The 57,671-nt window shown below is 43.0% G+C and carries 53 protein-coding genes (1 of these 53 running past the window's edge); 30 read left to right on the forward strand and 23 right to left on the reverse strand.

Annotated elements, in window-relative coordinates:
- A partial coding sequence (locus tag L4D74_RS12555; protein ID WP_428752422.1) for a cadherin-like domain-containing protein occupies positions 1-1,112 on the reverse strand: 1,112 nt, incomplete at its 3' end.
- Positions 1,113-1,435: 323 nt separating this feature from the next.
- Between L4D74_RS12555 and L4D74_RS12560 the strand changes: the two genes are divergently transcribed.
- The 5 genes from L4D74_RS12560 to L4D74_RS12580 all read left to right on the forward strand — a co-directional run bounded on the left by L4D74_RS12560 (position 1,436) and on the right by L4D74_RS12580 (position 10,384).
- On the forward strand, positions 1,436-2,782 hold the full coding sequence (locus L4D74_RS12560; protein ID WP_428752423.1) for an HlyD family type I secretion periplasmic adaptor subunit: 1,347 nt from the start codon (positions 1,436-1,438) through the stop codon (positions 2,780-2,782).
- 19 nt (positions 2,783-2,801) lie between these two features.
- Positions 2,802-5,036 carry a response regulator gene (locus L4D74_RS12565; RefSeq protein ID WP_428752424.1) on the forward strand — a complete coding sequence of 745 codons (2,235 nt, stop codon included), beginning with the start codon at positions 2,802-2,804 and terminating at the stop codon, positions 5,034-5,036.
- Positions 5,011-6,393, forward strand: a complete 1,383-nt coding sequence (locus tag L4D74_RS12570; RefSeq protein ID WP_428752425.1) for a TolC family protein — start codon at positions 5,011-5,013, stop codon at positions 6,391-6,393. The genes L4D74_RS12565 and L4D74_RS12570 overlap by 26 nt, the downstream gene beginning before the upstream one ends.
- A gap of 128 nt (positions 6,394-6,521) precedes the next feature.
- The gene (locus tag L4D74_RS12575; protein WP_428752426.1) at positions 6,522-8,234 is read left to right on the forward strand and encodes an ATP-binding cassette domain-containing protein; all 1,713 of its coding nucleotides are present in this window, start codon (positions 6,522-6,524) and stop codon (positions 8,232-8,234) included.
- Entirely contained in the window at positions 8,234-10,384 is a 2,151-nt protein-coding gene (locus tag L4D74_RS12580; RefSeq protein WP_428752427.1) for an ATP-binding cassette domain-containing protein, read from the forward strand. Before L4D74_RS12575 ends, L4D74_RS12580 begins: the two co-directional genes overlap by 1 nt.
- A 121-nt stretch (positions 10,385-10,505) precedes the next feature.
- On the opposite strand, the gene L4D74_RS12585 is transcribed toward L4D74_RS12580, so the two are convergent.
- Positions 10,506-10,862 carry a hypothetical protein gene (locus tag L4D74_RS12585; protein ID WP_428752428.1) on the reverse strand — a complete coding sequence of 119 codons (357 nt, stop codon included), beginning with the start codon at positions 10,860-10,862 and terminating at the stop codon, positions 10,506-10,508.
- Between the two features lie 257 nt (positions 10,863-11,119).
- Here L4D74_RS12585 and ccoN point away from each other — a divergent pair, with 257 nt between their 5' ends.
- The 10 genes from ccoN (at position 11,120) to uspE (ending at position 20,077) form a co-directional block, all read left to right on the forward strand.
- The gene (gene ccoN / locus L4D74_RS12590) at positions 11,120-12,547 is read left to right on the forward strand and encodes a cytochrome-c oxidase, cbb3-type subunit I (protein ID WP_250619107.1); all 1,428 of its coding nucleotides are present in this window, start codon (positions 11,120-11,122) and stop codon (positions 12,545-12,547) included.
- Positions 12,548-12,559: 12 nt separating this feature from the next.
- The gene (gene ccoO / locus L4D74_RS12595) at positions 12,560-13,180 is read left to right on the forward strand and encodes a cytochrome-c oxidase, cbb3-type subunit II (RefSeq protein WP_250619106.1); all 621 of its coding nucleotides are present in this window, start codon (positions 12,560-12,562) and stop codon (positions 13,178-13,180) included.
- A 10-nt stretch (positions 13,181-13,190) separates the two neighbouring features.
- A complete protein-coding gene (locus L4D74_RS12600) occupies positions 13,191-13,364 on the forward strand; it encodes a cbb3-type cytochrome oxidase subunit 3 (RefSeq protein ID WP_428752429.1) in 174 nt (57 codons plus the stop codon).
- Positions 13,364-14,338, forward strand: a complete 975-nt coding sequence (gene ccoP / locus L4D74_RS12605; protein WP_428752430.1) for a cytochrome-c oxidase, cbb3-type subunit III — start codon at positions 13,364-13,366, stop codon at positions 14,336-14,338. The genes L4D74_RS12600 and ccoP overlap by 1 nt, the downstream gene beginning before the upstream one ends.
- 89 nt (positions 14,339-14,427) lie before the next feature.
- Complete coding sequence (locus L4D74_RS12610) at positions 14,428-14,904, forward strand: FixH family protein (protein ID WP_428752431.1); 477 nt, start codon at positions 14,428-14,430, stop codon at positions 14,902-14,904.
- A 2-nt stretch (positions 14,905-14,906) separates the two neighbouring features.
- Positions 14,907-17,291, forward strand: a complete 2,385-nt coding sequence (locus tag L4D74_RS12615; protein ID WP_428752432.1) for a heavy metal translocating P-type ATPase — start codon at positions 14,907-14,909, stop codon at positions 17,289-17,291.
- 1 nt (position 17,292) lies between these two features.
- On the forward strand, positions 17,293-17,484 hold the full coding sequence (ccoS, locus tag L4D74_RS12620) for a cbb3-type cytochrome oxidase assembly protein CcoS (RefSeq protein ID WP_428752433.1): 192 nt from the start codon (positions 17,293-17,295) through the stop codon (positions 17,482-17,484).
- Positions 17,474-18,148 carry a sulfite exporter TauE/SafE family protein gene (locus tag L4D74_RS12625; RefSeq protein WP_428752434.1) on the forward strand — a complete coding sequence of 225 codons (675 nt, stop codon included), beginning with the start codon at positions 17,474-17,476 and terminating at the stop codon, positions 18,146-18,148. Before ccoS ends, L4D74_RS12625 begins: the two co-directional genes overlap by 11 nt.
- A gap of 91 nt (positions 18,149-18,239) precedes the next feature.
- On the forward strand, positions 18,240-18,986 hold the full coding sequence (gene fnr, locus L4D74_RS12630; RefSeq protein WP_102470720.1) for a fumarate/nitrate reduction transcriptional regulator Fnr: 747 nt from the start codon (positions 18,240-18,242) through the stop codon (positions 18,984-18,986).
- Between the two features lie 146 nt (positions 18,987-19,132).
- Positions 19,133-20,077, forward strand: coding sequence for a universal stress protein UspE (gene uspE, locus L4D74_RS12635; RefSeq protein ID WP_428752435.1), 945 nt, complete (start codon positions 19,133-19,135; stop codon positions 20,075-20,077).
- 126 nt (positions 20,078-20,203) lie between these two features.
- Here the strand turns inward: uspE and ttcA are convergent, their stop codons facing one another.
- The 4 genes from ttcA to L4D74_RS12655 form a co-directional block, all read right to left on the reverse strand.
- Positions 20,204-21,097, reverse strand: a complete 894-nt coding sequence (gene ttcA / locus L4D74_RS12640; protein ID WP_428752436.1) for a tRNA 2-thiocytidine(32) synthetase TtcA — start codon at positions 21,095-21,097, stop codon at positions 20,204-20,206.
- Positions 21,098-21,275: 178 nt separating this feature from the next.
- On the reverse strand, positions 21,276-21,935 hold the full coding sequence (locus L4D74_RS12645; RefSeq protein ID WP_428752437.1) for a DUF2987 domain-containing protein: 660 nt from the start codon (positions 21,933-21,935) through the stop codon (positions 21,276-21,278).
- Between the two features lie 4 nt (positions 21,936-21,939).
- Positions 21,940-22,740: a glucosaminidase domain-containing protein gene (locus L4D74_RS12650; protein ID WP_428752438.1), complete on the reverse strand. Its 801-nt coding sequence runs from the start codon at positions 22,738-22,740 to the stop codon at positions 21,940-21,942.
- The gene (locus tag L4D74_RS12655; RefSeq protein ID WP_428752439.1) at positions 22,733-23,596 is read right to left on the reverse strand and encodes a DUF2189 domain-containing protein; all 864 of its coding nucleotides are present in this window, start codon (positions 23,594-23,596) and stop codon (positions 22,733-22,735) included. The genes L4D74_RS12650 and L4D74_RS12655 overlap by 8 nt, the downstream gene beginning before the upstream one ends.
- Positions 23,597-23,931: 335 nt before the next feature.
- Between L4D74_RS12655 and potA the strand changes: the two genes are divergently transcribed.
- The 5 genes from potA (at position 23,932) to L4D74_RS12680 (ending at position 29,070) form a co-directional block, all read left to right on the forward strand.
- Complete coding sequence (gene potA / locus L4D74_RS12660; protein WP_428752440.1) at positions 23,932-25,047, forward strand: spermidine/putrescine ABC transporter ATP-binding protein PotA; 1,116 nt, start codon at positions 23,932-23,934, stop codon at positions 25,045-25,047.
- Complete coding sequence (potB, locus tag L4D74_RS12665) at positions 25,031-25,888, forward strand: spermidine/putrescine ABC transporter permease PotB (protein ID WP_428752441.1); 858 nt, start codon at positions 25,031-25,033, stop codon at positions 25,886-25,888. Before potA ends, potB begins: the two co-directional genes overlap by 17 nt.
- Positions 25,888-26,658: a spermidine/putrescine ABC transporter permease PotC gene (potC, locus tag L4D74_RS12670; RefSeq protein ID WP_428752442.1), complete on the forward strand. Its 771-nt coding sequence runs from the start codon at positions 25,888-25,890 to the stop codon at positions 26,656-26,658. The genes potB and potC overlap by 1 nt, the downstream gene beginning before the upstream one ends.
- A 95-nt stretch (positions 26,659-26,753) precedes the next feature.
- The gene (locus L4D74_RS12675) at positions 26,754-27,785 is read left to right on the forward strand and encodes an extracellular solute-binding protein (protein ID WP_428752443.1); all 1,032 of its coding nucleotides are present in this window, start codon (positions 26,754-26,756) and stop codon (positions 27,783-27,785) included.
- Positions 27,786-28,032: 247 nt separating this feature from the next.
- Positions 28,033-29,070: an extracellular solute-binding protein gene (locus tag L4D74_RS12680; protein WP_428752444.1), complete on the forward strand. Its 1,038-nt coding sequence runs from the start codon at positions 28,033-28,035 to the stop codon at positions 29,068-29,070.
- A 134-nt stretch (positions 29,071-29,204) separates the two neighbouring features.
- Here the strand turns inward: L4D74_RS12680 and cobB are convergent, their stop codons facing one another.
- The 11 genes from cobB to L4D74_RS12735 all read right to left on the reverse strand — a co-directional run bounded on the left by cobB (position 29,205) and on the right by L4D74_RS12735 (position 40,933).
- The gene (cobB, locus tag L4D74_RS12685) at positions 29,205-29,945 is read right to left on the reverse strand and encodes a Sir2 family NAD+-dependent deacetylase (RefSeq protein ID WP_428752445.1); all 741 of its coding nucleotides are present in this window, start codon (positions 29,943-29,945) and stop codon (positions 29,205-29,207) included.
- Between the two features lie 225 nt (positions 29,946-30,170).
- A complete protein-coding gene (locus L4D74_RS12690) occupies positions 30,171-31,391 on the reverse strand; it encodes an ammonium transporter (RefSeq protein ID WP_428752446.1) in 1,221 nt (406 codons plus the stop codon).
- A gap of 406 nt (positions 31,392-31,797) precedes the next feature.
- On the reverse strand, positions 31,798-32,229 hold the full coding sequence (locus tag L4D74_RS12695; protein ID WP_428752447.1) for a hypothetical protein: 432 nt from the start codon (positions 32,227-32,229) through the stop codon (positions 31,798-31,800).
- Between the two features lie 16 nt (positions 32,230-32,245).
- On the reverse strand, positions 32,246-33,307 hold the full coding sequence (locus L4D74_RS12700; protein WP_428752448.1) for a formate dehydrogenase subunit gamma: 1,062 nt from the start codon (positions 33,305-33,307) through the stop codon (positions 32,246-32,248).
- Positions 33,308-33,318: 11 nt separating this feature from the next.
- Positions 33,319-33,927, reverse strand: a complete 609-nt coding sequence (gene fdh3B, locus L4D74_RS12705) for a formate dehydrogenase FDH3 subunit beta (RefSeq protein WP_265677060.1) — start codon at positions 33,925-33,927, stop codon at positions 33,319-33,321.
- Between the two features lie 11 nt (positions 33,928-33,938).
- Positions 33,939-36,794, reverse strand: coding sequence for a formate dehydrogenase subunit alpha (locus L4D74_RS12710; protein ID WP_428752449.1), 2,856 nt, complete (start codon positions 36,792-36,794; stop codon positions 33,939-33,941).
- An 11-nt stretch (positions 36,795-36,805) separates the two neighbouring features.
- The gene (locus L4D74_RS12715; RefSeq protein WP_428752450.1) at positions 36,806-37,024 is read right to left on the reverse strand and encodes a twin-arginine translocation signal domain-containing protein; all 219 of its coding nucleotides are present in this window, start codon (positions 37,022-37,024) and stop codon (positions 36,806-36,808) included.
- A 108-nt stretch (positions 37,025-37,132) separates the two neighbouring features.
- Positions 37,133-37,762, reverse strand: a complete 630-nt coding sequence (locus L4D74_RS12720) for a TorD/DmsD family molecular chaperone (protein ID WP_428752451.1) — start codon at positions 37,760-37,762, stop codon at positions 37,133-37,135.
- 6 nt (positions 37,763-37,768) lie between these two features.
- Positions 37,769-39,433 (reverse strand): 4Fe-4S dicluster domain-containing protein, encoded by a 1,665-nt coding sequence (locus tag L4D74_RS12725; RefSeq protein WP_428752452.1) that lies wholly within the window; start codon positions 39,431-39,433, stop codon positions 37,769-37,771.
- A 305-nt stretch (positions 39,434-39,738) separates the two neighbouring features.
- Complete coding sequence (locus L4D74_RS12730; protein ID WP_428752453.1) at positions 39,739-40,506, reverse strand: DUF3306 domain-containing protein; 768 nt, start codon at positions 40,504-40,506, stop codon at positions 39,739-39,741.
- On the reverse strand, positions 40,496-40,933 hold the full coding sequence (locus L4D74_RS12735; protein WP_428752454.1) for a DUF3305 domain-containing protein: 438 nt from the start codon (positions 40,931-40,933) through the stop codon (positions 40,496-40,498). The genes L4D74_RS12730 and L4D74_RS12735 overlap by 11 nt, the downstream gene beginning before the upstream one ends.
- Positions 40,934-41,163: 230 nt before the next feature.
- Here L4D74_RS12735 and L4D74_RS12740 point away from each other — a divergent pair, with 230 nt between their 5' ends.
- Positions 41,164-41,988: a formate dehydrogenase accessory sulfurtransferase FdhD gene (locus tag L4D74_RS12740; protein ID WP_428752455.1), complete on the forward strand. Its 825-nt coding sequence runs from the start codon at positions 41,164-41,166 to the stop codon at positions 41,986-41,988.
- 233 nt (positions 41,989-42,221) lie between these two features.
- Here L4D74_RS12740 and L4D74_RS12745 read toward each other — a convergent pair whose 3' ends face one another.
- On the reverse strand, positions 42,222-43,814 hold the full coding sequence (locus L4D74_RS12745) for an ABC-F family ATPase (RefSeq protein ID WP_428752456.1): 1,593 nt from the start codon (positions 43,812-43,814) through the stop codon (positions 42,222-42,224).
- A gap of 270 nt (positions 43,815-44,084) precedes the next feature.
- Between L4D74_RS12745 and L4D74_RS12750 the strand changes: the two genes are divergently transcribed.
- The 3 genes from L4D74_RS12750 to L4D74_RS12760 all read left to right on the forward strand — a co-directional run bounded on the left by L4D74_RS12750 (position 44,085) and on the right by L4D74_RS12760 (position 48,192).
- Positions 44,085-46,433 (forward strand): ATP-binding protein, encoded by a 2,349-nt coding sequence (locus L4D74_RS12750; RefSeq protein ID WP_428752457.1) that lies wholly within the window; start codon positions 44,085-44,087, stop codon positions 46,431-46,433.
- Positions 46,434-46,447: 14 nt separating this feature from the next.
- A complete protein-coding gene (locus L4D74_RS12755) occupies positions 46,448-47,341 on the forward strand; it encodes a mechanosensitive ion channel family protein (RefSeq protein WP_428752458.1) in 894 nt (297 codons plus the stop codon).
- 77 nt (positions 47,342-47,418) lie between these two features.
- Positions 47,419-48,192 (forward strand): hypothetical protein, encoded by a 774-nt coding sequence (locus tag L4D74_RS12760; RefSeq protein WP_428752459.1) that lies wholly within the window; start codon positions 47,419-47,421, stop codon positions 48,190-48,192.
- A gap of 202 nt (positions 48,193-48,394) precedes the next feature.
- On the opposite strand, the gene L4D74_RS12765 is transcribed toward L4D74_RS12760, so the two are convergent.
- From L4D74_RS12765 to L4D74_RS12780, 4 genes are all read right to left on the reverse strand, one after another.
- The gene (locus tag L4D74_RS12765) at positions 48,395-48,892 is read right to left on the reverse strand and encodes a hypothetical protein (RefSeq protein ID WP_428752460.1); all 498 of its coding nucleotides are present in this window, start codon (positions 48,890-48,892) and stop codon (positions 48,395-48,397) included.
- A 146-nt stretch (positions 48,893-49,038) separates the two neighbouring features.
- Entirely contained in the window at positions 49,039-50,802 is a 1,764-nt protein-coding gene (locus L4D74_RS12770; protein WP_428752461.1) for a phospholipase D-like domain-containing protein, read from the reverse strand.
- Between the two features lie 47 nt (positions 50,803-50,849).
- Entirely contained in the window at positions 50,850-51,932 is a 1,083-nt protein-coding gene (locus tag L4D74_RS12775; protein ID WP_428752462.1) for a DUF2955 domain-containing protein, read from the reverse strand.
- A complete protein-coding gene (locus L4D74_RS12780; protein ID WP_428752463.1) occupies positions 51,922-53,070 on the reverse strand; it encodes an HlyD family secretion protein in 1,149 nt (382 codons plus the stop codon). The genes L4D74_RS12775 and L4D74_RS12780 overlap by 11 nt, the downstream gene beginning before the upstream one ends.
- A 241-nt stretch (positions 53,071-53,311) precedes the next feature.
- Between L4D74_RS12780 and L4D74_RS12785 the strand changes: the two genes are divergently transcribed.
- The 6 genes from L4D74_RS12785 (at position 53,312) to L4D74_RS12810 (ending at position 56,697) form a co-directional block, all read left to right on the forward strand.
- Complete coding sequence (locus tag L4D74_RS12785) at positions 53,312-54,349, forward strand: AraC family transcriptional regulator (RefSeq protein WP_428752464.1); 1,038 nt, start codon at positions 53,312-53,314, stop codon at positions 54,347-54,349.
- A 107-nt stretch (positions 54,350-54,456) separates the two neighbouring features.
- Complete coding sequence (locus tag L4D74_RS12790; protein WP_265677043.1) at positions 54,457-54,807, forward strand: hypothetical protein; 351 nt, start codon at positions 54,457-54,459, stop codon at positions 54,805-54,807.
- Between the two features lie 2 nt (positions 54,808-54,809).
- The gene (locus L4D74_RS12795; protein WP_428752465.1) at positions 54,810-55,265 is read left to right on the forward strand and encodes a hypothetical protein; all 456 of its coding nucleotides are present in this window, start codon (positions 54,810-54,812) and stop codon (positions 55,263-55,265) included.
- 2 nt (positions 55,266-55,267) lie between these two features.
- Entirely contained in the window at positions 55,268-55,789 is a 522-nt protein-coding gene (locus tag L4D74_RS12800) for a hypothetical protein (protein ID WP_428752466.1), read from the forward strand.
- 10 nt (positions 55,790-55,799) lie between these two features.
- The gene (locus L4D74_RS12805; protein ID WP_428752467.1) at positions 55,800-56,213 is read left to right on the forward strand and encodes a hypothetical protein; all 414 of its coding nucleotides are present in this window, start codon (positions 55,800-55,802) and stop codon (positions 56,211-56,213) included.
- A gap of 7 nt (positions 56,214-56,220) precedes the next feature.
- Positions 56,221-56,697: a hypothetical protein gene (locus L4D74_RS12810; protein WP_428752468.1), complete on the forward strand. Its 477-nt coding sequence runs from the start codon at positions 56,221-56,223 to the stop codon at positions 56,695-56,697.
- Between the two features lie 47 nt (positions 56,698-56,744).
- Here the strand turns inward: L4D74_RS12810 and L4D74_RS12815 are convergent, their stop codons facing one another.
- A protein-coding gene (locus L4D74_RS12815; protein ID WP_428752563.1) for a sensor histidine kinase crosses the window boundary here: on the reverse strand, positions 56,745-57,671 show its end. Its footprint extends 1,131 nt past the window's final position; 927 of the gene's 2,058 nt are visible here — the last part of the coding sequence; its start codon lies off the right edge, out of view; its stop codon occupies positions 56,745-56,747.

A 57,671-nucleotide genomic window follows, 5' to 3' on the forward strand; every position in this document is an offset into this window, starting at 1 on the left:
CCATTGAAATTTTCATTCGGTGCAAAGCTGCATGTTCCATCGTTATTAATGGTGAAGATCCCGTCAGTCCCGTCGTAACTAACACCCACTAATGAAACATCCCCTTCGATATCAGAGGCATTCGACATTAGTTGGTCTTCATTAAATATCAGTGTGTTATCTTCTTCAACGGTATAAGATACCGAGCCAAATACAGGCAAATCGTTGACGGATTCTACGGTTAAATCAATCGCACCATCGGTGACAACCGTTCCATCTGAAACGCCATAACTTAACGGAATGCTGCCGTTAAAGTTTTCATTCGGTGCAAAGGTGTAGGTACCACCACCTAAGTTGGTTAAGACTCCGTCCGTTCCACCGTAGCTAACATGAGCAATCGAAAGCGAATCACCATCAATATCTGAAGCGCTCGCTAATAGATCTTCGGCCGTAAAACTTAGTAGCCCGTCTTCTAAAATGGTGTATTCCATGCCATTGACGACTGCTGCATCATTAACGTTGTCAATTTGGACCTCGAATGTGCTTTGTGTCGTTTCTGAGTCAAACGAATCATCTTGCTGTGACTGTGCGATAGATTGTTGATCGAGGACATTAACTTCAAATTGTTCACTAGCAGTTTGTGTACTTGGTTCTGCTTGAGTAGAAGCGGATGGCGCTGCGCTATTGGACTGACTAAGAGGATCGGTTTGACCTTGTGCACTTTGACCACCAGCGGAGCCAGATTGCTGTGCATCTCCTCCTACCGACTGTGCGCCCGCGCCTACGGGATTTGACTCTGGCGCTTCTGTGCCTTGACCTTGTGCATTCGCTGCCTCGCCTTCAATGACATTTGAGGATTCCGGCTGCGTCTCTGCGTCGGCGCTCTCTGTTCCTTCACCTTGCGGTGCTGACTGCTCTGATTCTTGATCATTGCCACCAGCGGCAGATGGATTGGCGTTAAGCGCTTCATTTATTTCATCAGCAGCATCAGCGGATTCGGCTCCGGTCGCTATGGTGGTCGCGATAGTACTTTGTTGGTTTTGTTGCCCTTGCTGTTGACCGACATTTTCGTCGCCAGTGTCAACTTGTTCTACTGCATCGTTGAGTGGATTATTTTCGTTGTTATCTACCATCACAGCCTCCAAAGCATCTATCTATTGCATATCAATTGCTTCACTAAGATTAGTAAATGAATTCACGATTAGTAGAAAAGTTTGTGCGTCATTAACTCCATGTTTAAGTAACTTTTTAAACAACAACTTGTTTTTTGTGACAAATGTGGGGAACTTACCGAATTTATCTTTGAAAATTATCCAGTTATATCCTTAGCTAGTAGTTAATAGTGATCATAAGCGCAAAGGCGAGCCAAGTTATTCGCTACTTCGGTACGAAAACTTCAGGTCAACGTACGTATTTACTTAACCTTTAGTTTATTAATGATTTTAAGGTAAATAATGTGAGCAAAAATAGCATAGAAAAACACATCCGCAGTGCCTTGATTCAAAACGCATCAGTCTCTGACAGTGCCTACGTGGATGAAATTAAGATCAAAAGTGCGATGACTTCTGTTCATAAGACTTTGCTATTAACCTTCTTGATTGCTATCGCATTACTGTTGATCGCCTCTCAGGCGCGTATTGATATCGTCGTGTCGTCTCGAGGGGAACTACTTTTAGATTCAGATATTGAGCGAGTTCAACATTTAGAGGGTGGAATACTTGATGAGTTACTTGTTAAGCCTGGCGATGTTGTCTACGAAGGGCAGCCTATCGCTAAATTAAAGTCGTTGGATAGAAACTCCCTACTCTCAACCACTGATTCTGAAATTACCCAATTGGAAATGGATCGACTTCGCTATCAAAGTTTAATCAGCAATACCCAACCTGATTTTTCTAGTTACACCGATTTCCCGCAGTTAGTATCGCTAAATCAACAAGCTTGGCAACAAGAAAGCAGTAAAAACCGCTCAAGTGAAACGTTGATCAAGCACGATATTGAGCATAAGCAAAACTTAGTGCAGTCAATGAAGCGTCGCAAGCAAAGTTCGCTAAATCAACTCAAACTCATTCGCAAACAACTGACAATTAAACAAACCTTATATAAGGAAGAGATGGGTTCGTATGTCGACGTGTTAAATATGCAAGTGCAAGAGTCGAACATGATCCGGGAGATAGAAAATCTCGATGAATCGATCATGAATGAGAGTTTTCAGCTGACGCGTTTAGACAAACAACTTAATGATTTAATCGTTAACCGAAACTCAGAATACCAAGCTCAGATTGTTCAAGCAGAAAAAGAGCTGAGTATTAAACAGATTCAAAGACCTCAACTTTCAGATAAGGTGGATCGATTAATTGTCTATGCACCCGTTGATGGTGTCGTTGACAAAATTCACTTCAACTTCCGTTCTGCGGTCGTTCCTCCGGGTGAGAGTATTGCCGATATAGCGCCACTTGATAACCAATTACACGGTGAAGCAAAAATTCCGAGAAAAGAAATGGGCTTTGTCGAAGTGGGTCAGCAAGTAAAGTTAAAGTTTGATACCTACAACTTTTCAAAATATGGCTTCATTTCTGGAAAAATTGCCTCTATCAGTCGCTCTTCTTATGAAGAAGAAGATGCGGAGTATTATCTTGCCAAAATCATTATTGATGATGATTTCCTTGAAAGATCAGGCACTAAATACAGCTTATCCCCATACATGGAGTTCACAGCAGATATTAAAACGGGTGATCGTCGAGTCATAGAGTACGCTGCAAAACCCGTTATGTCCGCCATTGACGATGCATTTGACGAAAGATAATACGGATGAGAAATAAACTATGAAGCCGAAATATCAAATATATACTTTCCCCGTCATTAAGCTAGGGATCTTGGCTCTGATAATTCTAACCACAATTGGTGTTTGGTTGGGTGCTCGCTTCTATCTTTCTGCGCCCGATCAGCAAGATTTTCAAACACCGCTTATTCAGCAAAGTAAAGTGCTCACACAGCAGTTAGAAGCAACGGTTATTTCACTCGATATTTGTATTCAAGGCGCAAACTGTAACGAAGCTCAAAGTAATCTTAATGGACTAATGAGCGCGCTCACTGAATTTAAGTCTCTCGCCTCTCTTGATAAGTCGCAACTAAGCTTAGTTGGCGCGGTTGAATACAGTCAACTGGAATTAGCGGCGTTAAGATTTTTATCAATTAATGAACGCTCACAATACGATTACCAGCAACTGCGAGAAGCATTAAGTCGAGATTACGTTGAGATTCGTAATCGCTTTGATGACTTGTTCTATGTCGAGCATCAACGAGTCGTCAACGAACTTCGCTCAAACATAGATAAAATGTTTCTGTTGTTTCCTCTTATCGCTGTAATAGCCATTTTTGTCGTATTGGGTGGTTGGTATAGGTTGAAGAAAACGGCAAGGAATCGACACTCAATCAACGAGAGTTTTCTATCGCTATCAAACCGGCTTGATACATTAGATTCGAATCAAGTCGACAATATTCTAAATAACGTGTCGCTTGACCCGATTGAGCGCAACATTTACTCCAAATTACAGACTGTATTTGAAAAGGTCGACCGTCAACAACAAGATGCCGATTTAAATCAACAGCTTTATGGGTTAATTGGCTACGAAATACGTGGCATCACAAGTACGATAAAAGGCGGCATTCAATACCTTGTTCAAGACTCCGAAGACAGTCGAGCAGTATTAGCCAAAGACATCACTTCCGCAGCGGATACGCTCTCCGACCTTGCTGAAAACTACAATAGATTGCTATCTCAAGGCCGAGATAAAAGTAGTACGAGCTTTTCATTTCTCGATATTTTATCTGAATTGACCGTGCATCTTAAAAGCAAACTCCACCGTGAAAGCCGTCTGATCGAATGTGATTTTAACTCTAACCTCCCACGTCATGTCGTTGGCCATCAAACCAGTCTGTTCTGGATTTTGTTTCTAAAGCTCTCTAGCGCAATGCAAATTCAAAATGACAAGCACGTTTTATTTAGAGTTACGTCAAAAAGCGCTGAAAATGTCGATAAGACTCGCGTGACCTTATCCATTACCTTTTTAACACACCTAAATGTCGATCAAAGAAAAATCGATTCTCTACATTGGTCTGAACGCAATGAAACCACCACTTCAAATGATGAATGGACGCTCTCGATACTTAATAACATTAGTTATTTTGATTCCCATTGGTATGAATCAGGCCAACAGCGTCGGTACGAGTTAGAGCTTGATATCGAGGCTCAAGATTTCCAAACATCCAAATCTCAGCAACTTAAACAGCGACATATCGTCGTATGTAGTCAAGGGAAACTCGCTCTTGACCTATTAAGCACCCAATTAACAAGCCATGGTGCCCAAGTGACACTTTGCAACGACCCTAATGAGCTATTTCGTATCACATCTGATTCATCGAATGTCGATGCAATCATCATCTCTGATCTTATAGAAGGTATTCAAATCGAATCCTTTAGTAAAACCTTAGGCTCTAGACTCAAAGCGACTCAAACAAAACTCTTTTTGCTGGCAACTCATGCCGAAGACGTACACGGAGCGTTTGAGTACGTTGACAAGGTGTTCTTTACCCCTGTATTGCCCCATGAGTTTATTCCAAACCTAACAGAAGCACTTGAAGCGGAATCTGTAGAAGAAACACTTGAGAATAGCTCATTCTTAATTGTTGAGGACGATAAGGTTCAACAATTCCTACTAAAACGAATACTAATGAAACAAGAGTACCAAGCGGATACGGTTGGTGATGGTTCTGACGCGGTGGACTGGGTAAGAAACCAACGAGCAGACATCATTTTTATGGACTGTATTATGCCTGGTATGGGCGGTATTGAAGCAACAAAGCGCATTCGTAAGCATGAAAGGGACAGTAATTTAGTCACCCCTTCCACCATCATTGGCGCAACTGCGTTAACGAGTGTGGCAGAGCATAAAGCATGTATAGAGGCGGGTATGGACTACGTCATCAGCAAACCCTACAAAAGCGACGAGATTATCAAGGTGATTAAGAAGTATGTGGCATTTCAAAAGCTTAATTAGTGTGACTTGTGGGTTGATATGCTCATTCCCTGCGGTGTCTTCAACCGTATTAGAAGCGGTGCAAGTCGGTTTGAACAATAATGTCTCACTGATCGCAAGTCGAAAAGGTGTAGAAGAGAGTGCGTACAATATTGACGTGAGTCGCTCGAATTTTCTTCCCACTATATCAGCAGACGTTAAGACAACGTGGAATTCATCGTCCACTCGCCTTAGCGGCATTAGCGACGACGAGAGTTCTTATAATGATCATGGCTATGGTATTTCTTTGAGCCAAACCCTTTTCAATCTCTCGGATATCTATGCTTATGGTACAAGCAAATTAGATCTGTCGATTGAAGAAGTAAAGAACGAAGCGAAAACCCAAGAAATAATTGAGCAAATCACCGCCCAGTATTTTGAGTACTTAAAAAATGGTGCGAAAACGAGAGCAACAAAAGCAGAGCTTGAATCCTCTATGAGCCGATTAACACAGATGAATCGAAATGTGTCACTCGGTAATGTTGCAGCAAGTGAGTTGTATGAAGTTATTGCACAAAAAGAAGGCATCGCCAATCGATTAAGAAGCTTACATAAAGACAAAGAAGTGATTTTGAACCGCTTGTCTTTACTCACCCAGTACCCTCTTATTCCCTCTCAAGACCTAAAGAGTCAAGTTCTCTTAACCGAAATACCATTTGGTAAACAAACAGATTTGCTTGGTCAAGCAATGAAGTTCAACAACGACATTATCTTGTCGCAGAAAACACTGGAACGTAGCTTTAGAACGTTAAAAGAAACGGGGTCAAACTTTACTCCGAACCTATCCGCCAATGCTAGTTATCGACATGAAGACACCAACAATTTTGATCTTTCAGCGAATCCAAATGCTACAGGTATAAGTGATGACCGCTCATTGGGCTTAGTACTTACCGTGCCAATCACAACAGGTGGTTCGGACTATTACGCCTACCAAAAAAACAAGAAAACCATCGAACGTAATGATTTACTTTTAACCGATAGCCAAAATACCGTTAAGAATGACGTAGAAACCTCCATTCTTAACATCAATGATTTTTCTCAATCTGTATTTACCTACGAGACCATCATTAAAGCAAACTACTCGTCTTACAAAGGTATTAAACGCGCGCACAGCTTGGGAACGCGAACTATCACCGACTTGCTTTCAGCTGAGAGTAAATTGTTTAACAGTATTCGCGACTATGAAAGCGCTAAGTATGACTATGTAATTGAGTCCATCAAGCTTGATCGACTTGTCGGTAATCTATCACCACTCAGTGTCGAGAAAATCATGTTAATGATGGATAACGAGTCGACGATTCGTCATCAGGATATTATCCCTGAGCATCTAAAAAATTAGTGGAGACCGTGTCCAATAGAAGGCATGCGTTTGATGATGAGACCTTGATGATAAGAGGTTGAATAGTCAAAGGTGTAAGCATGAATAAGGTTGTTTCGTTCTAGGGTATAAATGAATAGGAAAGCGTAATGAAGACAGAGTATTTCTCACAGAAAATCACATGGATGGATAAGCTTTATCTGATCTTCTCTACGATCATGTCTACCTTGTTCGCGCTCGTTCTTCCTTTTTCTATTCTTATTATTTTTGACCGAGTTTTGCCTAACCAAGCCAAGGATACGTTATTTGTCTTGTTTGCGATTATCCTTATCGCTATCTATCTAGATTACCTATTAAAGAACCAAGAAGAAGTGATTACGACATCTTTGATGAAAAACTTCGAGAGCCGCTTAACGAACAAAGTCTTTCAAGCCATTTGCCTTGCGCAGATCCCACAGTTTAACAAACTAGAACCAGGGCAGTATTTAGAGCGTGTGGCGACTATCCCCGAGTTAAAAAGCTTCTTTGGTGGCGAAGTCGTTCGAGCATCAATAAATGCGATGGTCAGTGTTATCACTATTGTCATCATTACCTTAATTAATGTGGGTGCAGGGTTAACACTTATCGCAGCCTCCGTTCTATTATGGGGTGCATCATTGTCCATCTCTTCACGAAAAGTCACCGCCCTTAGAGAAAAGTCAGAAATTGAAGGGTTAACGAACTCCAAAATCATCGAGATAGTATCTCGTCCGTTAGACAATAAAAGCCGTACGATGGAATACAGGCTAGAGAGTTTAATGACGGAGATGATAAAGACCCGTGAAAATAAAAATATTACCTATGAGAACTTAGAGTCCCAATTTAACTTATCACTTTCACTTATTCAGCAGCTGTCTATCGCTATTGTTGTCGTGCTGCTTGCAATTTCAGTGATTGAGCTAGAAGCAAGTCAGGGGGTGATGGCGGCTATTATTATGCTAACTAACCGATATTTCGGACCTTATCAGCAAATAATGCGCACAATAGGTCGTTGGAAGACAAATAAAATGCAGATCACAGACATGGCAGAGATATTATCGCTTCAACATCATGATACTGACTGTCAGGAAGCGTCTAGCCATACCGCTCAACATAAACTGGCCACCCCAACAACAGATGCTCCGAGCGAGCTTAGCCATGAACAGGGACAGCTTAAAGGTACGAGCACTAGCCATTTTCTAAAGACTTCCACCCTCCCCGACACTAAAAACATTGAAGTGCAACTTGATAGTAACCAGCGAATTCTTTTCCAAAAAGGACAGCCTATCATTTTGAAGGGTCGTTCCGGCACCGGTAAAAGCCATTTAACGCGATGCTTAACACGCGATACTCAATGTGAACGAACCGTCATCCGTCTCGGAGACACGGAAATCAACACGTTGCACTACCAATCTTGGCGAGATAGCGTACACAGAATAGACAAAAACAGTAGCTTCGTTGAAGGCTCTCTTATCGATAACTTAACGTGCTTTCGCCCCGTGTTAAATGGGGCTGCTTTCACCCTGTGCAAAGGCCTGTCTATCAAAAATGAGATTGACGCACTGGAGTCTGGGTTTTATACCCAGCTAAAAGGAAACAATACCATTCCCCTCTCAAGACAAGTGCAATATGCGTTACTTATTATTCGAGCAATGTTGTGCCAGAAAAACGTGTTGGTATTAGATGACATTGATAGTGTTTATGACCAAGAATTTGCCACACGGGTTGTGTCGATGCTCGTGCCTAAAGCGACATCACAGTTCCTCATTATCATCAGTAACAAAATCAATCATGAAGCCCTTGGCGTAAAGTCCATTAAGCTAACGAAGGAGTTTGCGAGCTAATGACGATACTCATCGATTTTAATAATGTCGCGCAACGACTCAAAGACTTTGAATCTGAGGGGTTTGAACATCGCTATGCCGAATCCCCCCTATTACGTGGTCTCGCCTACACTCTGATCTCTTTGGAGTGGGAAGGAACGCCTGAGATTTTATCAGACGCATTTACTCCAGGTGAAGTGGATCAAAACGGATTTGAACTCACCCTCTCACGGCTTGGTTATCAATGCCGCACCACCCATTATGTAAGCTCATTAGATTTAGCGGATAAAGATATTCACTATCCATGCTTTATTGAGCTAGAGAGGTTCTCTGCCATATTAATGTCGGTAGACAACGGCGAAGGTGTCTTGTTCGACTATCGTAATAACAATACCGTAACGGTATCACTTGTTGACGTAGAGTTTGCGCTCACTGTGGTGTCAGAATACTCCAAACTTTTCCGTGAGCCACCGCCAGAATCGCAGGATAAATCCAATTGGATTAAATACGCCTTTTATCGTTACAACAATGAGTTCAAGAGCCTCATCTTCCTGTCTCTCGTAATTAATATACTGAGCGCACTGCAGCCATTCTTCATCATGGGGGTCTATAATTTCGCCCTCTCTTCAAGCTCTATCTCCACCTTGTACTGGCTCACATCGTTTGCTGTTTTTTTGGCATTTTCTGAGTATATATTCCGAAGAGTAAGAATGAAGGTGCTCGCCACGTCAGGGCAAGACCTCGCCGTTCACATATCACGTAACGTTATCGCTAAACTACTTTGGCTCCCTTACTCGATGACGTCATCTGCTGGCGTTTCCTCGCAGATGGCTCGACTTAAAGATATCGACCAATTTCGTAAGCTTGTAACGGCAGAATCCACACTGAGTTATTTTGATCTTCCGTTTATCGTACTTTTTATCGTCGCAATCACTGTCTTATCTGGTTATGCCGCGCTGACGGTATTAGTGGGCATTTTATTAATGATTGTATTTTGTCTCTACTCTCGTTATCTCTATACCCAAGCAACATCAAAAAGCTCTAGAGCCAATGCTATGGTGTCTTATCAATGGAATGAATTATTAAGGGGCATCACAACGCTACAAGGCTTGCCTTTGCTTAGGATCATTCAGTCTCGATTTAAAGCCGCTCATGAACAAAGTTCTTCTGATGCTGCGTTTGTTTCAACGACAAATAGCAAAATACAAGCGATGGGTGGCGGATTGATTCAAGCTATCGGAACCGCCGCTATTGTTACGGCGGTAATCAGTGTAATGGATGGGACGACAAACGCAGGCGCGATGTTAGCGACGGTAATTTTAGTTTGGAAAGCTCTGGGTCCGATCATGGGGATCTATAACTCATTAGCTAAAGTTAAAACCATTCAATCTTCTACTGCCCAAATCAACGCACTAATGTCGTTGGACGATGATAAGTCATCCATCGAAAAAAGCCCCCCGATCCGACAGTTTGAAGGCCAGGTATCGGTTAACGGACTAGTACATCGCTATCAAGGTGCCGCTACTGGGTTAACGAACCTAAGCTTTAAGATCGCTCCGGGCAATAAGGTTGCCATTTCAGGCCCTGCGGGGAGTGGAAAAACGACATTATTAATGTTGTTAACAGGACTAGAGCCCCGCTATCAAGGTGCAATTCTTCTTGATGGTCACAACATTAAGCAATTTAACAACTTTCGTTATCGTAAAGGGATCAACTATATACCTTTTGATCTTCATCTTTATGAAGGGTCGATTGAATCGAACTATATTCTGCACAACGGCGTAATCTCAAAAGAACAAATGTCTCAGTCTTTTGCACTATTAGGGCTGGATAAGGTTTTCCCTGAAGGCTTAGGAACGATGATTAGCGCTGACTTTTTAGCAAACCTTCCCTCTGGTTTGATGCAAAGGCTACGCCTTGCGATTGGGCTCGCTGACACAAGCCAAAATGTTATCGTAATTGATGAACCTCTAGTGGGGGTGGAAAGTGAACATGTTACGTACATTAAGCAGCTTTTTGCGGGAATACTTCGTCATAAAACTGTCATTTTCACCACGGTCGATCCCGCACTTATTTCTAGCTCGACGCACTGCTTGTTGCTGGAAAAAGACGGTGCACAAAAGTATTTCGGTGCACCTGATAAAGTGATGAATGCGATGGGGCAAAATTGAGGAGAAACATATTACTGCAGCGAATCATCTTAACAAAGGGCGACTAAAGGAAGAGCCAGCAAATGACGACTCGTCATTTGAGCTTTTATGCGTGCCTTGTATTACAGGTTGATGCTGCTCACTATTTCAGCGTTATTTTAACGGTATCGTTCTCTTGGTTAGTGATAATAATATCCATTGGAATTTGCGTTTCGGTTATTTCACTATTGTTGGTTAGTAATACATCACTCCCATCCACAACTGAGGCTTTAACTGTTAATTCTTCTGGTTTTGTGAGCGTTAGCGTATTTGTTGAATCTTGATACATAAAAACCACTAATTTCTCTTGTATTTTCACCTCACATCCGGCTGAAAACTCGCAGCTCTGCGTATTCGACGCTTCGTGCGTTACCGTTCTGTACGTAAATGCGGCAATTAACACCATCATCATGATGATAATTTGACCAAGCCTACCTTTTGTTAATTTTTCAGCTGCCATTATGGGCGTACTCCGTGTAACAAACTTCAAAGTTTTGAAATAAATGGACATAAACCAGACCAAGAGTAAGGTTACTACCCTGTTCTTAAATTGTTAATTGCAGTATTATTGTCGCTTGAAAATGCTACTTTTTGTTAAAACCTACAAGGGAAGTAACGTTTTGAAAAAGCGTTAGTTCTATTGCGCGTTTGGGTAGCATTACGACATGAGTCGTGTTGGAAGTAAAGTATAGTTAATTATAAATTGGAAGCATGTTAATGAGCCAGGAAAAGCAGCTTGAACAAGTTTACAACTATACCGTAGTACGCCAGTTCACTTTAGTGACCATTCTCTGGGGTATTGTTGGTATGGCGGTAGGCGTTTTAATTGCCGCTCAATTAGTTTGGCCACAGCTCAACTTTGATACGCCGTGGTTGACGTATAGCCGTTTACGTCCGTTACATACTAATGCGGTAATTTTTGCATTTGGTACCAGTGCTCTGTTTGCAACGTCTTATTACGTTGTACAGCGTACCTGTCAAACTAGATTATTTGGAGGACCTCTTGTCCCATTCACTTTTTGGGGATGGCAAGCAATCATTTTAGCTGCTGCTATTACTCTACCTTTGGGTTATACCTCAGGTAAAGAATACGCAGAGTTAGAGTGGCCTATCGATATCGCCATCGCTATTGTGTGGGTGTCTTACGCGATCGTCTTCTTTGGAACACTTATAAAGCGTAAAACTTCACATATCTATGTCGCTAACTGGTTCTTCGGTGCATTTATTATCACCGTTGCCGTCCTGCACATAGTGAATAGTTTGGCTGTACCTGTCTCATTAGGTAAGTCTTATTCCGCTTATTCCGGAGCCGTCGATGCCATGGTGCAATGGTGGTATGGACACAATGCAGTAGGTTTCCTTCTTACTGCTGGTTTCTTGGGAATGATGTACTACTTCGTACCTAAGCAAGCAGAACGTCCGGTTTACTCTTACCGTCTATCTATTGTTCACTTTTGGGCATTGGTTTCGTTGTATATCTGGGCTGGTCCTCACCACCTACATTACACAGCGCTTCCAGACTGGACACAATCACTTGGTATGGTGATGTCATTGGTTCTATTCGCTCCATCTTGGGGTGGCATGATCAACGGTATTATGACGCTATCTGGTGCTTGGCATAAACTTCGTTATGACCCGATTCTACGCTTCTTGGTTGTCTCGCTATCTTTCTATGGTATGTCGACATTCGAAGGCCCGATGATGGCAATCAAAACGGTTAACGCCCTATCGCATTATACCGACTGGACCATTGGTCACGTACACTCGGGCGCATTAGGTTGGGTAGCAATGGTCTCTATTGGTGCCGTATATCACTTGATTCCAAAACTATTTGGTCAAGAGCGTATGTACTCTGTAGGTCTTATTAACACTCACTTCTGGTTGGCAACAATCGGTACTGTACTTTACATCGTTGCGATGTGGATTTCAGGTGTGATGCAAGGTCTAATGTGGCGTGCAGTTAACTCAGACGGCACGCTAACGTACAGCTTTGTGGAATCTGTTCAAGCCTCTTACCCGTTCTATACAGTTCGTTTCATTGGTGGTTTGATTTTCCTTTCGGGTATGTTCCTGTTGGCTTACAACGCATACAAAACGATTACGGCAGAGAAAGGTAGCCTTAAAGCTATCCCTCAATCGGCATAAGGAGATTAGAGAATGAGCTCAAATTCGAAAAATCGCCATGAAATCGTTGAACGCAACGTAGGCTTACTGGCTATTTTGATTGTTTTCGCTATTAGTTTAGGGGCTCTCGTAGAGATTGTTCCGCTAATGTTCCAAAAGCAAACAACAGAACCTGTGAAGAACTTACGTGTTTACAGCGCATTAGAGATGGAAGGTCGCGATATTTACATCCGTGAAGGTTGTAATGTATGTCACAGCCAAATGATTCGCCCGTTCCGTTCAGAAACAGAGCGCTACGGTCACTACTCTGTTGCTGGTGAAAGCGTTTGGGAGCACCCTTTCCTTTGGGGTTCAAAACGTACTGGACCTGATCTTGCCCGTGTTGGCGATCGTTATTCTGATGAATGGCATCGTGTTCACTTGATCGATCCACGTGAACTGGTACCAGAATCCAATATGCCAGGCTTCCCTTGGTTGGCGGAAAACGAGTTGGATGGCAAATTGACACAGAAGAAACTGGAAATCTTCCGTAATCAATTTGGTGTTCCGTACACGGACGAGCAAATTGCGAGTGCTGAGAGTGATGTTAAAGGTAAGACAGAGATGGATGCCATCATTGCTTATCTTCAGTCTCTTGGCCACGCAATGAAATAAGGAGGAAATTATGGATATCGGTACTATTCACAGTATTTGGACCGTAGTTTTGTTTGGTTGTTTTATTGGTATTGTTTGGTGGGCTTACGGTAAAAACCGTAAAAGCCGGTTTGATGAAGCAGCAAACCTAGTATTTGCTGATGAACAACCAACTACCTCCGAAAAAGAAGGAGTGAGTAAATAATGACTACATTTTGGAGTCTATTCATTATTGTCATCACTATCGGTACGTTGCTTGGTTGTGCAGCCCTGCTTGTTTGGTGTCTACGTGACAAAATGGGCGTGGAAGAAGGTGCAGACATGGGCCACGAATACGATGGTATTCGCGAGCTTAACAACCCACTACCGAAATGGTGGACATACTTGTTCATCGGTACATTTGTTTTTTCTGCAATTTACTTGGCACTATACCCAGGTCTCGGTAACTTCAAAGGCCTTTTAGGCTGGACAAGTTCAGACCAAACGGTGCAGTCAATTGAAGAGTCAAGATCATCGGTCGCGGCATCAACAGCAAATAAGCAGTTGGATCAGTACGCTAAAGAGCTTGGCGATGCAGAAACCTACTTCGGTGAAGCATTTAACCGTTTAGCAAAAACATCTGATGGCGGTCTACGCCCTATTCCTGAAATTGCGGCAGACAGCGAAGCGATCAAGGTTGGCCAACGTTTGTTCTTGCAAAACTGTTCTCAGTGTCATGGTTCGTCGGCTCGTGGTCAGAAAGGTTTCCCTAACCTAACCGACAACGCGTGGTTGTATGGCGGAGAGCCTCAGGCTATCGTGACCACTATTATGCATGGTCGTATTGGTCAGATGCCGGGCTGGAAGGACGCATTAGGCGAAGATGGTGTTCGCGAAGTGGTTAGCTATACTCTCAGCTTATCTGGGCGTAAAGTTAACGCTCGTGAAGCAGAAGCGGGTAAATCACGCTTCGTCGTTTGCGCCGCTTGTCACGGTACTGATGGTAAGGGTAACCCAGCCGTCGGAGCACCAGACTTAACCGATCAAGATTGGTTATTTGGCGACTCTCGTGCGGACGTGACTGAAACTGTAATGAACGGTCGTTCGGGCGTAATGCCAGCTTGGAAAGACATTTTAGGTGAAGAAAAAGTTCAACTTGTTTCTGCCTATGTCTGGAGCCTAAGCAATTCTGAAAAATAAGTAACATTTCAATAACAGCCCCTTGTAAGGGGCTGTCTTTTCTAGATAATTTATAACCTCTTTCTTAGTCAGCTGTTGAGAACTTTTTTATGGTAAAGCCTTGGTATAAACAATTCTGGCCGTGGTTTCTAATCGCGCTGCCACTCTCTGTTGTTGTTGGTACGCTATATGTGGTACTGATTTTTTCCCAAAACTCTGTCGATCTGGTCGCTGAGGATTACTATAAAAAAGGCAAAGGGATTAACGTCGACATCACTAAAGTAAATGTCGCCCGTGATCTCAAACTTAACGCTTCTATCTCTTCTGATAAAAACGTCGTTATTATTGCTTTCGAAAAGGGGGAATTGGACCATTTTCCCGCGTTAACCACCACGTTTACACATCGTACTTTACCAGACCAAGATTTTGAAAAACTGTTGACGGCAGATGCTAAAGGCACCTACCGACTAACACTTGATCACGACATGCAGGGTCCTTGGTTTGTTGAACTACAACCACATAATAAAGCGTGGATGATTCAAGGCCGTGTTACCTTCCCTTCCTCTGATCCAGTATTAATAGACTAACTATGTGTAAATCGTGTTATCACTGCGGTGAAGAAGTACCAGTCAACACGAATTTTTGCGTACACATTCTCGACGAAGATCGGGACATGTGCTGCCCCGGCTGTGAGAGTGTGGCGCAAACCATCGTTGATAGTGGCTTGGTGTCGTATTACCAATACCGTACCGCACCAGCGGAAAAAGCCGATTTGGTACCTGAACAATTAAAAGCGCTCATTCATTACGACAATGAAGACATACAGGGTGAGTTTGTTCGTAGCCAAGAAAATGAAAAAGAAGTGACCCTCTCTATCGAAGGTGTTTCATGCGCTGCGTGCGCGTGGCTTATAGAAAAACGAATGGCGACTGAACCTGGTATGATTTCCATTCGTGTCAACACCACCACCAATCGTGCGATTTTGAAATGGGATAGTACTCAATCCAAACTCAGCACGCTTTTATCTGCGATCCATGAGTTGGGCTACAAAGCCGCGCCATTCGAGGCGGATAAGCAAGAAGCCGCCTATCACCACACAATGAAGCAGTACCTCTATCGACTTGGCATCGCTGGATTAGCGACCATGCAAGTCATGATGTTGGCAGTGGCACTGTATTTAGAAGTATTCGGTAGTTTAGAGCCAGAGTTCAAAAGTTATTTCCGGTGGGTAAGCTTAATATTTGCTACACCTGTTTTACTGTATTCAGCACTACCTTTTTATTTGAATGCTTGGCGAAGCTTAAAAGGAAGAACGCTGGGAATGGATGTTCCCGTCTCTATCGCGCTAATCTTTGCTTATGTCGCAAGCTTAGTGGCAACGGTAACCGAACAAGGAGAAGTATTCTTTGAATCTATTTCAATGTTTACCTTCTTTTTATTGGTTGGTCGTTACCTCGAGATGCGAGCACGACGTAAAGCCGCCGCCGCGAGCGGCAACCTTCTAAAACTCATTCCAGCTATTGCTGTAAAGCTCGATGGAGAACAGATCCCTGTTAAATCATTGCAAGTAGGCGACCAAGTCCGTGTTTTGCCAGGAGAGCATATTCCAGCAGATGGTATTGTTTTGAAAGGGCGAATTCACGTTGATGAATCGATGCTTACGGGTGAGTCTTTGCCTGTAGTCAAACATCAGCACGATACGGTGTATGCAGGTACGTTAAACGGTGACGAAGCGTTTGATCTTGAAGTACGCTGTAGCAAAGCTGACTCAATGATTTCGAGTATTGTGCGATTACAAGATGAAGCGCAGTTGAGCAAACCTAAAATTGCCGAGATAGCCGATATCGTCGCTCGATACTTTGTGGCGATTATTCTTATTATTGCTGCCCTCACTTGGTTTTACTGGCATCAAAGTAAACCAGATGATGCATTCTGGATAATGTTATCCGTTCTAGTTGCAACATGCCCTTGTGCATTATCTCTCGCGACACCGACGGCAATTACATGCTCTAGCTCTCGGATGGGATCGCTGGGTATTCTGTCTCGTCGTGGGCATGTCTTTGAAACCTTGTGTAAAGTTAATCACCTGATTGTTGATAAAACAGGGACGCTTACACATGGCGACATTGAGATCTCGAAGACCACACTATTTGCTGACTACTCCGAAGCAATTGTCCTTTCATTAGCCGCATCATTAGAGAGTCATGCTAACCACCCTATTGCACGCGCCTTTAAAATTTACCATACACAATCGCTAGCGTGTGGAACCAATACTGAAGTAACGCAGGTCGAAAATGTCATTGGGTCAGGGCTCATAGGGCAATGGAATAACAGTCAAGTGAAAATTGGTAATGCTCAGTTTGTATTAGGTCGAGCAGATGATGCCAAAAATACCGTTTACTTGTCGCTAGATGGTCAACATATTGCAAGCTTTAATTACCGGGATCCGATCCGAAAAGAAGCCAAAGATTTCATCGAGAAAATGCATTTAGCAGGTATTAAAACCACCCTTCTTACTGGTGATACATTGACCAATGCAGAACCCGTTGCACAAGAGATTGGTATTACTTCCATTGTGGCGAGTGCGTCCCCGAGTGACAAATTAGCGTTCTTAAATTCGGTGGATGCTAATGATGTTACCTTAATGATTGGTGATGGCATTAACGATGCCCCTACTCTTGCAGGCGCTCATCTCTCTGTCGCTATGGGTGGTGGTACCGATGTGGCTAAAGCATCCGCTGATTTAGTGCTACTAAGCGATCGTTTAGACCGCTTATTGGCAGCGCGTAAGCTCGCTATTCAGACGAGAAAGATTATTAGAGAGAACTTGGCGTGGTCTTTGGGATATAATCTCTTGATCCTTCCTCTTGCCGTAGCTGGGTTAGTCGCGCCATATATTGCTGTTGTCGGTATGTCAGCTAGCTCAATTATCGTAGTTTCTAACTCTTTACGCTTACTAAAAGAAGACCAATAGCATGGAAAGTCTGTATATATTAATCCCTATCGCTATCGTACTTGTCTGCGTAGCGGTTGGTATTTTTCTCTGGGCTGTCAAAAGTGAACAGTTCGAAGATCTAGAGCGTCAAGGGCATAACATTCTGTTTGACGAAGACGTCACTACAGATCACGAATCGAACAAAAAAGAAGAAAACCACCGTGACACTTGATCTTTTAGGGGCCTTTACCATTGGTCTATTAGGGGCGGGGCACTGTATGGGAATGTGCGGTGGTATAGCGTCATTGTTATCTATCGGGCAACCGCATAAAACCCCTACCTTACTCATCATAAACTACAATCTAGGTCGATTGATTAGCTATGTAATGATAGGTAGTGTGGTAGGTGGAATGATTGCAGGGATTGCAACGTTATCTCAATTTAACCACGCGCTTTCGTTTTTACGAATTTTAGCAGCATTGTTCATGATCTTACTTGCGCTCTATGTGGGCCGTTGGTGGAATGGTTTGCTGAAAGTGGAAAAGTTGGGGCAAATATTATGGAAGAGCATTTCACCTCTTGCGAACAAGCTCCTTCCTCTTAAACATTCAAGTTATGCAATCCCATTTGGTTTTCTTTGGGGATGGCTTCCTTGTGGACTGGTTTATTCAACACTTACCTGGGCTGCGGTCTCTGGGAGTGCATTCGGTGGTGCTATGACAATGCTTGCATTTGGTTTGGGTACCCTACCCGCTATGCTGTTAGTCGGTAGCAGCGCAGCAAAACTACAATCCCTGCAAAATTCAGTTAAATTTCGCAATATAGCCGCACTTTCTATACTGATATATGGCCTATATACAGGTTATGATGCGGTGACTATTTTTAACGCAAACTAATAGATGATTGTTTTGTCATTGATTTTTTAGCTACCCTTTAGAGGTAAGGAATGATAAAATATTGATGTACATCAAATAGTGATAGGTTGTTATGATTTCTGAAAAACCTGCAGCAAAACGAATTCAGTCAGGTGGCTGTGCGATCCATTGTCAAGATTGTAGTATTAGTCAACTGTGCATTCCATTCACTTTGAATGAAGCAGAGCTGGATCAACTTGACCAAATTATTGAGCGTAAAAAACCCATTCAAAAGGGTCAAGAGCTGTTTAAAGCTGGCGATGAACTAAAGTCTCTTTATGCAATTCGCTCTGGAACCATTAAAAGTTACACCATTACAGAACAAGGTGATGAACAGATCACTGCTTTTCATTTAGCAGGCGACCTCGTCGGATTTGATGCTATCACCGACGATGAACACCCAAGTTTTGCTCAAGCACTAGAAACATCAATGGTATGTGAAATACCGTATGAAATTTTAGATGACCTTTCAGGCAAAATGCCAAAGTTACGTCAGCAAATCATGCGTTTGATGTCGAATGAGATTAAAGGTGACCAAGAGATGATTCTCTTGTTGTCGAAAAAGAACGCGGAAGAACGTCTCGCGGCTTTTCTTTATAACCTATCAACTCGCTTCTCTCAACGTGGGTTTAGCCCAAGAGAGTTTCGCCTAACCATGACTCGTGGCGATATTGGTAATTACCTAGGGCTAACGGTAGAAACGATCAGTCGCCTACTCGGTCGCTTTCAGAAGTCAGAAGTGCTGAGTGTGAAAGGTAAATACATCACCATTATTGACCATGATGCCTTAATGGAAATGGCCGGCGTATCTAAAGAGTAGCCTTTCGCTTACTTTCTTGCTTATATAGTGGCTCTTTAATGAGCCACTTCAAATTTCTTCCTCTAACCCCTTACTTTCTCTAAAAAGATTCTTCTAAGTGCGCTAAAGTTAAGTGAACGAAGTTACCATTTTGGTAAGGAGACTCTATGAGCATATATAATAACATTCTCGTCGTTGCTAATTTAAATAGTGAAGAGCAGCCAGCTCTTGTTCGTGCTGTACAGCTTGCAAAGAAAAGCCGCTCAAGAAGTCGGATATCGTTTTTTCTCTCCATCTATGATTTCTCTTACGACATGACATCCATGTTATCTCACGATGAAAGAGACGCCATGCGTCGCGGAGTCATTCAGCAACGTGAAGAGTGGATGAAAACACTTGCGGAACCATTTATTGACGATAGCTTTGATTTGGAAATTAAAGTCGTTTGGCACAATCGCCCTTACGTCGCTATCATCGAAAAAGTATTTGAAGATAGTCACGACATCGTTATCAAAGCGACGCGTAAACATGACATCTTAGAATCTGTTATTTTCACTCCAACAGATTGGCACCTAATCAGAAAATGTCCTGCTCCGGTGTTATTAGTGAAAAACTCAGATTGGCCAGCCAACGCGAATATTGTTGCCTCCGTTCATGTCGGTTCCGAAAATCCAACGCACATTGATCTCAACGATAGCATGATCCAACAACTTGATAGTCTGACCGAGCGTTTAGGGGCAACGGGTTATCTTGTTAACTCCTACCCTGTGACACCCGCTAACATCACAATAGAGTTACCGGAATTTGATCCTGCAACTTATACCGATGCGGTAAGAGGTCACCACCTCACAGCAATGAAAGCGTTACGCCAGAAACACGGTTATGCAGAAGAGCAGACGATTGTAGAGCAAGGGCTACCGGAAGATATTATCCCTGAAGTAGCGAAGAAATTAGATGCTGCAATGGTTATCTTAGGAACAACAGGCCGAACGGGACTGTCTGCCGTTTTCATTGGCAATACTGCTGAGCACGTAATTGACAAAATCAACAGTGATGTTTTAGCACTAAAACCTGACGGTTATATTAGCCCACTGGCACCGAATCCAGAATAACAGTACACGTTGATATACCAGTACACGGAAATTTTACTTGGAGTGTCATTAGATCACTGATAGATAGCAAAAAGCCCCAATCATGGGGCTTTTTTATTGACGACCGTTGGTGACTGAGCTAAAAAATTAAATGTTAGCAACATTGATAAACATCGATTCATCAATGTTTGACGATGAAATTTCAGCCTCATTAAATCCGTATTGAGCGCGTTCCCCTTCTCTATCGATTGGGAGGTTTTCAAAATCAAATAAATCTTTATCAGCCAATTGGCTTGGACTTACGTTTTGAATCGACTTGAAAATCTTTTCAACACGACCCGGTGTTTTCTTATCCCAGTCAATCAGCATAGCTTTAATGCTTTGGCGCTGCAGATTCTCTTGCGAGCCACAAAGATTACATGGAATGATTGGGAATTCTTTATGCTCAGCATACTGAATTAAGTCGGTCTCACGACAATAGGTCAGCGGACGAATGACAACATTTCGTCCATCATCAGAACGAAGTTTAGGCGGCATAGCCTTTAGACGCGCACCGTGGAACATATTTAAAAACATCGTTTCAACAATGTCATCTAGGTGATGACCAAGTGCGATTTTAGTTGCACCAATTTTTTCTGCAAACGAATAAAGAGTGCCACGACGTAAGCGTGAGCATAAGCCACATGTGGTTTTACCTTCAGGGATTTTCTCTTTCACGACTGAATAGGTATCTTTATCAACAATGTAATAAGGAATATTTAGCGTTTCAAAGTACTCAGGCAAAATATGCTCTGGGAAGCCTGGTTGTTTCTGGTCTAAATTGACAGCAACAACATCAAAATGAATCGGCGCCGCTTCTTTCAATCGTAACAAGATATCAAGCATCGCGAATGAGTCTTTACCACCACTGATACATGCCATTACTACATCATTTTCTTCGATCATGTTGTAATCTATGATGGCATTACCAACATTTCTCCTAAGGCGTTTTTGGAGTTTGTTGAATTCAAGTGTTTCTTTTCTGGTATCTTTTTGATTCATTGCGATTTCTCATACTACCGACTTGTTCGACGGCCATGGACCGTCGGATGCGTTATAGGGCGCGGATTATACTTTGTTTTATTGGATGTGAAAACAAGCAAAGCAATAGTAACCCTATCACTTACTTGTTTTATCGGTTAATTAGCTATACCCGTAACAATAAAGATCACCGTTACCACTAATTTGCACTAGGAATGTACGGCAATACTCGGCTAGTTTTAGAAGGGAGTTGCATGTGTCCATTTTTACCTATTTGTTCGAGCAAGACCTGAGCTTTACCATTAACAATCTCGATAAACTCGCCATCAGATAGCTCAATACGTCCATCCGACTGTTCAGCAAACTCTAGAGTAAGTCCAGCAACGTCAGCGGTAAACCAACCAGAAAACATACCACCAAGGTCATTCAGCATCGTCTGCATTTGTGGCAAAAGACTCGCTACATCTTGATAAGACACCTTTCCGGATAGCGGTTCTTTAGTCATTACTACCATAGAAAAGTCACATTGCTTCATTTGTGGCGTGTGTATATAGACTAAAGGGTTTGCTTGCTTTAAGTTGCCATCTAATGGCACCAGTAATTCGTTGTATTCACTGGTTTTTAACTCTTCGTATTTTTCCTCTTTCTCCATCCAAGCTTTTTCGATATTACACAATTGCTGGGTCTGGGCGTCCACAAAGAAGAATCCGACCTTAACGTCTTCATGCCCTTCTTTAATATTATTTTTCATTTGAGAATAGAGTTTCGAATAAGTAAAGCGATATTCTTGTGCTGTTGCAGGCATGGCTAACATACCCGCGAATAGACCAAGTAAGGCTAAATTAGCTACTTTTTTCATAGTTTTATTTTGATATCCAGAATTCTTCATTATGGCGAATCATCGCTTGTAAGTCTTTGACGTATGCCTCACCGCGCTCAGAGTAGCGAAGTAATCCGTTCGTCATCGCGAGTGCGGAGGTTTCCGTTAACAGTGATGCTCCACTTTCCCTCAGCTGTCCGCGAATAGCTCGAAGCTCACTATAGGCATTGTTTCTATTCACATTCATAAAATACCCATGAATAGATTGCTGAGGCGAAGAAAACTTAGCAACCTCATGCGTTTTGCCTTCTCCACGCTGTAGAGGCACTAGACCACATCCGTTGCTATAACACCATTGACCGAAGTAATTGTTCGCCTCTTTTGCAAAGCGAGATGTTCCCCAAGCTGACTCATTTGCCGCCTGAGTTAACACTAAAGACTCGGGCAATACGTCGACCCGTTGCAGAATTTGCTCAATCCACTCGTAGGTTAACTCGGTAGGCTCCAAGTTATACAATCGCCCTATTCGTTTAGAAGTTTCGATTTGCTCTTGGGTAACAGATTGCTCATCAAGTGCCAATTGCAATTGCAAAATACGCTTCCGCTCTTTAACAACTCGTGCATTTTCAATGGCTACGCCGGGTCTTAGGTAATCAAAAAAAGTTTGTTTCTTTTGTTTAATATCAGTAATAGCGCCAATGTCAGGTGGAGAATCAGAGATTGGCGTTAGTGCTAGCCCTGAAACATCACTGTCGTCGTAGTTTTCATTATCTTGATTAAGATACCAAAAAGTACTGCCCGAAAGCAGCACGGCTGCTGCCACTAACTTGTGCGTCTTACGCATCGAAAACCTCAGGGTTCTTGTTCGGTTTATCGTTATTACTGTTATGATCATTATCGCGTGGTGGAGTACCTTGATCACCATCGGAATCATCATCGGAATCATCATCTTGATTGGCAGTTATTTGCAGTTTAATACCAAACATTTCACGATATAGAATACCTTTTACGTGGAAGAAAAATGGTAAGACAAAAATCAACCCTATACCGTAAAACATGGCACCAACGATAAACATCAACATCATCACGCTATAAATACCGGCCAGAACGAAAATCTTTTTGTTTACAGCACGCAATGAAAGCAAGAGCGATTGCATTGGCGCAATACGTTTTTCACAAATAAGCAATATTGACTGGCTAAACGCGAGCGAAAGATACATTGAAATGAAAGGCAACATCATCCCAACAACACCTTGCAGTACAAGGCTTGCTAAGGTTGCAATAATAACGGGTACAGTAAATTGTAAGCCTTTGGCAATATGACGAGATTTTGTTGTTAAACCACATGCATGACTCATCGCCATTAATGACACGCTGGCATAAAATGGTGCGCTTACAACTTCATAGCTAAAGTTGGCAACAAAAATTGCCTGAAAGATTCGCTCATCAAGTAACGATGGATCCGCAAAGGCTTGTAAGATAAGGCTAGGATCACCAAGTTGAAGTTTTAACGCGACATAAAAGATACCTAACTGAACAAAAATAAGGGCGATGATCGCCGGAGAAAACGACATGAAATGTTTCATGGTTTGCTTCCATGCTTCTTGAAATATCTCGCCAGCTTTCAGTTCATACTGACCCGATACAGCGCGCTCAATACTGCCACCTAAATTGAAGTCTCTTTCAAAATCATTTTTCATAGTTTTTCCATGTCACACTTAAGAATGCGAACGTCTATTTTTCCGTTAAAAAGGCTGCGCCATTATAGCGGTATCACGCAATGATTATCACGCTAATAAGCTTGCTTTATTATCTTTTTGGATAATAATTAACCACTTGATAAGGTGAATTTTTCATCTTGAAGCTTTCTGAAACAAGTATGGTAAATAATGTTTACTTTTACCTGCGAAATTTTTTTTGTTTCAAGATAAAAAGTGCTTTGATTTCACCCCATTGGTGATTATGATGCGCGCCTTAATCGTGTATCGCAACAGGCCAAGAAAAACCAAACGGCCAAGGTGGAGATAAGCAGACATTGAACGCTAAACAATCAGTAGGAACACCAGTCGTACAGCTATCTGGTGTAAGTAAAAGTTTCGATGGTAAGGAAATCATCGCAAATCTAGACTTAAACGTTAATCATGGTGAGTTTCTCACTATCTTAGGTCCTTCAGGTTGCGGTAAAACTACCGTACTTAGAATGATTGCAGGCTTTGAAACCGTAGATAACGGCTCGATTAGCCTTGCAGACCAAGATGTCACCGAAGTTCCTGCTGAGCAAAGGCATGTCAATACCGTCTTCCAAAGCTACGCCCTATTCCCTCACATGACAGTGTTTGAAAACGTCGCGTTTGGCTTACGTATGCAAAAAGTACCAAGTGCAGAGATTGAACCACGAGTGACAGAAGCGCTCAAAATGGTTCGATTGGAAAAAATGGCGCAACGCAAGCCTCATCAACTTTCAGGTGGTCAACAGCAACGTATCGCGATTGCGCGAGCGGTAGTGAATAAGCCAAAAGTATTATTACTCGATGAATCTTTGTCAGCGCTTGATTACAAGCTACGCAAGCAAATGCAAATTGAGCTTAAACAATTACAACGTCAGCTAGGCATTACCTTTATCTTCGTCACACACGACCAAGAAGAAGCGCTATCCATGTCTGACCGTATCATTGTTATGCGCGATGGTGTGATCGAACAAGACGGGTCACCACGTGAAATCTACGAAGAGCCTAAAAATCTGTTCGTGGCGCGTTTTATCGGTGAAATCAATGTCTTTAATGCGATCGTCAATCAACGTATTGATGACAAGCGTATTCAAGCAATGATTGAAGGCCAAGAGTGCATAGTTTATCACGATCAGCCTTGCGTAGACGGTGAGAAGCTACAAGTACTACTTCGCCCAGAAGATTTACGAATCGAAGAAATCAAAGAGTCAGAAACCAAAGGTATTGTTGGCCACGTAGCCGAACGTACCTACAAAGGCATGACGCTGGATTCGGTAGTAGAGCTTGAATCTGGAATGCGCGTAATGGTCAGTGAATTCTTTAATGAAGATGATCCTGATGTTGACCACTCTTTGGGTCAAAAAGTTGCCGTTACTTGGGTTGAAAGCTGGGAAGTGGTATTAAAAGATGAGCAAGAAATTTAATTTACAAAATGCCATCATCACATTAATCGTTGGCTGGTTAGTACTGTTTGTATTGATCCCCAATGTGATGATCATTGGCACAAGCTTTTTAACTAGAGACGAAGCTAATCTCATTGAGATGACGTTTACGCTTAACAACTACGCCCGTTTGTTGGACCCTTTGTACGCCAAAGTGGTCATGCACTCGTTCTATATGGCAATCGTTGCGACCTTAATTTGTCTTGTTATTGGCTACCCGTTTGCCTATATCGTTGCAAAGATGCCAGAAAAATGGCGTCCTTTTATGCTGTTTCTCGTCATTGTTCCGTTTTGGACTAACTCTCTAATTCGAACCTATGGCTTGAAAATTGTTCTCGGAACTCAGGGCATATTAAATAAAGGCCTGCTAGCACTGGATATCATCGATAAGCCGCTACGTATTATGTATACGGAAACAGCTGTCATGATCGGTTTAGTCTACATTTTGCTACCTTTTATGATTCTCCCCCTCTACTCGGCACTAGAGAAGTTGGATCATACCTACATCGAAGCGGCAAAAGATTTGGGTGCAAGTAAATGGCAAACTATTACTAAAGTGATTTTACCTTTGACGATGCCGGGTATTATTGGTGGTTGCTTGTTGGTGCTATTGCCAGCATTAGGCATGTTCTATATTGCCGATTTGCTTGGTGGTGCGAAAAACCTACTCATTGGTAACGTGATTAAGAGCCAGATTCTCAACGCAAGGGATTGGCCATTTGGTGCCGCAACCAGTATCGCCCTAACAACAGCTATGGCTGTTATGCTCTATGCCTACTATCGAGCAGGTAAATTATTAAACCGTAAAGTGGAGCTCGAATAATGGGTCGCACTGCTAAATTTGGTTTCATGACATTAGTTTATGCATTTTTGTACTTACCAATCATTGTCTTGATTGCTAACTCCTTTAATGCCAATAAATTCGGTATGAAATGGGGTGGTCTCACGACGAAGTGGTATCACGCACTGTTCAATAACGACAGCCTTATGCAAGCGGCTTGGCATTCAATTAATGTCGCCGTGTTTTCCGCGACAGCAGCGACGTTAATTGGCAGTTTGACTGCGGTGGCATTGTTTCGCTATCAATTTAAAGGCAAACAAGCGGTAAGTGGCTTATTGTTTATCGTTATGATGTCCCCTGACATCGTGATGGCGATTTCATTACTCGCTATATTCTTGGTAATGGGCGTTCAACTTGGTTTCTTTACCCTGTTGGTTGCGCATATCACGTTTTGCTTGCCGTTTGTCGTTGTCACTGTCTATAGCCGTTTAAAAGGCTTCGACGTCAAAATGTTAGAAGCGGCAAAAGATCTTGGCGCAAGTGAATGGACCATCCTAAAGCAAATTATTCTTCCACTGGCTAAGCCAGCAGTGGCTGGCGGTTGGTTGCTAAGTTTTACATTATCTCTTGATGATGTCATTGTGAGCTCGTTTGTTACTGGGCCGACTTACGAAATTTTACCGCTGAAGATCTACTCTATGGTTAAGGTTGGTATTTCTCCGGAGGTCAATGCCCTAGCAACCATCATGCTCATTGTGTCGCTGGCTTTGGTCATGACTTCGCAATTTCTTGCGCGTGAAAAAATTAAGTAATGTGTCGTCAAATTTAAAGTGAGAGCAGAGTGACGCCGTCACTCTGCTTTTTTTATCTATGCCATTATGGCAGCGTTTGTTTGGAGCTTACGTCAATGAAAAAATGGGCTACTTTATTAGCTGGTAGTGCATGTGCACTTTCTCTTGCATCAGGCATGGTTAGTGCAAAAGAGCAACAATTAGTATTCATGAACTGGGGACCGTACATCAACAGTAACATCCTCGAGCAGTTCACTGAAGAAACCGGTATAAAGGTCATCTATTCGACTTATGAGTCTAATGAGACGCTTTATGCTAAGTTGAAGACACACAATAAAGGTTACGATCTTGTCGTTCCGTCTACCTACTTCGTAGCGAAAATGCGCGATGAAGGCATGCTACAAAAAATCGATAAGAGTAAACTTAGCAACTTTGGTAACCTTGATAGCAATTATCTAGACAAACCGTATGACCCGAATAACGATTATTCGATTCCTCACGTTGTCGCGATTACTGGCTTGGCGGTGAATACCGACATGTATGATCCCAATGACTTTACTAGCTGGGCCGATTTGTGGAAGCCTGAGTTAGAAGGTCAGCTTATGATGATGGACGATACGCGTGAGGTGTTCCATATTGCCTTACGTAAACTGGGTTATTCTGGTAATACAACGGATCAAGCTCAAATTGATGAGGCGTACGCTGAACTTCAAAAACTAATGCCAAACGTATTAGTGTTTAATTCAGATAACCCAGGTTCCCCGTACATGTCAGGAGAAGTGGGCTTAGGTATGTTATGGAACGGATCTGCTGCTGCTGCGCAAAAAGAAGGCGTGCCTTTACAACTTGTTTTCCCTAAAGAAGGTGGCATAGGCTGGGTTGATAACTTCGCTATCAGCTCAGGAGCAGCTAACGTTGATGCGGCTCACAAGATGATTGATTTCTTACTGCGTCCAGAAATTGCAGAACAAATCTCAAATGACACCGGTTATTTAACGGCAGTAAAGGCCTCAAATGACAAGTTTAAACATGAACCCGCTCTGTTCCCTTCTCAGGAAGATTTAGACCGTGTTGAATGGCAAGATTCAGTTGGCGACAAAACCGTCGCTTACGAAGATTATTTCATGAAGCTCAAAGCTGGACAGTAGTTTCACTACTTCCCTACTAAAAGGTGGCATCTGCCACCTTTTTTATTTGAAAGATCCCTTATAACCTTCCAAACGTTTATTTTTTGTAAACAGCCACATAGAGATATCTCTCAATCACTGATATAATCTTGTGACTTACGTCAAATTATTTATGGCGTCCAAAGTCATTTGATTTTGCTTGCTAAAACATCATCAAATTGTCATGCCTTCTATGGCTCTTTGTTAATAAAATACAAACGGAAAAGTAATGAAAAGCAAACTGTATGCTAGCGCCCTTTGTGCGGCGACTCTCTTCACTACCCCGGCGTTTGCTGCCAACGAAGAACTCTATTTCTACAACTGGTCTGAATACATTCCAAGTGAAGTTTTAGAGGACTTTACTAAAGAAACAGGGATTAAAGTCATCTATTCAACCTACGAGTCTAACGAAAGCATGTATGCTAAGTTAAAAACTCAAGGCTCAGGTTATGATCTAGTGGTTCCTTCAACGTATTTCGTTTCAAAGATGCGTAAAGAAGGCATGCTGCAACAAATCGATAAAGAGCAGCTATCACATTTTCAAGATCTCGATGCCAATTACTTAGACAAGCCTTTCGACCCGGATAACAACTTTTCTATCCCTTACATTTGGGGTGCAACGGGCATTGGTGTCAATACCGACATGCTTGATAAGTCTGCAGTTAAGAGCTGGGATGACTTGTGGGACCAGAAGTGGGAAGGTCAGCTAATGATGATGGATGACTCTCGTGAAGTCTTCCATATCGCGCTAACAAAACTGGGTTATTCTCCAAACACAACAAATCCAGAAGAGATAAAAGCGGCTTACGAAGAACTGCGCAAACTGGTTCCGAATGTACTGGTATTTAACTCAGATTTCCCAGCTAACCCATACTTAGCTGGTGAGGTATCTTTGGGTATGCTTTGGAATGGTTCAGCTTACATGGCTCGTCAAGAAGGTGCATCAATTGAAATTGTTTGGCCTGAAAAAGGCACGATTTTTTGGATGGATAGCCTAGCAATTCCATCTGGTGCGAAGAATGTCGAAGCCGCTCACAAGATGATCGACTTCCTACTTCGCCCAGAAAATGCGGCGAAAATTGCATTGGAAATTGGTTACCCAACGCCAGTCAAGACGGCTTATCCACTGCTACCAAAAGAGTTCGCCGAAGACAAAAATGTCTTCCCACCACAAGAGGTGATGGATTCAGGTACGTGGCAAGATGAAGTTGGTGAAGCTGGTGCACTTTACGAAGAATACTTCCAAAAGCTTAAAGTTGACAATTAAGCTCGGCTAGCGTGAATAATAGGGCTACGAGTATTACGACTACCCTATTTACTCTAAATCAAAAGCCCTCATTTTTTGAGGGCTTTTTGTTATCAACGATAACGAGTTGATGACAGGTGTGAAATCCTGTTGTATTACAATGACGTCTCTTGGTCTTGAGTTTGCAATGCCAGTAGTTCTTTAACTAACTTCGGCACTTCTATACTGGCTTTACCGTACCGTTTTTCTTCAAATTCACTTTGAACGGCACTTGGCTCAAGGTTAATTTCAATAGTATGAGCACCATGCATTTTTGCATCATGTACAAAACCGGCGGCTGGGTACACTACACCCGAGGTGCCGATAGAAATAAACAGGTCAGCCGCCTCTAATGCTGAATAGATGTCCCCCATCTTTAACGGCATCTCTCCAAACCAAACAATGTGAGGGCGAATCTGGCTAGGTAATTGGCAGCAATGACATAAATCACCCGTAACGATATCGTCTTTCATGTCGATCACCTGCCCTGATTCTGAGCATCGGGCCTTTAGTAGTTCCCCATGCATATGAATGACATTATCGCTACCGCCCCGTTCATGAAGGTTATCGATATTTTGTGTGATGACTGTGACGCAGCCATTAAGGTCGCGCTCAAGTTGACCTAGTGCGATATGAGCTGCATTGGGAAGAATGCTCGGTTGTTGTAGTTTTTTGCGCCTTTGATTATAAAAGCTTTGAACCAAATTAGGATCACGAACAAAGCCTTCCGGCGTCGCCACATCTTCAATTCTATGATTTTCCCACAATCCGTCTTGCGTCCGAAAAGTTTGTATTCCCGATTCTGCTGAGATACCCGCACCTGTTAATACCACAATATTTTTATAAGGGAAGTTCATAAACCATCCTTGTTCTGACGTAAGCTATACCACAAGAATAACATGGATTACTGTGGGCAACCGAGTTTTGACACTTAGACCATAGTCTAATGCCTTTGATTTAAAAGCATTATTTGGGTGCTTTTTAGCAATTTTGTGAACGATTAAACAGTACGTACAATAGAACCCAAAAGAGGTGTCGATAGACACCTCTCTTGGGTTGATTACGTATGATGATTCGCTAACCTAGTCCTCATTAGTCGATGAAATTTTGTGGATAGCTAAATCTGCGCCATTAAACTCATCTTCCTCAGATAGCCTTAGACCCGTGACCTTGTCTAATACACCATAAACTATTAGCGCTCCGATAAGTGCTATAGCGATTCCTGCAAGCGTACCGACCAATTGCGCGGCAAAGCTCACGCCCCCTAACCCGCCTAGCGCACTTTGACCAAATATGCCTGCAGCAATACCGCCCCAAGCACCACATAAGCCATGTAGTGGCCATACACCCAATACATCGTCAATTTTTGTTTTATTTTGCAGGTAGGTAAATGCCCAAACAAACAGAGCACCTGCAATTGAACCTGTGATCAGAGCACCAATGGGATGCATTAGATCAGAGCCCGCACAAATTGCAACGAGACCCGCGAGTGGACCATTATGAATAAACCCAGGGTCGTTTTTCCCAACGATAAGCGCCGCTAATATACCACCAACCATCGCCATTAAAGAGTTCATGGCTACAAGCCCACTGATACCCTCGAGCGCTTGGGCGGACATAACATTAAATCCGAACCAGCCGACACTCAATATCCATGCCCCTAAAGCTAAGAACGGAATATTGGATGGTGCAAAGTTTGTATGTTTACCTGCGCGAATACGGCCTTTTCTCATCCCTAAAAATATAACCGCGACTAACGCTATCCAGCCACCTACACCATGCACCACGACAGAACCTGCGAAGTCATGGAACCCGGCGCCAAATGTGGTTTCTAGCCACCCTTGAAACCCAAAGTTACCATTCCAAATAATACCTTCAAACAATGGGTACACTAAGCCAACCGTAAAAAACGTCGCTAACAGGATTGGATAGAATCGAGCGCGCTCCGCGATACCTCCCGAGACAATTGCCGGTATAGCGGCTGCAAATGTTAGCAAGAAGAAGAATTTAACCAATTCATAGCCATTACCTTGTGATAGTGTTTCTGCATCGGCAAAGAATGTGCCTCCATAAGCAACCCAGTACCCAATAAAGAAATAGGCAATGGCTGAAACACCAAAATCAGCAAGTATTTTTACCAACGCATTAACTTGGTTTTTATGTCTTACGGTTCCTACTTCAAGAAAAGCGAAGCCGGCGTGCATTAAAAATACCATGATCGCGCCTAATAATAAGAAGAGCGTGTCTGAGCTTTGTGTGAGCGTTTGTACAGCGCCATGTACCTGTTCTACCGAAGGGGTCATGTATCGATTACTCCTTTAAACCACATTTCCATGTAAAGCATCATCATTGTGCTTCATAACATTTCCATCACACCAAGTTGGTGCTTTGAATTCTCATGGCTTGATAACAGCAAGAACTATTCCAAGAAACACAACCTTGACTAATCGCAGTAACACACTAATAACACTGAGTTTTAATTTGGAACATTCAGTCAACTCGCTATCGAAGTTATGATTGGTTGCACCATGTTAGTGATAAGCACTAAACTTGTGCGCACCAAGATGTTGCGACCTGGTTAATGTGGCATGTCGTAATGGAAGCATATCAAAGACACTTGAACATGCTGGTAGTATATGCGGGACAAAAGAAAGCCCATGTGTCTTACAACATGGGCTTAGCGACTTTTACAGCGTTAACTGGCTGCGTTTATTGCGTCGTATCAATCAGTTGAGGACCTTTATCAAACGTCATCGGAATATTACGCTTAAGCATATCCATTCCCTTGAACATACGGATTATCCACACGATAATCGCAACCGCTGCAAACACCATCCCTACATATGGAATAACGTTGGCAATTTGATCAATCCATGTCGCTTTATACCAGTAATGGGTCACGCCTTTCAGTAATCCATTCGAGGTGGCAACGGTAACGATTAAAACGACAAAGAAGGTTAGGTTTAGAAAAAACGTCCTAATTAGTCCGTAATAATGTGAGTTGACGACATCTGTATCCTCACCTTTATCCAATCGATAGCCTGCGTAAACAATAGCTATAACGCCTGAGATAAGTAAAGTAAAGGGCGTAAAGAGGCTTAAGATGTACGCAACCCAAATGCCTTTATGTTGTTGCTGCATAATAGTCGATACTCCCTTAAGTCAGCTTACTGTCGGATTGAGTCTTCGTAGACGTTGAATCAGCGTTCGGTGCCGAATTTACTTCTTCGTTGTCTGCGTTTTGCACTTCCTCAAACCACAAATCATGATGTTCTTTCGCCCATGTTTCATCAACTTCACCAGTAACCATGCCTTCTAGTGCACCTTCCATACCAAAAAGCCCGATATAAATATGGAACACAAAACCACAAATCAAAATCAATGCAGAGAACATATGCACTAAATTCGACAGCTCCATATCACGGCGAGTTTGTCCGAAAATTGGGAAATCGAGGACTAAGCCACTGACGGCCGCTACCGCACCAAAACAGATAAGTAACCAATAAATCGCTTTTTCCCCACCATTTGAAAACCCAGCAGATGGATGCGACCCTTTGTGCTTACCAACCATGCCTCCAAGCTTCATAAACCACTGCACGTCGGTCTTATCAAAGATGGATTTTCGCCACCATTTGATTAGAACCGCGAAAAGTAGAATGAAGAATAGCGGGCCCACATAGTTATGGTATTGCTTGGCAATATAAATGGTCCACCCCCAAAGTTCTGTTGGAACATAGGGCTTCATAAAGTGTTTACCGTAGACCAGCATCAGTCCACTAAATGCAAGAGTCAAAAAGGTAAATGCCATACTCCAGTGAAGGGCACGATCCATTCTAGACCAACGCTTCACTTTTTTGCCTGTTCGTGCAGCGCTTAGCTTCAGTGGTCCAACGATGAAGTACATAAGCACCACCATCGAGATACTACCGAAAATCGCTACCGCTGCCGCAGGAGACATCCATTTCTCTTTTAAAATGAACCAAGTTTCACCCGGAGTACTAATCAATACTCCGTGCTCTGGAGAGCCAGACGTCGTCGTCCCTTCTACTCCATCTTTAACTGCACGCCAATAATCGGCACCAGCCAACTGGACCATTTCACTTTGCACTACTTTGTCATTCTTGCTCTCTTCTGCTTGTACTCCAAACGACAAGGTCAGCAGTAATGCTGCCAATATAGGCAGCATTGCAAGAGCTTGGTTTCTAAGCGTACTTAGCATACGTGTCTCCATTAGCTCTTGGTTGCATCGTAAGACAGGTCGTGACCGTCGCTCCAACCTGCATTTTTTGCTCCACGCTCTACCACACGTTGACGGAATATGTCAGAGACTTTCTCTGCATCCCCGGCCAGCAGTGCTTTTGTTGAACATAACGAAGCACACATCGGCAGTTTACCTTCAGCAATACGGTTTGCACCGTATTTAGCGCGTTCTTCTTCTGAATTATCTTCAGTTTCAGGACCGCCCGCACAGAACGTACACTTGTCCATCTTGCCACGCTCACCAAACGAAGCTTGTTTAGGGAACTGTGGAGCACCAAATGGGCAAGCAAATAAGCAATAACCGCAACCAATACAGAGATCTTTATTGTGAAGCACAATACCGTCCTCTGTATGCTCAAAACAATCAGCTGGACAGACCGCCATACAAGGCGCATCCGTACAGTGCATACAAGCAACGGAGATTGAGTTTTCACCCGGTTCGCCATCATTTAATGTCACTACTCGGCGGCGTTGGATACCCCACTCAAGCGCTTCATCGTTTTCGTTTTTACATGCTGTGACACAGCCGTTACAGTCAATACAACGTTTGGTGTCACAAAGGAATTTCATTCTAGCCATGTTATGACTCCTTACGCTTTCTTGATATTACAGAGGGTGACTTTAGTTTCTTGCATCTGCGTGACCGGATCATAACCGTAGGTGGTCGCAGTATTTGCCGCTTCGCCTAACACATAAGGATCGCTACCCTCAGGGTATTTAGAACGAAGATCTTCACCTTGGAATTTTCCACCAAAGTGGAAAGGAATGAACGCTAATCCCGGTTTAACACGTCGCGTCACGAGCGCTTTCACCTTAATTCGGCCCTTCTCTGCACCTTCAACCCAAACCATGTCGCCGTCTTTAAAGCCAATGTCATTGGCATCTTTCGGGTTAACTTCTACAAACATTTCTCGTTGTAGCTCGGCAAGCCAAGGGTTAGAGCGCGTTTCTTCACCACCACCTTCATATTCAACCAAGCGTCCAGAGGTCAATACAATTGGATATTCGCCAGATTTATCTTGATCTTGAATTGACTTATAAAGCGTTGGTAAACGATAAATCGATTCACTGTCATCCCAGGTAGGATAATCCACAACCAGATCACGTCGTGGTGTGTAGAGTGGCTCACGATGCAACGGGACTTTATCTGGGAAAGTCCAAACAATCGCACGAGCTTTCGCATTACCAAATGGCATACAGCCATGAAGTACAGCGACACGTTGAATACCGCCTGACAAGTCTGTTTTCCAGTTTTTACCTTCCGCTGCGGCTTGTTCTTCAGGGGTCAAATCCCCCCACCAACCAAGCTGTTTAATTAGCTTATCAGTAAACTCTGGGTAGCCATCTTCAATTTCACAGCCAACAGAATAGCTATCTTCAGCCAGCAGATTATTTCCTTCATACTCAACACCAAATCGCGCACGGAAGTTACCGCCGCCAAGTGCGACCGGCTTTGATGTGTCATAGAGAATATGTGTGCCAGGGTGTTTCATTTCTGGCGTACCCCAACATGGCCAAGGTAAACCATACGTTTCACCATTGGCGACACCACCTTCGGCTTCTAGGCTAGTTTTATTGAAAATATGCCAGTTTTGTTGATGCGCTTTTAAACGTTCTGGACTTTGTCCTGTATAACCTATCGTCCACATACCTTTGTTAAATTCACGGGTAATGTCTTCAATCAAAGGTTGGTTATTTTCAACGCTAATGTTTTTGAATAGCTGATCAGAAAAGCCCAACTTTTTCGTTAAAAGGTACATGATTTCGTGATCGGGTTTAGAGTCAAACAACGGTTCAATGACTTGATCTCGCCATTGAATAGAGCGGTTTGATGCCGTCACCGAGCCATACGTTTCAAACTGAGTGGTTGCAGGAAGTAAATACACGCCGTCAGTTCGATCGTTCATCACCGCCGCAACTGTTGGGTATGGATCAACAATCACCATCATGTCTAACTTCGACATGGCCTTTTTCATTTCTACGCCACGGGTTTGCGAGTTAACCGCATGTCCCCAATAGAACATGGCGCGTATATTGTCGTTTTGTTCAATATTGTCTTTGTTTTCTAGTACACCATCGATCCAACGAGAAACCGGAATACCCATGTTATTCATCGGTTTCTTACCACGATATTCGTTTGGATCGAAACGTCCTTTGACCCACTCGAAATCGACATCCCAAACTTTAGCCCAATGCTTCCAAGAGCCTTCAGCCAAACCGTAATAACCCGGGAGTGTATGAGAAAGTACGCCTAAATCCGTCGCACCTTGTACGTTATCGTGCCCACGGAATATGTTGGCTCCACCACCTGACTTACCAATATTGCCAAGCGCTAACTCAAGCACACAGTAAGCACGGGTGTTGTTATTACCTGTGGTGTGTTGCGTACCACCCATACACCAAATAATGCTGCCTGGACGGTTGTCAGCAAGAAGTTTAGCGGCTTTATAGACATCAGCTTCGCTAACACCAGTAACACGTTCAACTTCTTTTGGATTCCAGTTAGCCACTTCTTTGCGAATCTCGTCCATCCCGAACACACGCTGGCGAATAAACTCCTGATCTTCCCATTTATTCGCAAAAATGTGCCATAACAAGCCCCATACAAAGGCCACATCGGTCCCCGGTCTTAGGGAACAGTAATGATCAGATTTCGCTGCGGTACGCGTACGTCTTGGATCAGCAACAACGATCTTACAACCGTTTTTCTCTTTCGCGATCAGGATGTGCTGCATTGCAACAGGATGAGCTTCCGCAGGGTTTGAACCAATGAACAGCATAGACTTACAGTTATGCATATCATTGAAAGAGTTCGTCATTGCCCCGTAACCCCATGTATTAGCAACACCGGATACTGTAGTCGAGTGACAAATACGTGCTTGGTGGTCGACATTATTGGTGCCCCAAAGAGACGCCATTTTTCTGAACATATACGCTTGTTCATTGTTGTGCTTAGCGCTGCCCAGCCAATAAACGGAATCGGGTCCTGATTCTTCGCGGATTTCTAAGACTTTACTTCCAATCTCTTCGATCGCTTCATCCCACGTCAGCTTTTTCCATTTACCGCCTTCAAGCTTCATTGGATATTTAAGGCGTCGTTCGCCGTGTCCGTGCTCACGTAAAGCTGCCCCTTTTGCACAATGTCCGCCAGCATTAAATGGGTGGTCAAATGCGGGCTCTTGCCCGGTCCACACACCATTTTGAACTTCAGCATAGACACCGCAACCTACGGAACAGTGTGAACAAATTGTTCGTCTCACTTCGGTTTTCGCTTCAGGATCAACAGCCTTGGCTTCTGCCTTCTTGATCATACCTGGAGCAAATACATACGCGCCAGCGGCTACACCACCTGCTGCAAGCGTGGAGCTGCGCATAAACGTTCGGCGACTAATGCCTAGCTTGTTTTCATTTTTGCTCACTGTATTGGAGCGTTTAGTCAGTTTCATTGGTTCGCTCCTTAAAGTGTGTCGTAGTAGTCTTTCACATGTTGTGTTTCACGATATCCCGTTTTCTTTGCACTGCTATCTAACGGTGTATCTGCTACATCACTACCTGCCGCCTGCGCGGTACCTGTAATGACGGCACCCGCGACCGCAGCAGTCGTTAATCCTTTTAAAAGATTACGTCGGCTTTCATTGCATGTGCTCTGTTCATCTTGCTTGTTTTGCTTGCTCATAGTTTGCTCCCTGAGTGGATACCTTGTACTTAATAAGCACAGACATCTCTAGTAAGCTGAATAGTTAAGTTAAGCCTCACGCTCAACTTACTAACGATTAAACGGTCATTACTTAGTGGTAATGTTCTTTACATCAATTTTCATTTTTGCTTTGGTAGACACTGGGCTAGTCGCATACTTCACCTGCTCTACATCGAAAAACGCAGCCATCAAAACCGCTACAGCCTTATAAAACTGGGCACTTGATGCCGACTCCATTTGACGACAGAGCGACCCATACCAAGTGGCAAGATGTTGATTAAAAAACGCCTTTGCTTCGGGTTCACTCTGTTGTTCAATTAACGCTGCCATCACTTCGCATATCGCGGCAATATGGTCTTCAGGCTCCTTTACTCCGTCCTCTCGCTCCAATCCTAATTGAGTCAGAGTTTGTCTTAACGCAGCGAGCGGTTTCTCCATTAATGAACCAGTCAGATGCCAAGAAGCAAACGGCACAACTTCACCTTTACCAATACCAATAAATAAATCTTGATACTCATCTTCAAGCGCGCTGACCTGTGCTTCTTTGGCTGCAGCAGATAAATCCTGCCATGCTGCTGTCATTTGATTGATGCCACTTTCGATTTCTAGATGGGCTAAAAACTCCACTAGATCCCTATCTGGCGCTTGACGGCAGAGTGTTGAAATCAAGAGATAAATGTCACTTCGCATTTCATCATGTTGTTCTTCCATCAACATCTACTCCTAAATTTTTAATTGTTGTTCTGGGTTTTCAGCCATTGCTTCGAATACATCTACGACGCGGCAGTCTTCACACATAGCGATACGGCGTAGCGACATTTCGTCTGAAAAATGAGAGTGACCACGTAACTTATCTTGCAGCATGGTAATCATAGACTGTGGCGCGAAAGGTTTGCCACAACGTAAGCATTCCGCCGCCTTTTCTTCATGGATAGCGACAACACTTTGGCGAGACTCTTGATTCCAATTAAGTTGTTGCGATAGAGATAATGCTGATTCGGGACAAGCCTTTTCACACATCCCGCATTGCACACAATCTTGTTCTATAAAATCTAGCGCAGGCCTGTCGCCAGTGTTATGCAGCGCTTTTGTCGGGCAAACCGCGACACAGCCCATGCACAATGTGCATTTATCTGTATCACAATTCACCGTACCAAATGGCGAAGTGGAAGGAAGAACTTGGATGGTTTCAATAACGGAATGTTGAGATGCCAACGCATCAAGAGAGGTGTAAAGGCGTTGTCGTTTGTCACCTTGCACGTCGCCGACATTCACACCAAGTGACGTGGTAACGAGTGTGGGCAACCCTTCTCGCAACGATTCTAAGTACAAGATATCAATGGTTTCTCGAGCAAGCCCTAAATTCTCAAGTAACAATTGCGCCATACCTACTTCACGATTCAGCACAGTTTGAATGGTTTCCGGCATATGACGACTAGCTGCAAATAACACTTGAGTCGCGCCGTTAACCAGTGCAGCGAGCCAAGTGTCAATTCCGACTGAAGGTAACTCTTCCACGACGACAGGAATCACATGATCGGGTAATGCTCGCAATGCCATCACGTTGTACGTTTCATGCCTGGAACTACAAATAAGAATAATGGCATCTTTGCCACCTTGTTTGTGATAGTTCGCTAACGTTCGTTCGATGAATTTTTGCGTCTCTTTAGGCGTCGGTAGTGCGTAATGAATGGCTTCTGTCGGACAAGCCGTGGCACACGTACCTACGCCTTGACACAAGTAAGGGTTAATTTCTATCTTGTGGCCAATCTTATCGTTACCTTCACTAGATAACGCACCCGCAGGACATGCATCCACACAACGCTCACACCCTTTTACCCCACGAGAGCTGTGAGCACACAAATCGGTATCCAAGCGGAAATACTTTGGCTTATCGAATGTCCCCATGAGTGTTGGAATCACTTCCAACGCCTCAGCAAGAGATGGATAACCTCTTCCTACTGGGTAAAAGCCCGGTACGGGGACCTGCTCAGACATGCAGCCGTTGAGAGTGTGATCCAACACAACATCAAAACAATCTCGCCCTACTGATACTTCCGCAAGATTGATAGTTTGCATATTGTTTTGGACATTAACGGTAAAGGTGCCTAGAAACCCCGAAATTTCAACGCTATCTGCAAAATAGAGGTTGGGATAGCTCTCACTCGTGACACCATCAGTCGAAAGCAATGTAAGCGAATGCATCGCCGTTAACTGCTCGGCCGTACTCGTTATAATCGCAGTCGGGCCGACGATAAGGGTATCGCCCTGGCTTTCATAGCTAACGGTAGGAGGAATAAGATTGGTAAGCTCTACGGTATTTTCAAACGCGTAAAGACGAGCCAGTCCGTTCGTGGTTGTCGATTCTTCTAATAATTTTTTTATCATTGCATCTTCCAGTGCAGGGGTCTTTGCCCCATCGCTTTGACGTTAAATCGTCACTGTAGACACAAATTGCAATTATTGTTCCAACTAGAAGTTCTCTCGATTTTATAGCCGATCAGCTGATAAATGGATAAATATGCCCAGATTACTTCTTTTATCATTCAAGTTAGCTTGGGTTATCGTTTTATTGCACACCGTTGATCGGTTTTATTTATCGTGGTGAGACAATTTGTCTTAGTTATATGATTTTATCACTAAGACAAAATGTACCTATTTTTTGTGTGGTAAATATTGTCTCAATCAAAGTGTTAGTCTTTAGCTACACCGTCATCTTTACGAGCTTCAACCTTCATTTCATCATTAACACTTGAAACGCTTGAGCTCGTATCAACATCCGTTACATCTTCTGATCGCGTTTGCTGAAGTTCACCCTTTGCGTTGTTATTTTGTTCCGCTTCATGGGCATCATCACCACTTGCTTGTTTTGCGTCATCGGCATGCTCATCATCGATCGCTTGGGCATAACTGTCATGATTGTCCTCTACGCTTTTAGGGCGTGCTGTATCACTATCCAGCTCTTCTACTTTCTTCACCCATTCTCTAAGTGTTTCTGCAACACCTGCGGCGAGAGGCTTAACCGCGGCATAGTCATGATCATAATCATTGAGTCGATCGACGACATTAAATTCGGGACTCAGAAACATTTTGCGTAGTGCCGCCTTTTTGGCCGCTTTATCAAGCCCCGTCTTAGTCATTAACTCCGACATTGAAAGCGACTCTATAGGAATATCATCGCCCTCACTGCCATTATTATCGCTCTCATCGGCACTATTACTGCGTTCTGTCCCCTCATGCTCGCAGTCCTCACCAATAACAGCAGGCTCGTCAGCATCTAAGTGACTTTCACGACTGCCTAGGTCTTCGATACGTGATTCTGATACACGGGTACTCTGACTAGTACCTTCCGGCAACTGTACATCATCGGTATCGCTAGCAGGGTCTAAGTCCCCTGATAGGATCGTTTTATCTGTTTCTAGCTTGCGCTGTGACCAGCGTGAGAGAAAACTATTTTTCACTTGAACGCCCCGCACCTTTGCGTTTTTTTCGTCTGACTTCTAACAGCTCTCCATGCCTACCAATAAAGGCTTCCATCCAAGCTTGTATTGGCAACGGCATCGTATTTGACAGAACTAAATAGTCCCCATCCATAAATGAGCCAGCCACACCTTGAGACGCAGTGACAACGACAGGTGTTAAATCTAACTCATCATGATTATCAAACACGACAAACAATTTAGGTGATTGGGAACTTAAATTAAAGCGGTAGTCTGTGCGTTCATCTTTGTATAGTTCTAGTAAGCCATACGGCCGGCTAACATCAACATCAGACAGGCCAAAACCGTTGAGTTCCCTTTGGGTGGTCATCCAGCGACCGACTTGTTTTTCAGTGGCAACAACGTCAATTTGTAGCGGCCATTGGTCGTCATTTTTTTCCGGTAACATCTAATACTCATCTCGGACTAAGTTTGTTTATAACAGTGATAACTAGTGATTTACCAAGCCGATGAGGCATACAATCACTTTTGAGTCATCAGCGTCAGTCATTGGCATTTAATTTGCTTTTCTTGTTAACTAAGTTGCTAATTACTGATTACGAAGCAATAATCAAGCCAATAGGTTGAGTTAGTTGCTCTTCTTAACCACTATTACAGTTGAACAAAAGGACAAATTGCGTGGTAAAGCCAAATATTATTAGAACAAGCGAAAATCCTTTACAAACAATGGAAGTGGAAGTTGTTGACGAATATGGTGAGAAGCTCGTCAAGCAAATCGCCTGCGAACGTCCGCTTACCGTGATGCTAAACTGGAAAGAAATCGTCACGTTAATGACCCTAGGCTCTAGACCAGATTCTTTGGTCCTAGGTTATCTAAAAAATCAGGGCTTTTTGTCTGATCCCAACGCCGTCGAGTCACTCATTATCGATTGGGAAACCCATTCCGCCGCCGTTATTACAAAAGAGAATACAGATTTTTTGGAAGAAGCCTTAAAGAAAAAAACCGTCACCTCCGGTTGTGGGCAAGGCACTATGTATGGCAACGTGATGAAACAGCTGGATGGGTATCAGGTTCCACAAACTCCGTTAAAACAGTCACAGATTTATGCCACACTCGAGGCGCTCACCCACTTTAACGATACGTACAAAAAAGCAGGTGCCGTGCATGGATGTGCGATTTGCCAAAATAATCAAGTCCTTTCGTTTGTTGAAGATGTAGGGCGCCACAATGCGGTAGATACGTTAGCAGGTGAACTATGGCTCAACGAAGAAACCGGTGATGATAAGATTTTTTACACCACGGGGCGACTCACGTCCGAAATGGTCATAAAAGTCGCGCAAATGGGGATCTCTGTTCTTCTTTCACGCTCTGGTGTGACACAGATGGGGTTAGACCTAGCCAAGCAGTTTGGTATTACCACCATCGCTCGAGCTAAAGGGCTACGTTTCCAAGTATTTACGGGTAGCGACAAGATTGATTTTGACGTTAAGGGAGCTAAATAACTAAGGCCTCTACTGATAGGCCCTCGAGTACTAAAAACTCGCTAAACTAATGAAACAGCATCTTCGATTACATCTAACAGTGTAAAAAAAGGCAGACCATATAAATATGGCTGCCTTTTTATTTTGATTTGTCGACGATAGTCCGTGTTTTAAACGTCTAAGTGTCTTAAACGTCTAAGTGTCTTAAACGTCTAAGTGTCTTAAACGTCTAAGTAACGACAACACTCTCAAGCTTACGCATCACCGCGCATTTTTAGGAACTCTTCGTATGTGCCTTTGAAGTCATTGATCTTGTTATCTTTGATTTCAAGGATACGCGTCGCCAAAGACGATACAAATTGTCTGTCGTGCGATACGAATAACAATGTACCTTTGTAGTTCTCAAGCGCCAAGTTTAATGACTCAATAGATTCCATATCCATATGGTTTGTTGGTTCATCCATCAACAACATGTTTGGTTTATGCATCATTAATTTGCCTAGAAGCATACGACCTTGCTCACCACCAGACAGAACTTTCACTGACTTTTTGATGTCATCTTGGCTAAACAGCATACGACCTAAGAAGCTACGAACCACTTGCTCATCATCGCCTTCTTGACGCCATTGCCCCATCCAATCTGTTAGATTTAGATCTTCGGCAAAATCGTGGGCGTGATCTTGAGCATAGTAACCAATATTTGAGTTTTCTGACCATTTATACGTACCAGATTTTTGCTCAAGTGCGCCTGCAAGCGTGTTAAGTAGGGTTGTTTTACCCACACCATTCTCACCAATAATGGCAACGCGCTCGCCAACTTCAAAGATAGCGTTAAAGTCTGACCAAAGCATTCCGTCATCAAAGCCGTTAGACAGTTCTTCAATAATCAGAGCGTTACGGAACAACTCTTTCTCTTGCTCAAAGCGAATGAATGGATTTTGACGGCTTGATGCTTTCACTTCATCAAGTTGAATCTTATCAATTTGTTTAGCACGAGACGTAGCTTGTTTCGCTTTCGAGGCGTTGGCAGAGAATCGAGAAACGAACGTTTGAAGTTCTGCAATTTGTGCTTTTTTCTTCGCGTTATCAGATAATAAACGCTCACGAGCCTGAGTCGCGGCAAACATGTATTCGTCGTAGTTACCAGGGTAAACACGTAACTCACCATAATCTAGGTCAGCCATGTGCGTACACACACTGTTTAAGAAGTGACGGTCATGCGAGATAATGATCATAGTGCAGTTACGCTGGTTAAGCGTGTGCTCCAACCAACGGATAGTATCCATATCCAAGTTGTTCGTTGGTTCATCAAGTAGCATGATATGTGGGTCAGCAAATAGTACCTGAGCCAAAAGCACACGCAGTTTCCAACCAGGCGCTACTTCACTCATTAGGCCATAATGCTGCTCTAGTGGAATACCTACCGCTAATAGTAATTCACCGGCTTTTGATTCCGCCATGTAACCATCAAGTTCTGCAAATTGAACTTCAAGGTCGGCAACTTTCATACCATCGTCTTCACTCATTTCTGGCAACGAATAAATACGATCACGTTCTTTTTTGATTTCCCAAAGCTCTTTGTGACCCATGATAACGGTGTCAACAACAGAGAACTCTTCGTAAGCAAACTGGTCTTGGTTCAGTTTTGCTACACGTTCATTAGGATCACAAGAAACGGTACCACTGGTTTGCTCTAGCTCACCGCTTAGAATCTTCATAAACGTGGATTTACCACAGCCGTTCGCACCGATTAGGCCGTAACGGTTACCGTCACCAAATTTGATAGAAATATTTTCAAACAGTGGTTTAGCACCAAACTGTTGCGTGATGTTAGCGGTTGAAAGCACAAGCAATACCTTTGAGAATGAACAAAACTGCGCAACCCTACAGGGAGTTAGCCTAGGTTGCAAGTAACAAAGTGACGTCACCGCAAGCTTTTTTCCGTAAAGCTAAAGCTTTTACTGACAAAGTGACCACGGACTATTCATTTCTAATACAAATTCTAGTCGTTTTCAATTTTCTACTGCCAAAATGAGCGAAGTCCGATTACGGTAACTACACTATATAACTATGACAATACCAATTTATACAGTCAGTTACAGGCAGTGTGCACAATCATGAAAAAGCTCATTATTACACTATCGTTACTCACCTCTCTTTTTTGCTCTCACGCAATGGCTAAGTGGGAATATCAAGATGAGACTCTCCCGGTTTTATCGCAAAGTGCGATTGATATGGGGAAGGAAGTCTCCGCGTTTCCCAACCCGTTATTCTTAACGCCCTCTGAGCAATCTAAAGTCCGACGTTTGTTGTCAGTGACACTGGAACTACAAGATGATGAGATTCGTGCGTTCGAAGCGTCGTTGAAAGAGTACCGCCACGCTTCAAAAGAAAAAGAGGAACGTTGGTTAGATGTCCAGAATCACTACTTAACCTTAGGAAGTTTAAGTCTAAGTAAACAACGCTTACTCGACTTAGCATCGGATCGCACTCGAGATCAACTCACAGGCTTTGGACCTGATGGCGTGACTCAGTTTAAACAAGAGCTAAAGCTCACTGCGCTAAACGCTGAGTACTTTGTATTTTTGCAATTTATCAGTATTAAAACGCTAATTAAAGAAATCTTCATTTCGCCTATCCCTGTTATTTGGGCGGCGCTTAAAGTGTTCTTTATCTACTCATTGCTGATGTGGTGGTTAGCCAATCAGAAACGTTTGTTTGAACAGTTCAAGCAGCACGTTGCTTCCAACATGTCTAAGCCCCCTATTTGGGTTCGCATCATTTGGTACATCGGGCGCGCGAGTCGCGCTATCGCTTGGTTAATAGCGCTGACACTGTCTCTACGAGTGTTAAGTAGCATCGATGCCCTTGAGCATCTCATTTATCTAGAGATTTTCACGTGGTGGGTACTGGGTGGCTCTATTGCTATTAGCTTTATTTTGGAGTTTGCTCACCGCAATAGTATGGCGTCTAGTCCGGAGATTGTGGCATTACGTCTCTCTACAATCCGACGCTATGTCTGGAGCTTTATCTTAGCGGGCGTAGTACTGCAAATTTCATCTGAAACACTCGGTAAAGGCACCATTTATTACTGGATATACAGCCTTTTCTCATTTTGGTTTGCCTTTATTACCGTGACCGTCTTAGTGATGTGGAAACCGATCGTGTTTCAATCATTGGAACGCGTTAATGAGAAACCGCTGATTGTCGTTTGGGCGTCAAGAAAAAAAGATACGTTATTTTTAGGTATTATTGCCACCACCATTGCGACGATTTGGCTCACCATTCACCACTTAAAAAACCGTTCTATAGGGCTACTCTCAAGAAATACCTTTTTCAATCAGGCATTAACTTACTTATTCAAAATTGAAGTAGCTAAGCAAACTGGCAGTAAAGGAGACCATAATTTAGTCCGTGTCCGTGGGGATGATGCGTTTAAGTACATTCTTCCCGGTAATGAAGAAAGTCCACTCGTCGATTACGCCACAAATGAAGTAAAACAGCTATCGCAATATCTACTCACCGATAATCCAGCCATCTGCGTCATTACAGGCGAAAGAGGTGTGGGTGCTACACGCTTACTTCAACAATTATTGGCTAAAACGAAGAATGCTGAACCCATCTATATCAATTGCCCGCTAGCGGGTTACAACGAATTATTGGTTGAGTTGGCGATCAGTTTAGGATTGGAACCTGAGACCAGTGAAGTGAAGATCCTCACTTTGTTACGTAAGAGCGAAATCCCCTACCTCATTGCGATTGATAATTGTCAGAGGTTAGTTAAGCCAAAGGTAGGCGGGCTCAATGACCTCATTCGCTTTACTAATCTGCTGCGTCGCTCTAAGAAAAATCACCGCGCGGTATTTGCCATAGAGAAAGCCAGCTGGCGCTTTGTAGACCGCGCGCGTGGCGAACGTTTGTTGTTTGATTGGGTTGCCTTTTTACCTAGGTGGAGTGAAACACAAATTCAAAAACTGCTTGATACTCGTATCAATCAAACTATCGAGAAACCGTTAAGCTTTGACGGGCTCGTCGTTCCGAAACAATGGGACAACGACAGTGAAACTGAAGAAGAACGCGCACGACAAGGCTTCTATCGCATCTTATGGCATTACTCTGATGGTAACCCAACCGTTGCGTTGCGCTTTTTCAGGTTGTCTTTGAGAAGAGATAAAAGCAACGGTCATGTTGTTGTGCGACTTTTTCATGCTCCAGAATCAGAAGAATTGGAAAAAATGCCAAAACCTATGCTTGCCGTGCTGCGATCGATTGTTCAGTTAGAAGCAGCATCACCCGATGACCTTTCAGATTGTACTCAGCTCACTATATCGGAGGTAATCGGTACTTTACGTTATTTCCAAAGCCGAGGTTACATTGAATGGGCTGAAGATAAAGCGCGGGTCTCCGATCACTGGTTTAGACACATTACTAATGTTCTAGACCGTCAACATTTACTCGTTAAATAACAGGGCTTTCTCTTATGAATAAATGGCTATACGTTATCGCCCTACTGCTACTTTCTAGTGCTGTTAATGCTGAGGAAGCGATCGCATCTGTCGAAAATATTACCCAGTTTACCAATTTAATTCGTTGGTCTGGCGTGATCTTTAGTGTCCTTATCATGATGGGCACTTGGCTGCTCATCAAATTTATGAATTCAATGGTAGAAAGTATTGGGGGGCAGTTCGTTCAATATCGCATGCTGCTTCAAAAACTGCAGTCTTTTCTACAGTTCTTCATCTATATGACGGCAGGCTTGGTCGTATTCATGCTTAGTTTTCGAATCAATGACCATATACTGGCGCTAATAGGCGGCACATTGGCGGTGTCTGTTGGCTTTGCACTAAAAGATCTTGCTGCTTCGTTTATTGCCGGACTGACCGTTATGATTGACCGTCCGTTCCAGGTTGGTGACCGTGTCACATTTGAAGGCAATTATGGGGATATTACTACCATTGGTTTACGCTCCGTTCGAATGAGGACATTAAATGACGACATCATCACCATTCCTAACAACAAATTTCTTAACGAAGTAACGGTCAGTGGTAACTATGGTGCATTGGATATGCAAGTCGTGATTCCGTTCTACGTTGGCATGAACGAAGATATTGTCATGGCACGTAACTTGATTCAGGAAGCGGCGTCGTCTAGTCGCTATATTCATCTGCCTAAACCTGTTACGGTATTGGTTAAACAAACGATTACAGACAATTACTTAGCGGTACAACTCACCTGTAAAGCGTATGTTGTAGACACCGCGTATGAAAAACTCTTCGAAACGGATATTACCTTACGTGTGATTGATGAATTTCGTAAACACAATATTAATGCGCCACAAATTGCGGTGCAGAACCATAATCGCACAATAGAGTAGCGAGCAAGGTAACGAGATCAACACACTCGGTATACCTACACAATTATAACGATATAAACGTACTTAAAGGATTATGCATGCGTTTTATAGGACAAAGTATAGTGGCAGCGTCATTGCTCACTTCATCGCTTTCGATGGCAGCGGATAAGGACGAGGAATGGGAGTTTCTTGTCGTATTTCCAATGTTATGGGCACCCAGCATAACGGGTACAACGGGCCCTGCAAACGACAAGATTGATATCGATATTCCTTTTGATAACATTGTTAGCAACTTAAACTTCGGTTTAATGGGGGACTTCTATGCTCAAAAAGACAGGTGGTTATTAGGTGTTCGAGCGAATTATCTTCATGTCAAAAATGATACGGATACTCAACCTGGGCGCTTCGTTCCTAGCTTCAATGTTGATTTAAGTGCTCACATGTCGCTAAACGACTTATTCGCTGGTTATGAGGTCACCCATGGGCTAGTGCTGCTGACTGGAGTGCGTCATGTATACAGCAAAATTGATGTTAATGTAGGCGCTAATAGTGACCGCCCATTTTGGAATGATAAAAACGGTACCATCACATCCAGTTCCCACCAATTCGACTGGCTGATTGGCTTAAAGTATGCCCATCAGTTTGGTAACAACTGGGGGTTAAGCTTAACAGTGGATGCGGGTATTGCTGGTGACAACGATATAAACCGCGGGCTCAATCTTGCTGGGACGTATAGTTTTAGTAAGCACAATAACCTCTGGTTCGGCTATCGATATCTAAACCTTCAAAATACGACCGACAGTACAAACGGTCCGGTAGAATTAGATGTGACCCAAAAAGGCCCAATGATTGGCTGGGCATACATGTTTTAGTTGTGCTACTTCTAAAGCTCACCTCCTCATTCAACATAAAAGGGACTTAACGACTGGCTGTAGCACTCTTAAGTCCCCTCTTTATTCCATTTAACCTCGTTTGACTTGAAGAAACGTCGCGAGATCAATATGAAACCATAGTTCTTCTATATCTTGTACTCTAAACAATACGACCATAATTCACCTATCTCTTTACCCGGCATTAACTCGCCCCAGCACACACTACGTTCAAAGAGAACTGTACCGTATGGCTACCAGCTGTCAGTTCATCTTGACCGTTTTGATTGACGTAAATTTTAATATTAGTAACATTTTGAATCCGCGGTACATCAAATTCGAAGCTATTACTCGTCAAATCGCCTGTATCTATAATTTTGTCGCGAGAAGTATCAACAATGGTCCAATTAAAAAACGGATCACCGTTAATATCTAGTAACTTCCCATCCTGATAATCTACGACTGTTGACACAGAAATTGTATCTACCACGTTATTAATAATATCAGCGGAAGCGGGATCATCATCGGAAGATACCCTATCTTCACCATGGAACTCACCGATAGTTCCGCTCTCATCCACTACCGTTACCCCACATTGACTCGCAATATTGGTATTAAAATACACGTCATTCCCACCAGAGCTATTCGCAATAGCTCCCCCAGACGCAAGAAGCGTCGTAAGAAAAATCAGTTTTTTTGTCAAAATCAAGTCTCCTAAATAGTAAACGCCAAGCTTCTGCTAGCTTGGCGTATAATATTTCGGGATTGAAATCGTTACTTATCATTTTACGACAATTCAAAGATTGTTGGTGAACAAGTAATGGTGTGAATTAATGACTTGCTGCGCGGTTAGAACTGATATTTTAATCCGGTTGACTCAAGAGTTTCGAAGATCCCACGCTGGCGACTTGACGTTCGGCCTTTTGAGCCACCCGCCTCCCTCAATTTGTACCTCATTTCCAACCATTCGGCACTTCCCCACTGTAAAGAGTCTTGTTTCAGTAGCGAAAACTGTAAAGTAAGCTGCTTAACGAGCGCCTCGCCACTGAGAAAAAAACCCACTTCGTTATTGTACAAAAGCGAACGAAAATCCAAATTGGTCGTTCCCACGAATGCGCTATCATCGATAATTAAAAACTTAGCGTGTAACTTTCCATAATACTTATCACCGCCAATGAGAATCGAGTCTTGTTTTCCTAATTGATAGAACTTAACTTGAGGATGCTGCGTTAACTTCTTCCACCCATTCGACTGAATGAACTCAGGGTTTTGCTCATTATTTTCAACCTCATCATCCAACCATTGTTGTTGCGTATTGCTGTCCATCATTAAGATATTTGGCGCAGTATGCATATCAATAACAGCTTGGGTGAAATAATTATCACTAGTGAGTACTGAGTTAGTGATAACCTCTATACGTCGCTCTGGATCTTTTTCCAACCATGCCAACGTCGTATTGAGATCACGCTCTAGGACGCCTTCATCCTTAAGTAAATCAGATTGTAAAAACAGATAAGGCGAAACAATTTTAATCGTTTTCACATCTTGTTTGGAGTAAGCAACCTTAGCTAGGATTCCACTAATGGAATTCGCATTGGCCCGTTTATTACTCGAGTATTGACTCACTTCATCTTCCGCATTGAGATTATCCAGTTCATGGGCAAACTTAGCGTGGCTTAGGTAATAATCTTGTGTTAAATAGTCATCGATATTTTCATAGGCCTGCTTAAATTCCGGCAATTGATGCAATACCTCTAGTGACGTAAGAAGATGCTGCTTGTCCTTGTTGTAACTTGTCCATGTATCCAGCTTCTTGTTACCTGGCTTAGTAAACAACACGGAAAAATAGTATTCACTTAACTGAGCCGGAGACTCCTCTGGTGTTGCAGCAATAGGCGGTCTAACCACAATCTCAATATCACGAAATGAGGTTGGATCTGGCTGACCCTTAGCATCAATACCATAGTAATGAAGAGACATATTTCGACCACCAGTGATCACATAGGCACTATCACTGTATGCGGCATCGACAATAAATAACTTGTCATGTGAACGATGATTCCACTTTGAGTCCGCTTGAGTTAATGCATTAAATACGACCGCTTGAACCCGCGCTTTTTGGGAGGTTAGCTTACCTTGTCGATCGGTAACATATCCCGCTTGTTTCTCGCATTGCATTAACCCTTTTAGGTTACCATTATTCATACTATAGGAGCCTAAGCTATCGACCATTATCCTAATATCAACGCCACGTTGCACGGCTTGGCATAGTGCACCTAATGTCGCACGCCCCGCTAAATCGTCGGCAAAAATATAGTAAGTAATGTCAATGGTATGTTTTGCGTTCTCTATCAGGTAAATTTTGCTCGCTAAACTTTTTATGGCAACATCGGTTTCCGTGCCGATTACCTTGACTAACGCTTTCTGTACTGGTAACTCAGTCTCTGAAGCGAGCTTTAGGTAATCACTTTTTAGATCATCCGGCGCCCGCCATCTCCTCTGTTCCATAAGTGCGGCCGTCCATGCATCATCTGATATCGTCGCTAAACGGGCATTCGATGTACAACCAATAACCACTCCGGCAAGGAGGAGTGACGAAATCCTTTTCCACATACTGTCTGTTCCTAATTCATCATATGGCGATTGAACTATATTAATTTTTATCTACTTTCAGGCTTCATCATCTGCCCATTAAATTTTAATATTTGCCAGTTTCTCGTTTCAATAAAATACGCAGCAACAACCATGTATATCGCTACAATGAGCAACAAACCAAGGCGAATCCACATTTTTTCGTCGATTACGCCTGAGCTCATCATGGTTGTTCCAATCAGTACTAACGCGGTATTAAATGCCGTGCTATATATTGGCGCTTTAGTCGGTTCGCTATACATTTTCTTCCCGAACACAATGGCCATGAGGCTAATGCACAGTGTATAAAAGGTCATTGCTGGTACCAGTGCTAATACACCAAACACACCAATGGCAATGACGCCGCCTATTGCATTACTGATCAATAAAAAAGCGCCAAGCTTTATCGACTTTTCTCCTGTAATCATCAATGATAGCAAGGCGATAAATATCATCGATAATAATGCCTCTGATATTTGAAATACGAAGAAAAACACCACAACGGGCAAGGCAATAATTGAGGCACGCATCGCAGAGAACCACCGAAACTCCTCGGTCATCGCTGGAGTCGCTGGTGTAACTTGCTCTACTTCAGTTTCAGGAAGATAAATATGCATTAGAGCAAAAACCGCCACCGCCACAGCACCCGATGCACTTAACCCAAACCCAAGAAAAACGGCAACAGCAGGACTGTCTATCGCCATAAATGGCAGCATTAATACCGCCATTAGTAAGATTGTTGCAAACAGATTCCACTTAGGATCTAGGAACAGATAATAACCTAACGTCATTAGCCCACCGACACCGATAAGCAGTGGAATTGGATAGTGAGAAAACCCCATACTCAACACAATGCCAATCGCTACAGTAGCAATCATCGCCAGCAGCAATTCATACACCACGCTTTTATTCATGGTCTTTTTCTCAAAGAGAAATTTAGCCGTGAAGATCGGGGCAACAAAGGCAAGAGGCCAATCAATCCAAGCCGCCAGAAAAGTCGCTATCCCAACACCAAAAGCAAAGCGAAAAATCCGAGTTTCTTGTAATCTAGTTTCTAATAGCCTAGACACCAACTCTGGGCTATGGCTTCTCGACTCCACGTTATCGGACATAAGACATCCAACTGACAAATCGAATCCATAGTTTACCTAAGCTATTGAATACAAAATTATCGCCAGTATAGACAACAACATCGGCTTGACCGCCAATGCGTAGCTGCCCCTTGGTATCTTCTGGATTGAATTCAATCATAACGGGCAACATTTGTGTTTGGCGTAGCCAACCTGTTTGATTATTTGCTTGTGCTAATTTCCCAGCTTGATTACTTTGACCCCAATCTACGCCCCAATCCACACTTGAAATCGTTCCTTTAACCACTTTCCCTGGAGCAAAATCTAATGCAATTTCAACCTCATCACCAGCTTGGATATTACCCAAACTATTTTCTCTGAAATACGCTTCAATCCAAATTGAGTCTGTAGAAATAAATGTCATCATTGGCTGCCCAGTGGTGGCGTAAAAGCCTTCCGATAGACTGAAGTTAGACACGCCGCCATTCGTAGGAGCACGAACGGTTGTTCGCGCTAAATCAAGTTGAGCTTTTTCTAACGCCAACAACGCTGCTTTGATTTGACTGTTTTCTTCTCCAGCACTGCCTAATTGTTTATTGGCTTTATCAAGATCGGCTTGCGCATTTTGGACATTCGCACGGGCTCTTGCCAATGCAGCACGAGACTTGTCCGCTTCAGAAACTGAAATGACCCCCTTTTCCGCCATAGCAAGTACACGCCGGGTTTGCAGTTCAACATTGTCTTTTTCAACTGAAGCACTCGTAAGTCGGGCTTGCGCCGCAGCGATTGATGCCGTTTGAGCCCCAACATTCTGACCTGCTATCGCTAAGTCCTGTTCGGCTTTTTTTACCGCAATTTCATAATCTACAGGGTTAAGAGTGACTAAGACGTCCCCTTCTGCGACCAATTGATTAGGCCTCACCAGTATATCCGTCACCTGACCAGACACCTGTGGCTTAATTGGAACCACATAGCCTTTGACTCGAGCATTGTCAGTTGTAGGAATTATCCGATCTGACGCAATACTCACGACTACTGATAGGGCGACGACTCCAAGAAGCAAATTGGTTACTTTTCTTACTCGTTGCTGGCTGTTTTGCCCTTCTTGACTCGCTTGCTCAGCGTCCTTATCCGAAACCTGCTCTTCGGCATCACATTTTGGCTCAATTTCTTTACTCATTTTGTCTTCCTTGCTACAACCTTCAACAATTCTTCTATCGTTATATATAGACTAAATATGCTAGCGATCAACAGTAATACATTGAAAAAACGATATTTTTGTGACCATACCGACCATTAGCCGTACTACTTTTCGTTGTTATAAAGGATAAAATAATTGCCCTAATAAACTTGCCATATTGCGCCAATCATCCGATGCTTATAGTCATTAACGTGGGAAATTAGTAAAAGGAACACTCCCGATGACATCGACGCTCAGTGAGACAAAAAATACTGAACCCGTACCCATGATTAAATCAGGCTATGCTCGGATTATCGTCGAGCTGCTTGCGGAAAACCATTACGACGCCCACCAGCTTATTCATGAGTCAGGGTTGCCACCCGATCTTCACGATTTAGACAGTGAGTTTTTACCCGTTGAGCCCATTCGCCGATTGCTGTTTTTGTCGGCGCATCAATTAGGTACAACAAATTTTGGCGAGTTGCTAAAAGTGGCAATTAGGCAAAAATTAGTACCTAAATTACTAGGGGAGTTTCAAGAATTTTCTACAGTAAAAGAAGCACTTATCTCATCAAATATGATCTATCAATACGATACTGTCGGCACGACGACAGGTGTAGAAGAAGTGCACGGCAGAACTTGGTATCTGCGTTATAAGCCATTTGAAGACAACGAACTTTACTTATGGTCTGAAGTCTTTGCCTTAATGTATGCGATTGAATTTATCCGCGCTTTAACCAAAACAAATTGGTCACCTAAACAAGTGAAGCTTCAATCAAGCAATATCGATGTGTTTAATTTGACCATTGGCAAAGACATCCAATACTTCGTTGGCAATGATAAAATGGCGATTTTGATCGATGACGATATACTCAAGCAAAGCGTCAGAATCACTAGTAAAGATATCGCCAAACAAGAACCGCTAGTGACTTGGCACGCCAACTTTACCGACAAGGTGTTCACTTCCCTACTTCCTTATGTTCGTGAGCACAATTTAACCCTCGAACAAGCAGCAAAACTGCTGCGCATGACTCCACGGACATTACAACGACGCCTTAATGAAGAGAGAACAAACTTTAGACACATAAAAGACAACCTTCTTTTCACCGTCGCTGTTGAAATGATGGGAGAAGAACTTTCTTTAACACATGTTGCAAACCAACTCGGGTATTCTGATATCTCTCATTTTTCCCGTGCTTTTAAAAGAATCAGTGGTCTAACACCAAAGCTATATCAAAAAACAATTCTCAGCCTAAATAAGGTTCATCGCCAACCTTAATCCCACCTTTACCTATTCGCTATTATTTCTTCGATGGCATGAAATGGTAATTAATCTATCCGGTGTCGCATTAATATTCACTATTAATTCAAATAAAGAGTGATGAAATGCGACTTTTAATACCATCCATCGGTTTACTGATGCTAACCACATCATTCGTAACTCAAGCCAATGTACACAAGTGGAAAAACACGTCATTTGACGCGTACTCAGACAAAACTCAAGTCAAATTCACGCTATTGAACCGGTCAAACATCAATGCCAATTATTTTCTGAGAATCGACAAGAAAGTCTTTCCTCAGAAGATCCCATTGAAGCCTAACGAAGAAATTGAACTCGACGTCACGGTTAACACCCCTTCGGGTACCACGTCAGAGAAATACATTTGCACCAAGATGGTGTCTGATTCACCTAATACGTATGAAGTCTGTACCCAACTGACGTTTAAAAGGTACTGACTATGCAATTCCAACATTTTTTGGTTTTATGCGTGCTCGTTCTATCAAACGCTGCCTTTGCTAACCCTATTCCGTCGGTATCAAACCCCTCGGGTACCGACAGGATTCGCACTTCCGGCGGCGCAAGTTGTGAACAAGCCGTATCTACAGGTAAAACATTTCAAGTAGGAACCTATGGAAGCAGCGGTGCCGATAACCAATACAACGATGGTAGCGGCTATGACCCTTACCATAATTATTACAATGAAGATGATAAAGGGATTTACGCCGCGGTCACTATTCAGTTTGGTGGAGAGGATCGTATTGATTGTACCAAGTTGTATCGCTATGAAATGCTACAGCGAAAACGTGAAGAAGAGCTCGCTCAAGCGGAGCATGAACTGAAACTACTACAAATAGCAGCAGAGAAGCAGCGGCTATTACAGATGAAACAAACCAACACGTCATTTGCGGAGTAAACATGACTATAAATAGCAATACAAAAAAAGTGAGCGTTCCTACCCTTACTCTAAGCTTGCTTGCCACATCTCTACTCACATTCACAAGCTACAGCTATGCCGATAGCAACGATACTGGAGAAGTGTATTTTAGAGCAAATGTCGAGTCTCAGTGTGGAATAAAAGTAGAAAAAGAAAATGGTACTCTAGGATTTCGAGATTATGGGCAAGAAGCCGCAGAAATTAAAATTATTAACAACAGCCATGATGGTCAAGTTCAATTAAAACTCACTGATATCGACTTCGATGATGAAGACTATTTTGCACCTATTCATAATCGATTGTTTCACTTTAAGGTTTCTGGGGATATTACCAAAGAAGGTTCCGTATCTGATTGGTTAGTAGGGCAAACCTTTGATCACGATGATCTTGGCGGAGGGCATAAACTCGAAATTCAAGCCAAAGTCGATCTCGACGAAGCCGATGCGGTAGCGAAAGAGGACATCGTACTTGAGACAGAATGGACGGCTTATTGTATTTCTTAAGGGGAATATTTTGAAAAACACGTTACTGTTTAGTTCATTGCTTACGTTTAATTCATTAATTACGTTTGATAGTTACGCTCAGGTACTTCCACCTGAGCAAACCGCCCATTATCAATTGGTTTGCCAAGGTGCATTGAACGCTCATGGACTGCGACTGTTTGACGCATTAGCAAATAGTGAATTTCTAGATTGGACATTAATAAAAACCGCCCAACAAACCAGCCGTGTCAATTACACGAGAACTGTCGACACCTTAGGCGAACGAACCGTTCATTGCGACGCTGTAATTCAATATCAATATGACCACAAAAACGTGGTCATTAAAACCATGTATGTAGTAGATCAGGATCGTGATAGCGTTCGTAGTGAGTTAGCTGAATTGGATGAAGCGGTGCGCGATTTCCTTGTTCAGCTAATGGTGTGATACATCGATGATAAAAAATCTACTTTTTTCCCTTACTATTGTTTGTATGCTGATGCCACTTAGTGAAACGATGGCAGCCCCCGGTGAATTGCATTTCAAAGCTCACGTTCCTGAGCGCTGTGGTATTGAAGTGATAGATAGTGGCGGCGAACTTTCCTTTGGACAGTATTACTCGGGTCGAGCGATACAATTAGAGGTTGAGAACAACATTGAACGAGGACAAATACGACTCAAATTAAATTATGCCGATTTTGGCGAATGGGCATCTCGACTATCGCCAGATCTTATTCGATTTAAAGTTGAGGTACCGCAAACTTATGAAGGCGATATAGAGTATTGGAGAGACGGAGTTGTGCTAGATAAACAACAACTCGCTCATGATAATATCGTTAAGATCTGGGCTCGTATTAACCTTGATGAATCCCAAGTCCCCGCAGGTGAACTCGTTATGCGGCTAGAATGGAGTACTGAATGTGTTAGATAGTAAGGCAGCCAAGCCACCATGACTGCCCTACTGCTAACTGCTAACTGCTAACTGCTAACTAGTAGATGATGATCGGTTTTATTTGGTAAGTACAAGGTAAATTGGCTTCCTTTACCTAGCTCGGATTTTACTTTTATCTCACCACCTGTTTGACTCAAGATACTTTGCGATACGGATAAACCCAATCCAGTACCGTCGCGCTTAGTGGTAAAAAATGGGTCGAAGATTCGCTTCAAATTAGCATCTGAAATTCCACAACCTTCATCGATAATATGAATTAATGCGCCAATTTTTTCGCTTCCTTCAATCCAGTCTTCACTTAATACTGTAAGACGCCCCTTGCCCTGCATCGCATGTATCGCGTTCATTTGCAGGTTAACCAAAATTTGCAGCAATTGGTGACGGTTAATTTCTACTGGTGTTTTCGCATGTAAGTCCACGTAAAATTCGACATCTCGCTTCTTTGAACCCGTACGAACGAGAGTCACGCTCTCATCGACAATGGGGTTAACGTGCTGCCAGGTCACTTCATCTTGCACGCCACCTTGTCGGCTATACTGCAGTAAACTTCGGGTAATGTTTCGAATGCGGTCAATCTGCACTAAGATCGCGTCCACCTCTTCTTCAACGGCGCTAACATCATCACCAAGCTCAAATTTTAGCAATTCCACGTTACCTAAAATTACAGCGGTAGGGTTGTTAATTTCATGAGCAATCCCTGCCGTTAGCTCCCCCAAAGCCGCCAGTTTTTCATTAACAATTAGCTTATCTTTGGTTTGATTCAACAAGTGAATGTGCAGCTCTAGCTGCTCAGTTTTGTCCTTCAAACTCGCGGTTCTTGACGCCACTTTAGCTTCTAGCTCATGAGCGGCTTCTTGAATTTGCTCATTGCGATATTGTAACTGATTAAGCATGTTATCGAATTGCCGAGCAAGTTGACTTAACTCGTGCTGACTATCTAATCCAATATCACC

This window comes from Vibrio cionasavignyae (assembly GCF_050337155.1).
GTDB classification, from domain to species: Bacteria; Pseudomonadota; Gammaproteobacteria; order Enterobacterales; family Vibrionaceae; genus Vibrio; species Vibrio nomapromontoriensis.

Excerpts from the sequence above, each read along its gene's own strand:
- L4D74_RS12565 (WP_428752424.1), top strand. The coding sequence starts at position 2,802 with ATGAAGCCGAAATATCAAATATATACTTTCCCCGTCATTAAGCTAGGG.
- L4D74_RS12570 (WP_428752425.1), top strand. The coding sequence starts at position 5,011 with ATGTGGCATTTCAAAAGCTTAATTAGTGTGACTTGTGGGTTGATATGC.
- L4D74_RS12575 (WP_428752426.1), top strand. The coding sequence starts at position 6,522 with ATGAAGACAGAGTATTTCTCACAGAAAATCACATGGATGGATAAGCTT.
- L4D74_RS12580 (WP_428752427.1), top strand. The coding sequence starts at position 8,234 with ATGACGATACTCATCGATTTTAATAATGTCGCGCAACGACTCAAAGAC.
- L4D74_RS12585 (WP_428752428.1), bottom strand. The coding sequence starts at position 10,862 with ATGGCAGCTGAAAAATTAACAAAAGGTAGGCTTGGTCAAATTATCATC.
- ccoN (WP_250619107.1), top strand. The coding sequence starts at position 11,120 with ATGAGCCAGGAAAAGCAGCTTGAACAAGTTTACAACTATACCGTAGTA.
- ccoO (WP_250619106.1), top strand. The coding sequence starts at position 12,560 with ATGAGCTCAAATTCGAAAAATCGCCATGAAATCGTTGAACGCAACGTA.
- L4D74_RS12600 (WP_428752429.1), top strand. The coding sequence starts at position 13,191 with ATGGATATCGGTACTATTCACAGTATTTGGACCGTAGTTTTGTTTGGT.
- ccoP (WP_428752430.1), top strand. The coding sequence starts at position 13,364 with ATGACTACATTTTGGAGTCTATTCATTATTGTCATCACTATCGGTACG.
- L4D74_RS12610 (WP_428752431.1), top strand. The coding sequence starts at position 14,428 with ATGGTAAAGCCTTGGTATAAACAATTCTGGCCGTGGTTTCTAATCGCG.
- L4D74_RS12615 (WP_428752432.1), top strand. The coding sequence starts at position 14,907 with ATGTGTAAATCGTGTTATCACTGCGGTGAAGAAGTACCAGTCAACACG.
- ccoS (WP_428752433.1), top strand. The coding sequence starts at position 17,293 with ATGGAAAGTCTGTATATATTAATCCCTATCGCTATCGTACTTGTCTGC.
- fnr (WP_102470720.1), top strand. The coding sequence starts at position 18,240 with ATGATTTCTGAAAAACCTGCAGCAAAACGAATTCAGTCAGGTGGCTGT.
- uspE (WP_428752435.1), top strand. The coding sequence starts at position 19,133 with ATGAGCATATATAATAACATTCTCGTCGTTGCTAATTTAAATAGTGAA.
- ttcA (WP_428752436.1), bottom strand. The coding sequence starts at position 21,097 with ATGAATCAAAAAGATACCAGAAAAGAAACACTTGAATTCAACAAACTC.
- L4D74_RS12645 (WP_428752437.1), bottom strand. The coding sequence starts at position 21,935 with ATGAAAAAAGTAGCTAATTTAGCCTTACTTGGTCTATTCGCGGGTATG.
- L4D74_RS12650 (WP_428752438.1), bottom strand. The coding sequence starts at position 22,740 with ATGCGTAAGACGCACAAGTTAGTGGCAGCAGCCGTGCTGCTTTCGGGC.
- L4D74_RS12655 (WP_428752439.1), bottom strand. The coding sequence starts at position 23,596 with ATGAAAAATGATTTTGAAAGAGACTTCAATTTAGGTGGCAGTATTGAG.
- potB (WP_428752441.1), top strand. The coding sequence starts at position 25,031 with ATGAGCAAGAAATTTAATTTACAAAATGCCATCATCACATTAATCGTT.
- potC (WP_428752442.1), top strand. The coding sequence starts at position 25,888 with ATGGGTCGCACTGCTAAATTTGGTTTCATGACATTAGTTTATGCATTT.
- L4D74_RS12675 (WP_428752443.1), top strand. The coding sequence starts at position 26,754 with ATGAAAAAATGGGCTACTTTATTAGCTGGTAGTGCATGTGCACTTTCT.
- L4D74_RS12680 (WP_428752444.1), top strand. The coding sequence starts at position 28,033 with ATGAAAAGCAAACTGTATGCTAGCGCCCTTTGTGCGGCGACTCTCTTC.
- cobB (WP_428752445.1), bottom strand. The coding sequence starts at position 29,945 with ATGAACTTCCCTTATAAAAATATTGTGGTATTAACAGGTGCGGGTATC.
- L4D74_RS12690 (WP_428752446.1), bottom strand. The coding sequence starts at position 31,391 with ATGACCCCTTCGGTAGAACAGGTACATGGCGCTGTACAAACGCTCACA.
- L4D74_RS12695 (WP_428752447.1), bottom strand. The coding sequence starts at position 32,229 with ATGCAGCAACAACATAAAGGCATTTGGGTTGCGTACATCTTAAGCCTC.
- L4D74_RS12700 (WP_428752448.1), bottom strand. The coding sequence starts at position 33,307 with ATGCTAAGTACGCTTAGAAACCAAGCTCTTGCAATGCTGCCTATATTG.
- fdh3B (WP_265677060.1), bottom strand. The coding sequence starts at position 33,927 with ATGGCTAGAATGAAATTCCTTTGTGACACCAAACGTTGTATTGACTGT.
- L4D74_RS12710 (WP_428752449.1), bottom strand. The coding sequence starts at position 36,794 with ATGAAACTGACTAAACGCTCCAATACAGTGAGCAAAAATGAAAACAAG.
- L4D74_RS12715 (WP_428752450.1), bottom strand. The coding sequence starts at position 37,024 with ATGAGCAAGCAAAACAAGCAAGATGAACAGAGCACATGCAATGAAAGC.
- L4D74_RS12720 (WP_428752451.1), bottom strand. The coding sequence starts at position 37,762 with ATGTTGATGGAAGAACAACATGATGAAATGCGAAGTGACATTTATCTC.
- L4D74_RS12725 (WP_428752452.1), bottom strand. The coding sequence starts at position 39,433 with ATGATAAAAAAATTATTAGAAGAATCGACAACCACGAACGGACTGGCT.
- L4D74_RS12735 (WP_428752454.1), bottom strand. The coding sequence starts at position 40,933 with ATGTTACCGGAAAAAAATGACGACCAATGGCCGCTACAAATTGACGTT.
- L4D74_RS12750 (WP_428752457.1), top strand. The coding sequence starts at position 44,085 with ATGAAAAAGCTCATTATTACACTATCGTTACTCACCTCTCTTTTTTGC.
- L4D74_RS12755 (WP_428752458.1), top strand. The coding sequence starts at position 46,448 with ATGAATAAATGGCTATACGTTATCGCCCTACTGCTACTTTCTAGTGCT.
- L4D74_RS12760 (WP_428752459.1), top strand. The coding sequence starts at position 47,419 with ATGCGTTTTATAGGACAAAGTATAGTGGCAGCGTCATTGCTCACTTCA.
- L4D74_RS12770 (WP_428752461.1), bottom strand. The coding sequence starts at position 50,802 with ATGTGGAAAAGGATTTCGTCACTCCTCCTTGCCGGAGTGGTTATTGGT.
- L4D74_RS12775 (WP_428752462.1), bottom strand. The coding sequence starts at position 51,932 with ATGTCCGATAACGTGGAGTCGAGAAGCCATAGCCCAGAGTTGGTGTCT.
- L4D74_RS12780 (WP_428752463.1), bottom strand. The coding sequence starts at position 53,070 with ATGAGTAAAGAAATTGAGCCAAAATGTGATGCCGAAGAGCAGGTTTCG.
- L4D74_RS12785 (WP_428752464.1), top strand. The coding sequence starts at position 53,312 with ATGACATCGACGCTCAGTGAGACAAAAAATACTGAACCCGTACCCATG.
- L4D74_RS12790 (WP_265677043.1), top strand. The coding sequence starts at position 54,457 with ATGCGACTTTTAATACCATCCATCGGTTTACTGATGCTAACCACATCA.
- L4D74_RS12795 (WP_428752465.1), top strand. The coding sequence starts at position 54,810 with ATGCAATTCCAACATTTTTTGGTTTTATGCGTGCTCGTTCTATCAAAC.
- L4D74_RS12800 (WP_428752466.1), top strand. The coding sequence starts at position 55,268 with ATGACTATAAATAGCAATACAAAAAAAGTGAGCGTTCCTACCCTTACT.
- L4D74_RS12810 (WP_428752468.1), top strand. The coding sequence starts at position 56,221 with ATGATAAAAAATCTACTTTTTTCCCTTACTATTGTTTGTATGCTGATG.